At 41.6% G+C, this 57,671-nt stretch carries 48 protein-coding genes (1 of these 48 running past the window's edge); 35 read left to right on the top strand and 13 right to left on the bottom strand.

Translation table 11 applies throughout. The features are described from left to right. Positions 1–524: 524 nt before the first annotated feature. The 3 genes from VK664_RS02365 to VK664_RS02375 form a co-directional block, all read right to left on the bottom strand. On the bottom strand, positions 525–1,376 hold the full coding sequence (locus tag VK664_RS02365) for a dienelactone hydrolase family protein (RefSeq protein WP_461396996.1): 852 nt from the start codon (positions 1,374–1,376) through the stop codon (positions 525–527). A gap of 52 nt (positions 1,377–1,428) precedes the next feature. Further along, positions 1,429–1,998: a hypothetical protein gene (locus VK664_RS02370; protein ID WP_461396997.1), complete on the bottom strand. Its 570-nt coding sequence runs from the start codon at positions 1,996–1,998 to the stop codon at positions 1,429–1,431. An 84-nt stretch (positions 1,999–2,082) separates the two neighbouring features. Next, complete coding sequence (locus VK664_RS02375; RefSeq protein ID WP_461396998.1) at positions 2,083–2,793, bottom strand: hypothetical protein; 711 nt, start codon at positions 2,791–2,793, stop codon at positions 2,083–2,085. A 287-nt stretch (positions 2,794–3,080) separates the two neighbouring features. Here VK664_RS02375 and VK664_RS02380 point away from each other — a divergent pair, with 287 nt between their 5' ends. From VK664_RS02380 to VK664_RS02395, 4 genes are all read left to right on the top strand, one after another. Continuing rightward, positions 3,081–4,382 carry a T9SS type A sorting domain-containing protein gene (locus tag VK664_RS02380; protein WP_461396999.1) on the top strand — a complete coding sequence of 434 codons (1,302 nt, stop codon included), beginning with the start codon at positions 3,081–3,083 and terminating at the stop codon, positions 4,380–4,382. 94 nt (positions 4,383–4,476) lie between these two features. After that, positions 4,477–5,496 (top strand): 2-dehydro-3-deoxygalactonokinase, encoded by a 1,020-nt coding sequence (locus tag VK664_RS02385; protein WP_461397000.1) that lies wholly within the window; start codon positions 4,477–4,479, stop codon positions 5,494–5,496. Beyond that, entirely contained in the window at positions 5,493–6,140 is a 648-nt protein-coding gene (locus VK664_RS02390) for a bifunctional 4-hydroxy-2-oxoglutarate aldolase/2-dehydro-3-deoxy-phosphogluconate aldolase (protein ID WP_461397001.1), read from the top strand. Before VK664_RS02385 ends, VK664_RS02390 begins: the two co-directional genes overlap by 4 nt. Positions 6,141–6,152: 12 nt before the next feature. Then, positions 6,153–7,865, top strand: coding sequence for an IlvD/Edd family dehydratase (locus tag VK664_RS02395; protein ID WP_461397002.1), 1,713 nt, complete (start codon positions 6,153–6,155; stop codon positions 7,863–7,865). Positions 7,866–7,900: 35 nt separating this feature from the next. Here the strand turns inward: VK664_RS02395 and VK664_RS02400 are convergent, their stop codons facing one another. Further along, a complete protein-coding gene (locus VK664_RS02400) occupies positions 7,901–8,950 on the bottom strand; it encodes a LacI family DNA-binding transcriptional regulator (protein ID WP_461397003.1) in 1,050 nt (349 codons plus the stop codon). Positions 8,951–9,288: 338 nt separating this feature from the next. Here VK664_RS02400 and VK664_RS02405 point away from each other — a divergent pair, with 338 nt between their 5' ends. The 7 genes from VK664_RS02405 to uxuA all read left to right on the top strand — a co-directional run bounded on the left by VK664_RS02405 (position 9,289) and on the right by uxuA (position 20,948). Next, positions 9,289–10,167 carry a ThuA domain-containing protein gene (locus tag VK664_RS02405; RefSeq protein WP_461397004.1) on the top strand — a complete coding sequence of 293 codons (879 nt, stop codon included), beginning with the start codon at positions 9,289–9,291 and terminating at the stop codon, positions 10,165–10,167. 212 nt (positions 10,168–10,379) lie between these two features. Continuing rightward, entirely contained in the window at positions 10,380–11,795 is a 1,416-nt protein-coding gene (locus VK664_RS02410) for a Gfo/Idh/MocA family protein (RefSeq protein WP_461397005.1), read from the top strand. 37 nt (positions 11,796–11,832) lie between these two features. After that, complete coding sequence (locus VK664_RS02415) at positions 11,833–13,239, top strand: putative oxidoreductase C-terminal domain-containing protein (protein ID WP_461397006.1); 1,407 nt, start codon at positions 11,833–11,835, stop codon at positions 13,237–13,239. A 504-nt stretch (positions 13,240–13,743) separates the two neighbouring features. Further along, the gene (locus VK664_RS02420) at positions 13,744–16,884 is read left to right on the top strand and encodes a SusC/RagA family TonB-linked outer membrane protein (RefSeq protein ID WP_461397007.1); all 3,141 of its coding nucleotides are present in this window, start codon (positions 13,744–13,746) and stop codon (positions 16,882–16,884) included. Between the two features lie 18 nt (positions 16,885–16,902). After that, positions 16,903–18,738 (top strand): RagB/SusD family nutrient uptake outer membrane protein, encoded by a 1,836-nt coding sequence (locus VK664_RS02425; RefSeq protein ID WP_461397008.1) that lies wholly within the window; start codon positions 16,903–16,905, stop codon positions 18,736–18,738. A gap of 216 nt (positions 18,739–18,954) precedes the next feature. Further along, positions 18,955–19,713, top strand: coding sequence for an SDR family NAD(P)-dependent oxidoreductase (locus VK664_RS02430; RefSeq protein WP_461397009.1), 759 nt, complete (start codon positions 18,955–18,957; stop codon positions 19,711–19,713). Positions 19,714–19,763: 50 nt separating this feature from the next. Beyond that, positions 19,764–20,948, top strand: a complete 1,185-nt coding sequence (gene uxuA / locus VK664_RS02435; RefSeq protein WP_461397010.1) for a mannonate dehydratase — start codon at positions 19,764–19,766, stop codon at positions 20,946–20,948. 62 nt (positions 20,949–21,010) lie between these two features. On the opposite strand, the gene VK664_RS02440 is transcribed toward uxuA, so the two are convergent. The 4 genes from VK664_RS02440 to VK664_RS02455 all read right to left on the bottom strand — a co-directional run bounded on the left by VK664_RS02440 (position 21,011) and on the right by VK664_RS02455 (position 24,118). Then, positions 21,011–21,178 carry a DUF1328 domain-containing protein gene (locus tag VK664_RS02440; protein WP_461397011.1) on the bottom strand — a complete coding sequence of 56 codons (168 nt, stop codon included), beginning with the start codon at positions 21,176–21,178 and terminating at the stop codon, positions 21,011–21,013. A gap of 53 nt (positions 21,179–21,231) precedes the next feature. Further along, complete coding sequence (locus VK664_RS02445; RefSeq protein WP_461397012.1) at positions 21,232–21,429, bottom strand: hypothetical protein; 198 nt, start codon at positions 21,427–21,429, stop codon at positions 21,232–21,234. Positions 21,430–21,548: 119 nt separating this feature from the next. Next, complete coding sequence (locus VK664_RS02450) at positions 21,549–23,048, bottom strand: alpha-amylase (RefSeq protein WP_461397013.1); 1,500 nt, start codon at positions 23,046–23,048, stop codon at positions 21,549–21,551. A gap of 80 nt (positions 23,049–23,128) precedes the next feature. Then, entirely contained in the window at positions 23,129–24,118 is a 990-nt protein-coding gene (locus VK664_RS02455; protein ID WP_461397014.1) for a Gfo/Idh/MocA family protein, read from the bottom strand. Positions 24,119–24,350: 232 nt separating this feature from the next. On the opposite strand from VK664_RS02455, the gene VK664_RS02460 reads away from it, so the two are divergent. The 6 genes from VK664_RS02460 to ligD (VK664_RS02485) all read left to right on the top strand — a co-directional run bounded on the left by VK664_RS02460 (position 24,351) and on the right by ligD (VK664_RS02485) (position 29,089). Continuing rightward, positions 24,351–24,650 carry a hypothetical protein gene (locus VK664_RS02460; protein WP_461397015.1) on the top strand — a complete coding sequence of 100 codons (300 nt, stop codon included), beginning with the start codon at positions 24,351–24,353 and terminating at the stop codon, positions 24,648–24,650. Positions 24,651–24,878: 228 nt separating this feature from the next. After that, a complete protein-coding gene (locus VK664_RS02465; RefSeq protein WP_461397016.1) occupies positions 24,879–25,538 on the top strand; it encodes an SRPBCC family protein in 660 nt (219 codons plus the stop codon). 89 nt (positions 25,539–25,627) lie between these two features. Continuing rightward, positions 25,628–26,422: a non-homologous end joining protein Ku gene (gene ku / locus VK664_RS02470; RefSeq protein ID WP_461397017.1), complete on the top strand. Its 795-nt coding sequence runs from the start codon at positions 25,628–25,630 to the stop codon at positions 26,420–26,422. Positions 26,423–26,424: 2 nt separating this feature from the next. Further along, positions 26,425–27,183, top strand: a complete 759-nt coding sequence (locus VK664_RS02475; RefSeq protein ID WP_461397018.1) for a DNA polymerase ligase N-terminal domain-containing protein — start codon at positions 26,425–26,427, stop codon at positions 27,181–27,183. Between the two features lie 59 nt (positions 27,184–27,242). Next, positions 27,243–28,145 carry a non-homologous end-joining DNA ligase gene (gene ligD, locus VK664_RS02480; RefSeq protein WP_461397019.1) on the top strand — a complete coding sequence of 301 codons (903 nt, stop codon included), beginning with the start codon at positions 27,243–27,245 and terminating at the stop codon, positions 28,143–28,145. Positions 28,146–28,174: 29 nt separating this feature from the next. Beyond that, entirely contained in the window at positions 28,175–29,089 is a 915-nt protein-coding gene (gene ligD, locus VK664_RS02485; RefSeq protein WP_461397020.1) for a non-homologous end-joining DNA ligase, read from the top strand. Here the strand turns inward: ligD (VK664_RS02485) and VK664_RS02490 are convergent. Further along, positions 29,086–29,337, bottom strand: coding sequence for a hypothetical protein (locus VK664_RS02490; protein ID WP_461397021.1), 252 nt, complete (start codon positions 29,335–29,337; stop codon positions 29,086–29,088). The two genes, ligD (VK664_RS02485) and VK664_RS02490, sit on opposite strands and share 4 nt — an antisense overlap. Positions 29,338–29,535: 198 nt before the next feature. On the opposite strand from VK664_RS02490, the gene VK664_RS02495 reads away from it, so the two are divergent. The 6 genes from VK664_RS02495 (at position 29,536) to VK664_RS02520 (ending at position 38,134) form a co-directional block, all read left to right on the top strand. Then, positions 29,536–30,852, top strand: a complete 1,317-nt coding sequence (locus VK664_RS02495; protein ID WP_461397022.1) for an alkaline phosphatase family protein — start codon at positions 29,536–29,538, stop codon at positions 30,850–30,852. Between the two features lie 177 nt (positions 30,853–31,029). Continuing rightward, positions 31,030–31,782, top strand: coding sequence for a murein L,D-transpeptidase catalytic domain family protein (locus VK664_RS02500; protein WP_461397023.1), 753 nt, complete (start codon positions 31,030–31,032; stop codon positions 31,780–31,782). A gap of 73 nt (positions 31,783–31,855) precedes the next feature. After that, the gene (locus tag VK664_RS02505; protein ID WP_461397024.1) at positions 31,856–32,833 is read left to right on the top strand and encodes a Gfo/Idh/MocA family protein; all 978 of its coding nucleotides are present in this window, start codon (positions 31,856–31,858) and stop codon (positions 32,831–32,833) included. A 6-nt stretch (positions 32,834–32,839) separates the two neighbouring features. Then, positions 32,840–34,255, top strand: a complete 1,416-nt coding sequence (locus VK664_RS02510; RefSeq protein ID WP_461397025.1) for a sugar transferase — start codon at positions 32,840–32,842, stop codon at positions 34,253–34,255. A 96-nt stretch (positions 34,256–34,351) separates the two neighbouring features. Further along, positions 34,352–37,177, top strand: a complete 2,826-nt coding sequence (locus VK664_RS02515; protein WP_461397026.1) for a M1 family metallopeptidase — start codon at positions 34,352–34,354, stop codon at positions 37,175–37,177. 42 nt (positions 37,178–37,219) lie between these two features. Then, positions 37,220–38,134 carry a hypothetical protein gene (locus VK664_RS02520; protein WP_461397027.1) on the top strand — a complete coding sequence of 305 codons (915 nt, stop codon included), beginning with the start codon at positions 37,220–37,222 and terminating at the stop codon, positions 38,132–38,134. Positions 38,135–38,141: 7 nt separating this feature from the next. Here the strand turns inward: VK664_RS02520 and VK664_RS02525 are convergent, their stop codons facing one another. Together VK664_RS02525 and VK664_RS02530 are read right to left on the bottom strand one after the other, a co-directional pair. Continuing rightward, complete coding sequence (locus VK664_RS02525; protein ID WP_461397028.1) at positions 38,142–38,834, bottom strand: 2-C-methyl-D-erythritol 4-phosphate cytidylyltransferase; 693 nt, start codon at positions 38,832–38,834, stop codon at positions 38,142–38,144. A gap of 9 nt (positions 38,835–38,843) precedes the next feature. Next, positions 38,844–39,218, bottom strand: a complete 375-nt coding sequence (locus VK664_RS02530; RefSeq protein WP_461397029.1) for an STAS domain-containing protein — start codon at positions 39,216–39,218, stop codon at positions 38,844–38,846. 96 nt (positions 39,219–39,314) lie between these two features. Here VK664_RS02530 and VK664_RS02535 point away from each other — a divergent pair, with 96 nt between their 5' ends. From VK664_RS02535 to cmk, 5 genes are all read left to right on the top strand, one after another. Then, the gene (locus VK664_RS02535; RefSeq protein ID WP_461397030.1) at positions 39,315–41,840 is read left to right on the top strand and encodes an ATP-dependent Clp protease ATP-binding subunit; all 2,526 of its coding nucleotides are present in this window, start codon (positions 39,315–39,317) and stop codon (positions 41,838–41,840) included. A gap of 154 nt (positions 41,841–41,994) precedes the next feature. Continuing rightward, a complete protein-coding gene (locus VK664_RS02540; RefSeq protein ID WP_461397031.1) occupies positions 41,995–42,831 on the top strand; it encodes a class I SAM-dependent methyltransferase in 837 nt (278 codons plus the stop codon). A gap of 83 nt (positions 42,832–42,914) precedes the next feature. Then, positions 42,915–43,484, top strand: a complete 570-nt coding sequence (locus tag VK664_RS02545; RefSeq protein WP_461397032.1) for a hypothetical protein — start codon at positions 42,915–42,917, stop codon at positions 43,482–43,484. Beyond that, positions 43,462–44,346 carry a hypothetical protein gene (locus VK664_RS02550; RefSeq protein ID WP_461397033.1) on the top strand — a complete coding sequence of 295 codons (885 nt, stop codon included), beginning with the start codon at positions 43,462–43,464 and terminating at the stop codon, positions 44,344–44,346. Before VK664_RS02545 ends, VK664_RS02550 begins: the two co-directional genes overlap by 23 nt. Positions 44,347–44,424: 78 nt before the next feature. Next, positions 44,425–45,105 carry a (d)CMP kinase gene (gene cmk, locus VK664_RS02555; protein ID WP_461397034.1) on the top strand — a complete coding sequence of 227 codons (681 nt, stop codon included), beginning with the start codon at positions 44,425–44,427 and terminating at the stop codon, positions 45,103–45,105. Between the two features lie 114 nt (positions 45,106–45,219). On the opposite strand, the gene VK664_RS02560 is transcribed toward cmk, so the two are convergent. Continuing rightward, positions 45,220–47,412 (bottom strand): glutamine synthetase III family protein, encoded by a 2,193-nt coding sequence (locus tag VK664_RS02560; RefSeq protein WP_461397035.1) that lies wholly within the window; start codon positions 47,410–47,412, stop codon positions 45,220–45,222. A gap of 180 nt (positions 47,413–47,592) precedes the next feature. Continuing rightward, on the bottom strand, positions 47,593–48,840 hold the full coding sequence (locus VK664_RS02565; protein ID WP_461397036.1) for a hypothetical protein: 1,248 nt from the start codon (positions 48,838–48,840) through the stop codon (positions 47,593–47,595). 83 nt (positions 48,841–48,923) lie between these two features. Here VK664_RS02565 and VK664_RS02570 point away from each other — a divergent pair, with 83 nt between their 5' ends. The 7 genes from VK664_RS02570 to yidC all read left to right on the top strand — a co-directional run. Continuing rightward, positions 48,924–50,078: a glycosyltransferase family 4 protein gene (locus VK664_RS02570; RefSeq protein WP_461397037.1), complete on the top strand. Its 1,155-nt coding sequence runs from the start codon at positions 48,924–48,926 to the stop codon at positions 50,076–50,078. A gap of 27 nt (positions 50,079–50,105) precedes the next feature. After that, positions 50,106–52,340, top strand: coding sequence for a phosphoribosylformylglycinamidine synthase subunit PurL (gene purL, locus VK664_RS02575; RefSeq protein WP_461397038.1), 2,235 nt, complete (start codon positions 50,106–50,108; stop codon positions 52,338–52,340). A 21-nt stretch (positions 52,341–52,361) separates the two neighbouring features. Beyond that, positions 52,362–53,393, top strand: coding sequence for an ADP-glyceromanno-heptose 6-epimerase (rfaD, locus tag VK664_RS02580; RefSeq protein WP_461397039.1), 1,032 nt, complete (start codon positions 52,362–52,364; stop codon positions 53,391–53,393). 18 nt (positions 53,394–53,411) lie between these two features. After that, complete coding sequence (proC, locus tag VK664_RS02585; protein WP_461397040.1) at positions 53,412–54,209, top strand: pyrroline-5-carboxylate reductase; 798 nt, start codon at positions 53,412–53,414, stop codon at positions 54,207–54,209. Between the two features lie 178 nt (positions 54,210–54,387). Beyond that, the gene (locus VK664_RS02590; protein ID WP_461397041.1) at positions 54,388–54,567 is read left to right on the top strand and encodes a hypothetical protein; all 180 of its coding nucleotides are present in this window, start codon (positions 54,388–54,390) and stop codon (positions 54,565–54,567) included. A 327-nt stretch (positions 54,568–54,894) separates the two neighbouring features. Beyond that, a complete protein-coding gene (locus VK664_RS02595; protein ID WP_461397042.1) occupies positions 54,895–56,544 on the top strand; it encodes a CTP synthase in 1,650 nt (549 codons plus the stop codon). Between the two features lie 53 nt (positions 56,545–56,597). Next, positions 56,598–57,671: the 5' portion of a membrane protein insertase YidC gene (yidC, locus tag VK664_RS02600; RefSeq protein ID WP_461397043.1), read on the top strand. Its footprint extends 759 nt past the window's final position; the window shows 1,074 of its 1,833 coding nt (coding positions 1–1,074); it begins with the start codon at positions 56,598–56,600; its stop codon lies off the right edge, out of view.

Raw genomic sequence — 57,671 nt, forward strand, 5'->3', positions numbered from 1 at the left:
CCAATCAGGGCCCAACAGCAACCAGCACTACAAGTATACCTAAAAAGCCGATCAGGGAACAAAAGCCGATCGGAGACAACAGCAGCCACCGGCATGAACAAAGGTATTAACCAGGAATCACAGTGGCAAATCAAACCAACCGAAAGGCCCATCCGGCGGAGTGAAGAACCGAGTGAACGCCATGAACCTGCAACATCAACATCTAGCCAATAAGGCAACCAGCACTACAAGCATTCCTAAAAAAGCCGATCAGGGAACAAAAGCCGATCGGAGACAATCCCGCACGTGCGGGACATGAACAATGGTATTAACCAGGAATCACAGTGGCAAATCAAACCAACCGGAAGGCCCATCCGGCGGAGGGAAGAACCGAGTGAACGCCATGAACACGCAAAATCAACGACGCTGAAATTCCTATAAAGTAGTTTGATATCAGGTTTAACAAAAAACCGGATTCCTTGCAGGGAGTCCGGCCTTTTATAATTATGAATAACAATTATTTAAAAATCTTCTACGAATCACTATCATTTAAAAATCTTCGCAAAAAAAGTCTTCATATCATTGAAAGAAGCACTGTCAGCCGCAGCATTATAAGCAATTGGCATTTTAAACTTCTTTGCATTGTCGTCCGATTCGGGATTCGTGAATGCATGTGTTGCATTAGGGTAAGATTTAAAGGTCAGGTCTGCACCCACAGAGTCCATTGATTTTTTAAACTGATCGACTTCGGCTTTAGGAACGAAAGAATCCGCCTCACCATGACAAACCAGGACACTTGCTTTTAATAATCCCTTTTTAGGGATTACACCGGCAAGACCACCATGAAAACTTACGACACCTTTAAAGTTTTCGCCAAGTTTTGCCGCATTCAGCACCATTGAACCACCAAAGCAATAGCCGATCGCTGCAATATTGCTTGTGTCGACCTGGCTGTAGCTTTTTAGTTTTGCAAGAGCAGCGTCAATTCTAGATTTGCCCAGGGCAGGATTTTTGTAAAATGGTGTGGCGAATTTCATGGCATCTCCTGGATTGCCGGCAATGACGCCGTTACCGTAAAAATCAACTGCCATCGCAACATATCCTAATTCAGCAAGTTGGCGGGCACGCATTTTTGTGTATTCGTTTAATCCCCACCATTCCGATACAATGAGTACCGCTGGTCGTTTTGCGTTGGAGTTTTCGTCAAAGGCGACGAAACTGTTCAACGTCGTGGTATCATCCTTATAACTAACGTTCTCTTCCCTGATCCTTGCTGGCGCAGTAGCTGTTGTTGCTGAATCGCCGGCTACGATTGGATCTGTAGATTTAGAGGAATCATCCCCGCAGGCAGTCATGCCAAAGACAGGGACAAGCAGGTAAAACAGAATTCTCTTCATGTAATTTTATTGTGATGAACAGTTTATGACTGAAATTGTTTGATTTTTTTTACTAACGGCGACGGGTAGCTTTTACTATATCCATATTGCGGCGAAGTTCCGCAAAACGGTTTTCAAAAGTATTCAGGCAATCAAATTGAGCATTACCATAGGTTTGAGAGGATGGTTTTTTACCATATGAAACATATTGCCGCAGGGCGCGGTTTTCCAGGAAATATAATTCGCCACGCCTGATTTCATCTATATAAGTTGCTGCGTTTGGTGCTTCGATTCTTTCCATGCATATAAGTTCGCTGCGATCAACATAATATACTTCTGTAATCTCAGATCCCTGCAACAGGTAGCGCACCTGGAATATGATAATGCGGTCGTTCTCCAAAGTGTAGTGCCAGGTTTCCTTAATTACGTCCTTGTTCTTTAGAATTCTCTCTGAGTAAAACATGATCTGCGATTGCATTGAAAGGCTATCTGCTTTTTCAACAATTTCATCAATACGCGTTTTCCAGTCTCTTCTTTGTTGAGCTGAGAGCACAAATACGATCATGAGCAGCACTGTTAAACAGGAGATCTTTTTGTAGAGACCCTCTCCCCAAAGCCAGTTCTTCACTTTCCTGTTTCCCATTATACTAATATAAGATTATTCCCAAAAAAAAACCGGGGCAATGCCCCGGTTCACAGTAATTTATTTTTGCGTTTCGCTTTCAGCTTAAGACTTTGGCATTTCAAAAATCTTTGGATCGATTTCCTTATTGATTTCGATCTTCTTAACTACGGAAGACATAGTAAATCCCCCGAAATCCACTTCCATGGCATAGGGCATTACAAAACCAAAATCAGTTTTCTTGTAATCTGAAAAATTGGTTGTGATTTCAACTTCCTGTCCCTGCATATTGCCTTTTGCAATCGCCTTGATAATATAATAGGTGGTGCCATCTAAAAAATAAGTGGATTCAGTACCATTGCTGGTAACTTTTAGCTTGTGGTTGTTGCCATCTTTGCCGGCATATTCTACTTTATTACCTTTTTCAGCATAATTGTACAGTGGCCCACCCGCAAAAATCTGTCCCTTTGCCGCCTTATATTGTTCATCAGGAATTGGCTGAGGTTCTGTTGCGCCGGTCATTGGATTAATGCTCCAGCCGCCTTTGTCAGTATAAACCTGCACAATTTTCTGTCCTCCCATATCAATCTCAGCTTTAAAGCCAACGCCATTTAAGATATAAGTTGTGTTTGGGGCCTCGTTGCCCATTACATTCATTGTACTTTCCTGTACAATCGATTTAATCTGGCTGATTTTCTCCTTTCCCCCGATAGCTTCAATATGTTTGGCAACTATTTCATCTGCTGTTTGAGCCAGCACTGCCACTGAACTTAAAAGTGCTGTTATTCCTGCTAAGCAAAACTTTACTTGTTTCATTCTTGGTTGTTTTTATGAATTTATTCAAAATTAGCGGTCAAATATCAATTGCCTGAAAATATATGCTGACTGGCATCCAGTTAGCAACCCGCAGACCAGTATACTGATCAAAACCTATTCCGCTTTTCTCCTCTATCTACACAGGTTTTTCCAGCAACTGGAGTGTGGTTCCTGTATTGGGAAGCATTACCAAAAATGGACTCTGTTAAACAATTGATTTTCAATTTGTTGCGAACTGGCACCTGCCTTGCAATTATCGGTACATCTGTAACTCACAACAAATAATTATGAAAACGACTTTTACTTTTTTTATCTCCCTTTTCCTCCTGGTAGCAGGAATCAATGCCCAGACAACTTATAAAATCACTAAAAGTGAATCATGGGACAACAAGACCAGCTATCCTAGTCCATGTTTCAACTGTACATTCAATCTTGATAAAAACGTGGTTCTTACTATCGAAAAAGATGTCACATTTTCCGATGTAGTTATTAACGGTGGTACTGTAGTCATCGACGAGAAGAACGTTATGTTATGGAATGGCGGTGGTAAAAATATCTTCAACTCAACAAACCTGGTTTTCAACGGTAATGGCCAGTTCACAGGAAACGGACCAATAGTTCTCAACAATTCAAAATTCAGTTTTTTCGATAAATCAAACCTGCTTGCTAATAGTAACCTGGAAATGTTTTCCAGCACACTCACTTTTAACGATAATTCATCGTTCCTGGGACAAGGTAAAAAAGTCAGTCTTACAAACAGTCATATGATAGCGGGAGATGGTGTAGCGGGCAGTACGGCTTTTATCAAAATGAACGGAGCAAAACTTATCCTGGAAGATAAAAATTCAGGTGTTGAAGTTCTGAACGTTAACAACTATTATTTTAACTGGTCAGACTATACATCTACAGTTCTGAATCAGAATATCAATACTACCAATAACTCAAAAAACTGTGGCGGATCTGCTCCAAACAGTTGTTCAGCACCGGTGGTTTACGGACCAATTGCTTTAACCTATACAGGTTTTGGAACTACACTAATTCTTCCGGTAATTATTTCTGATTTCGCGGTAAATAACAATACAAATTCAGTGAACATTTCATGGTCAACAAAACAGGAATCAAACAGTGCTTACTTTTTAATCGAGCGCAGTAATGACGGTAGCAGCTGGAACCAGGTTGGCCAGGTGAAAGCAAGTGGTAACAGTTCAATTACTGTTAAATACAACTTCAGTGATCTTACAAAAGTTAACGGTGTTGCATATTATCGTCTGAAAATGGTTGACCTGGATAACAAATTTGTTTACTCTGATGTAAAATCAATCCGCTCTTCAGCATCTGCATCAGTAAAAGTTTTCCCTAACCCTGCTTCTGATTATGCAACTATCACTTTGGATCCAAAAGCAGGTAAAACAAAAATCAGGTTAATCAGCCAGAATGGACAGGTTGTAACTGAACAAAACGTAAATGCAGGGAATAGTGTAGTGAACATGTCGCTGAAACAATTTCAAACCGGAACCTACGCTATCAGTATCTCTGATGAAAAAGGCACCAATCAAACAATCAAACTGATCGTTCAACATAACAACTAATAAAGACTTTTTAACCCGGTTCATAATTTCAGACTTACAGTTTACAGATCAAGGGCACGGATTACCACAGATAAAAATGTGCTAATCCGTGTCTTTGTTTAATATATACCCGGGGAGCTTTATCTTCATGGTGATGATAACACCGGCCAGCCATAAAATTTTCAGTTGTGATTGGGGCACAAGTAATTTCAGACTCAGGCTTATTGATACTGACACTGCAGAAGCGATAGATGAGATAACGTCGGGTGAAGGGATCTCATCTGTGTTTAACTCATGGAGCGGAACGGGAACCGACAGGCAACAATTCTATGCAGCAGTACTGCAAAAATACATTTCCATTTTAGCGGAAAGGGCCGATCAAAGCCTGCAAAATATACCTGTTATCATTTCAGGTATGGCGTCTTCAACGCTTGGAATTACTGAGCTCAATTATGCAGGCTTACCATTTAAGTCCGATGGTGGATCTGTTGCACACCGCAAAATCAACATTGAAGGCTTCACGCATGAAATTTTTTTGCTATCAGGTGTCTGTTCTGAAAAGGATGTAATGCGTGGTGAAGAAACGCAGTGGATAGGTCTTATGCAAGACGCGCAATTTACTGAAGTTGCCGAACTAATGTTTATCATGCCTGGTACGCATTCAAAACATATTTTCGTAAAAGATGGCGAAATCATAGATTTCAAGACCTATATGACCGGTGAATTTTTTAATCTGTTATCGACCATATCCGTTTTGAAAAACAGTGTTTCTGTTCCGCATTCACTTGAAGATACCAGTAACAGGGATGCCTTTATCAGTGGCGTTCGGGCAGCTGCCAGCCCGAACATTCTGCACGAAAGTTTCATGGTTCGGACGAATGAGCTCTTCGGCCGCTTTAATAAAAAAGAAAATGCATCATATCTGAGTGGTCTCCTCATAGGTACAGAAGTACGGCAATCGGGACCTTCTAAAACAATACTCGCGGCAGGGGAAACATTGTCAAAACCTTATCAGCTGGCACTTGAAAATTCGGGAACAACCATTGATCTTACAATTTGTTCACCTGCAATGCTCGATAAAGCAGTTATTCTGGGTCAATTGACTATTTTTAAAAAAATTACAGGAGCCAGATGAAAAAATTTTCCTGGGATTCATTTAACGCATTACCAGTTGTCGGTATCATCCGGAATTTGCCCACAGGGGATATGATTCGTATTGCAACTTGTTATGCTGATGCCGGTATGACAACTATCGAGATCACGCTCAATACTCCGGGTGCTTTAGAAACCATAACCGCTTTGAATGCGGAATTGGGCGAACGATTAAATATTGGTGCAGGTACCGTATGTTCACTTGAAGAACTGGACCTGGCGATAAATGCCGGGGCCGGCTTTATCGTTACACCGGTGATCAATGAAGCAGTTATCAAAAAATGTGTTGAAAACAAGATCACCATTTTTCCTGGTGCTTATACTCCATCCGAAATTTATCATGCCTGGTCTCTTGGTGCAGAGATGATCAAGGTTTTCCCGGCAACCAGGCTGGGAGTGGAATATATCAAAGATGTGCTGGCGCCATTGAATAAGATAAAATTAATGCCCACGGGAGGTGTGTCGCTGGAAAACTGTGAAGCATATTTCAAAGCCGGGGCAAGCGGAGTTGGGATGGGCAGCAATCTTTTTCCAAAGGAGATAATACTGGCAAAAGATTGGGTTAAACTCGAAGCCCATTTCAGGGATTACGTAAACCTGGTAAAAAAAATATCTTATAAAAAATAAAAAAATTAACAGATGAATTTTAGAAGCAGCGAATGGTTCGGTAAAAAAGATAAGATGGGATTCATCTACCGTAGCTGGATGAAAAACCAGGGTTTCCCGGAAGATCTTTTTGACGGGAGACCAGTAATCGGCATCTGTAACACCTGGTCAGAGCTGACTCCCTGCAATGCACATCTTCGTGATATTGCTGAATTTGTAAAACGTGGTGTTTATGAGGCCGGCGGTTTTCCTCTTGAATTCCCGATTATGTCGCTTGGTGAAACATTGCTTAAACCTACAGCCATGTTGTTCAGGAACCTTGCGAGTATGGACGCTGAAGAATCCATTCGTGGTAATCCGCTGGATGGAGTCGTATTATTAACAGGCTGTGATAAAACAACACCATCTACTTTAATGGGTGCGGCGAGTGTAAATCTCCCGACCATTGTTGTTCCCGGTGGACCGATGTTAAATGGTAAATTCCAGGGAAAGGATATTGGCAGCGGTACCCATGTCTGGAAATTTGATGAAGATGTGAAGACCGGCAAAATGACGGCAGAGGAGCACCTTTTTGCTGAAAGTTGTATGTCCAGAAGCGCAGGTCATTGTATGACCATGGGAACTGCAAGCACTATGGCATGTATGGTGGAATCACTTGGTATGACTTTATCGGGTGCAGCTGCGATACCTGCTGTTGATTCCCGCAAAAAAGTGTTGGCCCAATTATCCGGACGCAGGATTGTGCAGATGGTCAAAGAAGATCTTAAAATTTCGGATATACTTACCCGTGAGGCGTTTGAAAATGCAATCAGGGTTAACGCAGCTGTCGGTGGATCAACAAATTTTATCATACATCTGACTGCAATTGCCGGCAGGGTAGGAGTGCCTCTTAACCTGGAAGACTTTGATGACCTCGGGTCCAAGATTCCATTATTGCTGAACCTGATGCCTTCAGGTAAATTCCTGATGGAAGACTTTTATTATGCAGGCGGATTGCCGGTAATACTCAATGAATTAAAGGAACATCTGCATATGAACGCAATGACCGTGAGTGGAAAATCACATGCTGACAATATTAAAAACACCTATTCATGTTATAATACCGACGTTATTTATAGTTATAACGAACCATTGATAAAAGAAGCTGGTATAGCTGTACTGAAAGGTAACCTGGCAGAAAATGGTGCAGTCATTAAACCTTCCGCTGCCACACCTGCATTGATGCAGCATCGTGGGCGTGCGGTGGTTTTTGAAAATATTGAGGATTATCATGCGAGGATCGATACACCTGAGCTTGATATTGATGAAACCTGCGTGATGGTATTAAAAAATGTCGGTCCCGCCGGTTATCCAGGTATGCCCGAGGTTGGAAATATGGCCCTGCCAAAAAAATTGCTTGATAAAGGCGTTACAGATATGGTGCGTATCTCGGATGGCCGTATGAGTGGAACGGCATATGGAACTGTTGTATTACATGTTTCACCGGAAGCTGCTATCGGGGGAAATCTTGCCTTTGTTCAAAACGGTGATATGATAGAACTGGATGTGCACAACCGCCGTCTCAACCTGGAAGTTAGTGAGGAGGAATTGGTAAAACGCCGGATCAACTGGCAGCTGCCTTCACCAGTGGCAGACAGAGGTTATGTCGGTTTGTATGTAAAACATGTTCAACAGGCGCATCTTGGTGCTGATCTTGATTTTCTTGTTGGAGGTTCAGGTTCAAAAGTTACCCGTGATTCCCATTGATTTCGCGATTCTCATTGATTTATTTTGACTTGAACTCATTTGCTTTTAGTTGAAGAGTCACGAATGTTTAAAGAAGAATCACGAATGTTTAAAATAGTTTCGAGTTGAAGGGTCTGGTATTTGGCTGGTGGTGATTTCGATTCGATCAGGTCGATGAGTAATTCAGCGGATCGCTTACCTATTTCTAATGTCGGCTGGCTGATTGAACTAAGCGAAGGACTGAGATAATTGTTTAATGGATTATCGGAAAAACCTATCAGCGCACAATCCTGCGGTATCCGCAGGTTCAGTTCTTTCAAAACAACTACACAACGCATAACTACACGTTCAACGGAGGCCATGATTGCATCCGGTTTTTCTTTCCCTGTAAATAAGCTGAGGATCGCCTGGTCGATAGCAGTCGGATTAAAATCGCAATGTTTGATCCAATCGTTATTGATGGGCACCTTGTGTTTGGTCAGGGCATTTTTAAAACCCTTCAACCTGTTTTTCGTGATCGAAAGGTTTTTAGAGATGGTGACATGCGCAATTTTCCGATAGCCTTCTTTCACAAGATGTTCCGTTGCCAGGTAAGCTCCCCTGGTATCATCAACTACTACCTTATGTGTGTGGATCTTCTCATGCACCCGGTCAAACATCACTACCGGAACACCCTTGTCTATCAGGTCCGTTATGTGTTTGTAATTATTTGTTTCGTTTGACAATGACATGATGAGACCATCCATTCTCCTGGAGTTAACCAATTGCGTGTTGAATACTTCCCTGTCATAGGTTTCATGTGTTTGAAATATCGTAACATGATACCCCGATTTGTAAGCAACTTCTTCAATACCTGCAATCGTTGAAGAACAGAATGTATTGGCGATCTCCGGCACAATAACCCCTATTACCTTGCTGCGCTTTTCTTTTAAGGAAAGTGCAATGGGGTTTGGGCTGTATTTGAGCTTTGCCGCCAGTTCCCTTACTATCTCCCGCGTTTCTTTTTTGATCTCTGAACCACCACGCAGTGCACGCGATACCGTGGAAACAGAAAGCTTCAGTTCTTTTGCAATATCCTTAATAGTAACGTTGTGCTGTGCACTCATGCCATAAAGATTAGAAATATTTCACAACAATTGCCAATAGGATAAAGATTCTTTAATTTTTAGCGCTAATTAGTGAATTAGATTTTATGCAAACGTTACCGGTAACGGTTGAGTGGATTTTTATGACAAGAAGCCAATTTATAATATCTTAAGACTAGAATATTGTATGTATTTTTAAACGGCAGGACTACGATTGCTACTTGCATGCTGATGAAACTAACGACCATACTGCTGTATCAGGCTCTACATTTCCCAAGGCTGATCATCCCCGGTTGCGACTATTTCGTTTTCGTGTCTCGTTGCATAGTTGCCACTAATGTTAATCAAAATAACAGTTAATGATACGCTTCGCATTGCTTCGTTTTTTTAATCTTTCCCTAAAGTCCTGCAAACTCACTACTTTAATACTTGTCCTGCCGTTTGCTTGTTTACTGATGCTGCCAGTTTCCTGTGCTGTACAAAAATCAGTAAGCAATGTAAAATGGAAGCAGATTTCTGTACTGGTATATACAAAAAACGGTAAGGGTTATGTTCATACAAATATTCCATTTGCCGTTGCAGCCATAAAAGAGATGGGAACACAATATGGGTTTACGGTCGATGTCTCCGATGATCCTTCTGTTTTCACAGAAGAAAATCTCAAAAAATACAACGCACTTGTATTCACGAGCACCAATAATGAAGTATTTGATACAGATGCGCAAAAAGTGGCCCTGATGCGTTATGTGCAGGCAGGTGGTGGTTTTGTTGGCATTCATTCGGTGACTGGTACTGAAAGAAAATGGGAATGGTTCAAAAGATTGGTTGGAGGAACCTTTGTCCGACATGCCAAACAACAGAAGTTTAAGCAGGTGATTGTAGATAAAACTCATCCATCAACAGCTTCATTACCGGCGAACTGGGAAAACAATGACGAGTGTTATTATGTTACTACTATGAACCCGGATATTCATGTTGTACTTGCGCATGATCTTAATTCGGTTGATGATAAGGATAAACCATTATGGTTCGGTAATTCTTATCCTTCTGCCTGGTATCATGAGTGGGATGGAGGGCGTCAGTTTTATACCGCCCTGGGGCATGATGGTACCATGTATAATGATCCTATATTCAGAAAACATATATTAGGTGGATTGGAATGGGTAGTTGGTGTAAACCGTAAACCGGATTTCACCAAGGCACATGCAAAAAGTCCTGATGATCCTTTGCCGTATTAATTATCTTAATAAACATTATATTGATCAACCAGGTTGATCGCCTGAATTTCTTAATAAACTTTATATTGATCTACTATGTTGAGGCCGGGATAATTGATGTTGCAAACACTGAATATTAACTGAATATTACTAACATGGTAACAATTAATTGATAATTTTTAAATGAATTTATTGAAGCTGACTGCAAGAAGTTTCATTTTAACTTGAGCCATATGAAGAATACAACTGCTTCCAATTCCCGTAGGAATTTTATTAAGAACACCGTGAAGGGTGCCGCTGGCACATTAGCCATTTCGGCTTTTCCTGCATCTGCATTTCCAACGATAGTTCCCGCCAGTGTAATAGGTAAAAACGCACCGAGTAACCGCATTAATATCGGTGCAATCGGGATTGGACGTATATCCACTACACATGATCTGCCGGGTGTTCTCAAATATGATAAATCAACAGTAATGGCGGTTTGTGATCTTGATTCCAGAAGACTGAAACAAGGTATGGACCTGGTTGACGGCTATTACGCAAAAAAATCAGGTAAATCATATACGGGCACAAAAACTTACGAAAATTATGAGGACCTGATCGCAAATAAAGACATTGATGCGGTTGTTATCAGCACTCCTGATCACTGGCACGTGATTCCGGCTATGGCCGCCATCCGCGCAGGGAAAGATGTATATATGCAAAAGCCGGCTTCGCTTACCGTTTCGGAAGGAAGAATGCTTAGCAATGAAGTTCATAAAACCGGAAGGATATTTCAGATTGGTAGCCAACAGCGGTCAATGGCCCAGTTCAAACGTGCGTGCGAACTGGTCCGCAATGGCCGCATAGGAAAAGTTCATACCGTTTATGTTGGTTTGCCGATTGATAACCCCGCAGAATGTACAGTTGAGAAGGAAATGCCGGTGCCATCAAATCTTAACTACGACAAGTGGCTTGGGTCAACACCAAAGATCTGGTATACCGAAAAACGTGTGCATCCGCAGGATGGTGGTTATGGCCGGCCCGGTTGGTTACGTTGCGAGCAATTTGGTGCGGGTATGATCACCGGTTGGGGTGTTCACCATTTCGATATTGTAAACTGGGGACTTGGTTATGAATACACAGGACCTGTGGAAATTACCGCTAAGGCTGAATATCCGGCCAAACAATTTTTATGGGATGTTCATGGGCCTTATAAAAACGAACTCACTTATGCTGATGGTGTAAAAGTTCTTGCAAGTAATGAATACCCGAATGGTGTTAAGTTCGTGGGATCTGAAGGATGGATTTTTGTTACCCGTGGTAACTATTCAGTGACTGCCAGCGATCCCGTTTCAAATACAAAGACAAAGGCGCTTGAAGCAAGTGATGCAAAAATCCTGACTTCGGTAATAGGACCAGATGAAATTCATTTGTATGAAAGTAAAGATCATCATGCAAACTGGCTCGATTGTGTAATCAGCCGTCAACAGCCAATTACACCTATTGAAGTAGGTCACCGCGCATGTTCTGTTTGCCTTATAAATCACACAGCAATGAAATTGGGAAGAAAACTGAATTGGGATCCGATGGCTGAAAGATTTATCAAGGATGATGAAGCCAACAAAACACTCACGCGTAAACAGCGCGCACCTTACCTGGTTTCATGACGCTTTCGTATATTTATCTTTCTCAAACAGTTGAATAATGAAGTTGATAACATATCTCAGCGTGATGGCAATTTTACCGGTACTTGCAGGTTGTGGCGACGAAGGTGAAAAACAAAAGCCGGTTGCAAAGGAAGAAAAGAAAAATCCGGCAGCAGCTATCAGGTTGATAACACTTGATCCCGGGCATTTCCATGCAGCGTTGGTTCAAAAGACAATGTATCCCGGAATCGATCCGGAAGTATATGTTTATGCCCCTGATGGACCCGAAGTAACTGCACACCTTGCACTGATAGATCAATATAAGAGCAGGCCCGAGAATCCCGCTACCTGGAAGGAAGTTGTTTATACAGGGACCGACTACCTGAATAAAATGCTCAGTGAAAAAAAGGGGAATGTTGTTGTGTTGTCTGGAAATAACCGTCAGAAAACAGAGTTTATACAGCAATCGGTGGATGCAGGATTAAACGTACTGGCTGATAAACCAATGGCCATTAACGATGGAGATTTTCTTTTGCTTACAAAATCATTTGATGAGGCTAAAGCAAAAAAAGTATTGCTCTATGATATTATGACCGAACGGTCAGAGATCACTAATATCCTTCAAAAGGAACTTGCTGCTATCCCGGAATTGTTTGGAGAACTGACTAAAGGTACCCCTGAGAACCCGGCCATTTTACTCGAAAGTGTGCACTATTATTATAAGTTCGTTTCGGGCAAGGGGCTTACACGCCCGGTTTGGTTTTTTGATCCGTTACAACAGGGAGAAGCTATAGCTGATGTCGGAACCCATCTCGTGGACCTGGTGAATTGGGAATTTTTTCCTGAGCAGGCCCTCGATTATAAATCGGATATCGTCATGGGCAAGTCAAGGATCTGGTTTACACCAATGACACTATCCCAGTTCTCTGCTGTTACAAAAAAAGACAGCTTCCCGGACTTCCTGAAAAAATATGTTGTAAAGGATTCAATTTTACAAACCCATTCAAACGGTGAAGTTAATTACAGTGTCAAAGGTGTTCATGCAAGGGTAATAGCGAGATGGGATTACCAGGCTAAAGAAGGTGGTGATACTCATTATGCGATAGCGAAGGGTTCGAAAGTCAACTTGGTTATCAAACAAGGCAAAGAAGAGAAATATCTGCCGACACTTTATATCATGCCGGTCAAAAGCAGGGATAAGGCATTTGATACTGCTGTATCAGCAGCAGTGATGAAAATAGCGGCGAAATATCCCGGTATTTCAACTCAAAAATATAAAGATGGGTTCCAGGTGATCATTCCTGATTCATATAAGGTTGGACACGAAGCACATTTTGCGCAGGTAATGGAAAGGTACCTGGCTTACCTGAAGGATGGTAATCTTCCTTCATGGGAAATTCCGAACATGCTTGCTAAATACCATGTTACCACACAGAGTGCTAAAACAAGCGAATTAAGTAAATAGGAATTTAAAGCCTTGAGCATGGTTTCAATTAATTACGATAACGGTTTCGTAATTGCTACCAATAAATATTGAATAAGTGTTGGTTTTGATATTAACTAACCCTATTTTTAATGATATTTTAACAATCCGCTACCCCGAAAACGAACTTGCCAAAATTCTGAAGTGAGAAAATGAGTAATTATATTCTGAGTAATTCTATTCTAAATATAATGCACTCCTAGGCTCTGCTATACAACTCCAGCATCAGGCATTTGATTTCCAAAAGTGGACGAGCAATAAACTGTAGGCATAATATGTTACCGGCAATCCGGACATAATGCTTCATTTGTATAAAACCGTTAGTCGTATATCTAAAAATTGTTGACGCTCCAGTAACAAAATGAGAAACCAAAATCTTCATAATCTTAAGGTTCATATGAAAACCTCCGGTACTGATGAAAACCTAGTTAAGTCTCTGATGAATTCCTGAATTGCTGTTTTATTTCTTGCTAAAAAACTAATGCTATGCTTGCACCATTCTCTTCGCGACTGCGTTCGCTTCTATCATTTTTAACCCTTGTATTTTTTATTCCCTTAAGCCTTTTCGCACAGGATGTTACCATTACCGGTACTGTGACCGATCAGTCAAACAAACTACCCATGGGCGAAGTTTCGGTTTCGCTTAAGGGTTCAACAATCGGTACAACAACAAACTCCAATGGTCAATTTTCACTAAAAGTTCCTTCGCTTAAAGGAACGCTTGTGTTTTCCACTGTAGGTTATGCCAACCAGGAAGTTGCTATCAACGGGCAGGCAGTTATTGATGCCGGCCTGGCTTTGTCTACTTCAAATCTGAATGAAGTAGTTGTTATAGGTTATGGAACCACCGCCAAAAAAGACCTGACTGGTTCGGTGGGATCCGTAAGGGCAACACAACTTGAAAATGAAAACCCCGCAAGTGTTCAAGATGTACTCAGGGGAAATGTTGCCGGTCTTAATATAACCCAGACCAACGCTGCATCTGCAAAAGGTGGAGGTGATATATTGATAAGGGGTAAGTCATCCATACGGGCCGGAACATCTCCATTAATAGTTTTGGATGGTGTTATCTATCCGGGTCAACTGGCTGATATCAATCCAAATGACATATTAACCGTGGATGTATTGAAAGATGCAAGTTCCGCCGCGGTGTTTGGTGCTAAATCAGCAAGCGGTGTAATCCTGGTTACTACAAAGAAGGGAACAAAGGGTAAACCTACTATTACCGTTAATTCCAATGTTGGTATGAGCCAGCTTGCCCAGAACGAAGAGCTATATGACGGACCTGGTTTTGTTGCCTGGAGAACCAATGTACAGAAAGCAAGAAATTATGGAAGCGCTAAAAACTATATTTTCGATGATCCGAAAAATTTACCGGCGGGTGTTACTGAAGCGCAATGGCGGGACGGAAGAACCGGTGATGTAACAGATATCTGGCTGGACAGGCTTGGATTGAAGCCAATCGAAATCACAAATTACAAACAGAATAAAACAATCAACTGGTATGACCTGATGTTCCAGAATGGTTTCCGCCAGGATCATACAGTAAGTGTATCCGGCAAAAAAGAAGAAGTTTCCTATTACATGTCTGTCGGATATACAGATAATGAAGGGGTAATTATCGGTGATCGCTTCAAAACATTGAGGGCGCGTATTAACCTGGAAGGTCGCATTGCGAAGTTCCTTACTGTTGGTGCGAATGTGCAGTTTGCAGACAGGGACGAGAGCCAGGTTCCGGTGAACTGGGGACAGATGGTTAATGCATCTCCATATGGGGAGATTTATGATGCTGATGGTAAAACGCTCCGCGAAAGTCCTAACGATGATCTGGGAAACAATGCGAATCCATTTAATGATAATACCTATACAAACAGGCTGCAGAAAACAAATACCCTGTTTGCTTCATTATACGCGAAAGGAGACCTTGGTTATGGTTTTTCTTACCAGGTGAATTTTACGCCAAGCTTCGATTTCTATCGGTTTTTCAATGGAGTTTCTGCAAAACATCCTACTTATCGCGTGAGGAAAGGTATAGCGACCCGCATTAACCAGACAAGTTATAACTGGCAGGTAGATAATTTATTGAAATGGGACAAAACTTTTGGTCAGCACCAGATCAATGTAACTTTACTCGCAAATGCTGAAAAGTTCCAGTCATGGAGAGATTCAATAGCCAATGAGGGTTTTGATCCAAGTGATGCGTTAAGTTACCATAACATTGGCGCTGGTATCAAACCAATCGTTACCAGTGATGACCAGGTCAGTACAGGTACTGCTTTGATGGCCAGGGCAAACTATACTTTCAAGGACCGTTACATGTTAACCGCTTCTTTCCGTCGTGATGGATATTCAGCCTTCGGTCAGAAAAATCCATATGCGGATTTCCCGGCAGTTGCCCTGGGATGGATATTTACAGAAGAGAAATTTATGGATGCAATCAAGGTGCTGAACTATGGTAAACTGAGGCTTTCCTATGGTGTGAATGGTAACCGCGATATTCCAAGATATGAAGCACTTGCAGAACTGGTAACTGGTAAATATCAATACATTACCCCTTCAGGTACCATCGTTCCTGTATCTCAGTTATATGTAAACAGGATGGAAAATCCTGATCTTAAATGGGAACGTACCACTTCTTATAATGCAGGGCTTGACTTCTCATTGTTCAACAGCAGGCTAAGTGGTTCCTTCGATGTCTATATGAAGTCAACTGCTGATTTGCTTATCCTTCGTGCGTTGCCTACAGTTATTGGTTTTGACAATGTATTGTCAAACCTGGGAGAAGTGCAGAACAAGGGCTTTGAGATCAGTCTGACCAGTACCAATATCAATAAAAAGAACCTGGTTTGGAGATCAACGGTTAACTTCTGGCTGAACCGGAACGAGATCAAACATCTTTATGGTCCTCAAAACCTGCTTGATGCAAATGGTAAAGTCATAGGCACCGTTGAAAAAGACGATGTTGCAAACAGGTGGTTCATCGGCCATGATTTAGATGCAATCTGGGATCAACGTATAATTGGTGTATGGCAGGCAAACGAAGCAACAGAAGCAGCAAAATACAAAGTGCAGCCAGGCGATTATAAACTGGAGGATAAAAACGGTGATGGTGTGTTAAATGATCTTGACAGGCAGTTTTTGGGTTATCGCACACCAAGATATCAGTGGACATTGAGAAACGAGTTCAACATCTATAAGAACTTTGATTTTTCTTTCCAGTTGTATGCGATGTGGGGTCAGATGAATGATTATAACCAGGCAAAAAACAATGGTGGATTCCAGGATCGTCAGAATTCTTATAAACTAGGATATTGGACCGCCGAAAATGGTACCAATGATTATGCAAGATTATATTCAAGTAATGGGCAGTCGTCTTTTTCTGTTTATCGCAAGACTTCATTTATTCGTTTGAATAATATTGCATTGGCATATACGATTCCTAAAGCTATTGTTCAAAAAGCCAGGATTGAAAGTCTCAAGTTATACTTCACAATAACAAATGTTGGAATTTACGCTCCTGACTGGGAATTCTGGGATCCAGAGTTCAGAAACAGGGCAAGTGATGGTGCTATCTCGACTGCCATCTCTCCAAGAATATATCAGTTTGGTATAAACCTTAATCTTTAATCTTTCGAACTGTTGCATATGAAAAGTATAATTCAAAAAACCAGTATAGTAACTGCATTAACGGTAGCACTTACCGGAGCAGTAAGTTGCGGGAAAGACTACCTGAAGCCGGAGCCTCTTTCCTTTTTCAGCCCTGAAAATGCATACACAAATGCAGCTGGGTTCAGATCTGCATTAGTGGCTTGTGCAAGAAATGCACGTATTGAATATTACGGAGATAACCCACCGATTCTTACCGAAATGGTGTTTTCTGAGGTCACTGCCGAGGGTACTACCGACAAATCAGGTCCTGCGCAGGATCTTAATCTCTGGATCACACCTGATGCTGCAACGGCTTATGATGATGCGGATCACGCCAGGATTCAATATTATTGGAGAGAAGGATATCGTGGGATAAAATATGCTAATACCGTTATTACCCGGATTGATGATGCAACCTACACCAGTGAAGCTGAGCGTAACGCAATTCTTGGCTCAGCGTATTTTCACAGGGCGCTGCGTTATTACCGGTTAACACATCAGTTTGGAGATGTTCCCGCTGTAATGGAGGAATATAATTTTGCGAAACTGGATTTCTTTTCTACAAAAAGAGAAGTGATACTTCAGAAAATGAAGGAAGACCTCGAGTTTGCCAACAAATGGGTGACCGATGGCGTGAACAGGGGAGAAGTGTCGAAAGGTGCAATAAACCACCTGCTTACCAAAATCAACCTTGCCCTGGGAAAATTTGATGATGCCATTGCTTCATCTTCTGCCGTTATCAACAGTGGCGCCTATGCTTTGATGCGGGCTCCATTCGGCGCGACAAAAAAGAACGTGATCTGGGATCTGCACCGCCCGGAAAACAAGTCTCTTGGAGAAAACAAAGAAAGCCTGTATATGATCATTGACCGTTTTGGTGATGGTCAGTTTGATGGCGGTATGCGTATCATGAGAAATGCAGTTCCTTACTGGGGTACAAACATTACTACTCCCGATGGTAAAAAGGGCACCAATGATGCAGCGACCTCATCAATAATTCCTGATTTTGTTCCCCAATCAAACCTTTATGGCCGGGGTATTGGTAGGGCAAGACCCACTAACTATAGCCAGTATGATATCTGGACAGATCCGAATGATCTCAGGCATGCAAAAGGCAACTGGATGACCATGGAAGAATTAGTTTACAATGATCCTGATCTAAAAAAGAACAATAATCCGAACTATTTAAAGCCATTGCAGCTTCGAAGTGGAACCGGAACATTGCTTTGTGTTGATACTATCAGGAGTTATTTTGGCTGGCCTCAATATAAACTTTTTATTCCCGATACAGAAAATGCACCAATGCAGGGTGGTCATACTGACTGGTATCTTTTCCGTCTTGCTGAAACTTATCTTTTAAGAGCTGAAGCATATTATTGGAAGGGTGATCTTGCAAATGCTGCAGCGGATATCAACCAGGTTCGTACCAGGGCCCAGGCAGCTCCAATTGCTCCGGGGGCTGTTAACATTGGATCTATCCTTGATGAGAGAGCAAGGGAATTATATTACGAAGAACCACGCAAAACGGAACTTACCCGTATCGCATACATTTTTGCTATGACTGGCAAAACTGCTGATAACGGTAAAACCTATAAGCTGGATAATTTCTCTGATGTCAATTATTTTTATGATCGCGTAAAAGAGAAAAACAATTTCTATAAAAACGGACTTCGCACCATACACAATGATCAATATACAATCAGTCCATACCATGTGCTTTGGCCGGTTCCATCTAATGCTATTCAATCAAACAATTTGGGGGTTATAAATCAAAATAAAGGATATTTTGGTTTCGAGGGTAATGCACCGCCATTGACCGAGATTCCGAAATAATGCTGCCGTAGAAGAATTGATGTTTGAATTATTTGTTTAACCCGCTGCTAGCCCGGCGGGTTTTTCATATAACTCATAACTTCGGTTGGCTTAAATGAAAACTACAACAGGTTTAACTGATAAACTAACTGTTTAACTGATATCTTGAGATGGTTTAATTGTCAACCTGGGGTAGTTTAACTGAAATCATCAGTCCGATTAATTAAAAAACTATAGATGAAAAACGTATTTGATCTTACTGGTAAAAATGTACTTATAACAGGTGGCGGAACAGGTCTGGGCCTTGCTATTTCGACCGCGATGGTAGATGCAGGTGCTAAGGTGATTATTGTAGGCCGTCGTGAGGAAATGCTGGTGGAAGCCTGCAACATGCTTGGATCGAACGCCTCCTACAAAGTGTTTGACATAGCTAATCTCGAACAGATACCGGCTTTTGTCAAAGAAGCAGAACTTGGGTCCGGCAATATTGATGTCCTTGTAAATAATGCCGGTGTAAACATGAAAAAGGAGTTTCTTGAAGTAACGGATGCCGATTTTGAGTCCATCATGCGGATAAACCAGCAAGCAGCGTTCGCACTTTCCCGTGAGTTCGCAAGAGGTATGGTCACCCGCAAATCAGGTTGTATAATCATGATCAGTTCCATGGCTGCCAAATACGGTATTCCAAAAGTGATCTCATACACCGCAGCAAAGTCTGCCATTGAAGGTATGACCCGGGCGATGGCCGTTGATCTTTCCCCTTCCGGTATCCGGGTAAATTGTATTGCTCCGGGTTTTATTGAAACTGCGATGTCTGCAAAGGCATTGAACAATGACCCCGAACGTAAGGCGCGTGTATTGGGACGCACGCCAATGGGTTTTCTTGGTAAACCTGAAGACGTCGGGTATGCAGCGGTTTTCCTCGCCTCTGATGCAGCGAAATATATTACCGGCGCAAGCCTGCCGGTTGATGGGGGTAATTCCATTGGATTTTAGCATGAATTACAATTCAAATTTGATAATAATTATCCATTAAAGTTGATAGAATGAAAATACATCCATTGCAGGAAACCTGGCGCTGGTATGGTCCAAACGACACTGTTACTTTGAGTGATGTCAGGCAGGCTGGTGCTTCCGGCATTGTATCTGCCATGCATCATATTCCGCATGGTGAGCTCTGGCCAATGAAAGACCTCCGGGAAAGAAAGACCGTTATTGAAGCTGCAGGGCTTGCCTGGAGTGTTGTTGAAAGTGTTCCGGTACACGAAGACATAAAAACGCGTTCAGGCCGGTACAAAGAGCTGCTTGAAACCTATAAACAAAATCTTCGGAATGTCGCTGCCTGCGGTATCGGAACAGTTTGCTATAATTTTATGCCTGTCCTCGACTGGACACGCACCGAATTGTATCATACAATGCCTGACGGTTCAAAGGCGCTAAGATTCAGCTGGACCGACCTTGCGGTTTTTGATGTCCATATCCTGAAAAGGAATGGGGCTGAAGTTGACTACACGGCCGATCAGTTGCAAAAAGCAGAGTCAATTTTTAAAAAAGGAGACCGTCAGTATCTCGATACGCTGTCCGACAATATACTGATGGGCGTGCCCGGCGAAGCAAGTATCACTACAGACGCATTAATAAAGAGTATAGATATCTATAAAGCCATTGGGGCAGATGGTCTGCGTGAAAATCTTGCCTTCTTTCTTGAATCAATCATGGATACCTGTGAAGAAAACGGCATTAAGATGACAATCCATCCTGATGATCCGCCATTTGATATACTGGGTTTGCCAAGGATCATGAGTAAAAAATCGGATCTTGAATTTATACTCAACCGTGTTGACCGCAAGGAAAATGGAATTTGTTTCTGCACAGGTTCTCTCGGAGCTGGCAAACACAATGATCTGCCTGATATTCTCCGCTCCGTGGGTGATCGGGTTTATTTTGTGCATTTACGCAATACCAAAAGAGAAACGGATGACAGTTTTTTTGAAGCTGCCCATCTGGAAGGCGATACCGATATGTACCAGGTTATGAAAGAGCTGTTAAAAATCCAGGCAACAAGGTCTGAGCCAATTCCTTTTAGACCTGATCATGGTCACCAGATGCTTGACGACCTCAAAAAAACTACGGCTCCCGGTTATTCTGCTATCGGCCGTCTTCGTGGCTTAGCGGAACTTCGTGGCCTTGCATATGGTATCTCGGAAAAAATAAAAGTGCGGTCCCGTTAAGGCCGCACCTTTTGATCATACTCTCAATGATCATACTCTCAGTCAGAATACCTGATTAAAAACTAAGGTGTTCTTCTCCATCCGCCACCGATCAGGGATAGCAAAAAGAGAACGATGAAGATGTAAAATAATATCTTGGCAATTCCGGCTGCACCAGCGGCTATTCCGCCAAATCCAAATACAGCTGCGATAATCGCGATAACGAGGAATATTAGTGTCCAACGTAACATAATCAAAAAATTTAAGTGGTGATTAAAATGGATCAAAGATTAAAATAGACCTATTAAAGCGGATCATGCTTTTTGCACTTCCGAAAGGGCCGGAGTTCAATTGGCAAATCCCAGTTATTGAAAACGTGTTTTTCGGGTTGTTTTCTTGTATTTGAAACTGGTTTCAAAATGGTGCTATTGATCAATTCATCTACCTCTCTTCCACTCAGCATTCTGAATTTCGATTCGGATTTTACGTATTTAATTTTCATATGACTGGTGTTTCGTCAATATGTTAAAATATGATGCCAGTATGCTCCGGCATAAATTCCCGAAAGTTGAGGAAATCTGTACCTAATTTGCCGAACTCAGTGCACAGATGGGGAATATCTTATAATTTTAATTTTGAGAATGCTTCCTTGCGAATCCAGACTGATACAGATCCGTCGTTCGCATAAAATTCGGCTTTCCCTTCTTCGTCGATTACAATTTTTTCGTCCCTGTTTCCACAGGCATCGATAAATGTCTTCCCTGCATGGTGTTTACCGGCTACCATCGTTTTGAAGCCTTCACTACCATTTGTCATCAAAACGACACAGCCTGAAAATTTGTTTTCACGATTGCCTTCCCGTACCCAGCCAACGGTATTGGGGTGATCGAAGTAATCATGTTGCGCTCCATAACTAAGTTCACGTCTTACGATCATCATTTCTTTAAGGCCAGGTACAGCGTTGAGCTCAATATGGATTTCCTGGTCGTCTACAACTTCTGAATATTTGGTTCCATAGATACTTGGATAAAAAATACATGGCATTCCTTGTTCACGGAGAAGTATAAGCGCATTTGCGAGCGGTTTAAACCAATAATCAACTGTCGATTCGAGTGATTGCAAAGGCTGTGTATCATGATTATCTACAAAAGTTATACTGCAACCGGGTCTTGCCTTTGTAAGGGTATTCTCGAAAATGTTCCTCATGTCGTAGTCATTGCCTTCCAAAGAAGCGCGATAGAAATTGTGATGAAGTGGAACATCAAATAGCCTGGTTTTGCCACCCAGGGTATCAATATACTTTTCAAGAATACCAACATCAGTGCTCCAATACTCTGCGATACAAAAAATGTCCTTTTTATAGTGATCATTCAGAAAATCAAGCCATTCATTAATAAAATGGGGGGTGATATGTTTCACTGCATCAAGTCTTAAACCATCTATACCTGTCTGATCTATATACCATTTCCCCCAGTGTTTTAATTCTTCCCGGACAAAAGGATTTCTGAATTCAATATCGTTACCCATCAGGTAATCAAAGTTGCCTTTTTCATCATCAATCAGATCTTCCCATTTATCGCCATATTCATTCTGGATAGTATAAATCGAATTATCCGGGCCAGACACGCCGGTGAAACATCTCCAGTCCCAGATAAATTTTGAGTATTTGCCCTTTCTGCCAGGAAACAGGAATTTGGTATATGCTTCTATTTCATGCCTTTCACCAATCAGTTCATTCCTGTCTTCTTCATTAACCTGGTAAACATTTACAACTTCTTTTTCATCACCCCCGTTTTTGTGATTGAGTACTATATCCGCAATCACTTTTATTCCTGCTTTCTGAAGACTTTTAATAGCTGTAAGATATTCTCTTTTCGTACCGTATTTTGTTCTTACTGTGCCTTTCTGATCAAACTCTCCCAGGTCAAAATGATCATAAACAGCATAACCGGGTTCATGAATACCCCGCCATGATTTATAAGCAGGTGGTAGCCATACATGCGTAAATCCGAGTGATGCAAGGTATCCGGCTTGCTCCCCGCAATGTTTCCAAAAATGTCCGTCAGGAGATATGTACCAGTGAAATTGTTGAAATATTGTTTGATTTTTAATTAGGTTCATATAATTTCTGTTATAAATGGCCTGCCGCTAGATCGCTTCTATCACATTTTGCATTTGATGGCCATTAGTTAGTTGGTTAACTACTCGAATGATTCATATTTCACATCGATCTGCTTTCTGACTTCATCGATGGTTTTCATTATATCAAGACTGAAATGGTGATAATACAGTTTGCTGTAAATTTGATTGTTGTTCAAAGCACTGATCACTTCCTCTACCTCGAACTGAAATCCACGTCCTTCCCATTCACATTTATACTCCTTTTCAACTCCATCATAGCTGCTCACTTTTATCGCCGCGGGTTTTTCATTCCACGGACTTAATATTTTTATAACACCTTTGCTGCCGGCAATTTCTGCAGAAAGTTCAGTTTGTGTTATAATAGAAGATTCTAACACAGCATGTTTACCATCTTCATATTGAAACAAGATTGCACAGGTCTCATCAATACCCTTATCTGATAATTTTCCAACTGCCTTTATCAATCGTGGTTTCCCTAACACAAGATGTGCAAGGAAAACCGGGTAGATACCAAGGTCAAGTAGGGAACCTCCTCCCAGTTCCGGATTGAAATACCTGTTATTATCATCTTCAGGCGCTTTAAAGCTCAGTGAAGCTTTCACGGAGTCTATCTCTCCAATCTCCCCCGAACCTATGATCTCCAACACTTTTTTGATACTTGGCAGAAACCTGATCCACATACCCTCCATTAAAAAAGTGTTATTACTTTCACTGGCTGCCATAAGCGCCGTCACCTGGGCTGAATTTATCACCATCGGCTTTTCGCATAACACCGGAACCTTATGATTAAGACAGGCAATTGCCTGTTCGAAATGAGAAGTGTTTGGGCTGGCTATATAAACGGCATCGAAGTTCTTATTGTTCAGGAAAAGTTCGAGATCCGTATAATACTGACTGACACCATATTCGTCTGCAAAAGTTTTTGCGCTGTCTTCACTGTGCGATAGAACCGAAGTAACTTCCTGTGGCGTTGAAACAAATTTAAAATCATCCACGAAGTCCCTGGCAATGCTGCCCGGACCGATTATTCCCCATTTAAAAATCTTCATATTTAATCCTGTGTTTAAGAACCCTATTTCCTTCCGCTGGTATAAGTGTAGAAAATTATCTACAAAAACCAGTCTTTTATTTTTCTAAACAATTTTCTTCCCTGCTAAAACCTATCCAAAAATGATTTTCAATGAATGATTCCTTCATTCCCAACTGTTTAGTTGGATATTTTCCTTTTTTGGGTATGAGAATTATGCTTTCTAACAAGGTTAATCATCCAAAACCACCGTTATGAACAATGGCATTTCTTTCAAATTCAATTTTGAGACCGATAACTTCAATATAGCCCGCGACCTGCTGCCGAAGGTGCTTGACAAGATTAAATCTCTTCAGCAGTTTAATGCAGGTTATAAATCAATTGAGTTGAGTCTGTTGAAGCCGGGACAGGATAAAAAAACTGCTTGTCTTACAATACACGCCCACGATAGCGTGATCAGGGAAGAGTCGCGCGAGGATCAGTGGGAACACGCAATCGAAATGGTGTTCAACCAGGTCGAGGCAACACATCATCATGCCATTAAACTAGACTAATAAATGTAAGCTGGACTAATAAATGCTGCAGACCGAATCGACCAGGAACTGATTATAACGAAGTTTTCGAAATTCCCCACAATACATACAATTCACAATACATACAATTATTAAGAGATCTTTTTCATAGTGATATGTAACCTAATGTTAGCAACCAGGCCGAAGCGTTAGCAATCAGGCTGTAAGTTTGGGCATGATAGTTTTAATAAGGTTTAAAAAAAATATTTCATGGATATAACTAAACCACATCCGGTAAACGTAGGCAGCACCGAAAGGCTGATCTCTGCAGCTGCAGGGTCTTTTCTCCTGATCAATACTTTAACATCAGACAAATTCAGTTTGTTGAAACTATTTACGGGCGGTTATCTTTTATATCGGGGAGTCAGCGGTAATTGCCCTCTGTATACAATTGCCGGCAAACCTTCAGCAATTCCGCCGGAAAATATAAATATCAGGTTGGAGATGTTTGTTGCCAAACCAAAGGAATCTGTATACCGGGCATGGCGAAATCTCGAAAATCTTCCACTGTTCATGTCGCATATAACAGAAGTTAAGCCAGTGTTTGAAAACATTAGCGAATGGACAGCCAAATTAAATGGTAATCCTGTTCCACTGAAATGGCGCGCCACTATTGTAAAAGATATACCAGGTCATGAAATAACCTGGCGATCACTTCCGGATTCCATGATTGATAATGTTGGTAAAATCGAGTTTCGGGAAGCAGTGGAAGCACCTGGAACGGACATACATGTTACTATAAGTTATAAGCCACCATTAGGTATTGTTGGCGATGCTATCGGCTCATTTTTTCATCCTTCTATTGAAAAAATTGTACGCGAGGATGTCTATGCATTTAAAGAATTTATTGAATCAAACGTTAACTATTAATAACCCAGCTGATAATATTATTTGGCAAAGTGTCCGACATCGCATTGTTACTTAAATCTCATGTCAATTCAAGTTAAATCATATTTGTTATGAGAGCAATCTGGTCAGGAGCCATTGGTTTTGGGCTCGTAAACATTCCGGTTAAACTTTTCAGTGCCACTCAGGGCAGTGAACTTGATCTTGATATGCTTGATAAAAAAGATCATTCAAACATAAAGTTTCAACGTGTGAATGCAGAGTCAGGTAAGCAGGTCGAATGGAAAAATATTGTCAAAGGCTATATGCTCAATGGCAAATATGTAATTCTTGATGATGATGATTTTGCAAAGGCGAGCCCTGAAAAAAATAAAATCATATCAATAGAAGAGTTCGTTAATGGTAAAGATATAGACAGCATATATTATGAAACACCCTACTATCTTGCCCCGGACAAATCAGGTGAGAAAGCATATGCATTGTTAAGAGACGCGCTTGAAAAAAGTGGTAAATACGGACTTGGTACCTATGTATTGAGGAACAGGGAACATCTTTGTGTGCTTAAGCCGCTTAATAATGCCATAGTATTAAATACAATCCGCTTTGCTGAGGAGATCCGCGACGCCGGGGAACTCAAGATCCCATCTGGCAAACAGGTTAAGCCTGCGGAATTGAAAATGGCCCTGTCGCTGATTGATCAGCTTACCAAAAAATTTGATATCTCTAAATATAAAGATTCATATACAGATTCCTTATTAAAGGTGATTCGTGCGAAAGCCAAAGGAAAGAAAACAGCGGTGCCGCAGATGCGGATAGTGCATAGCAATGCAAGGGATCTGATGTCACAGCTTAAGGCCAGCCTTGGCAAAAAAAGTGCTCCTGCTAAAAAAACTAAAAAAGCATCCTGAGAATGAGTCTTGCCACTTATAAGAAAAAACGAAACTTTAAGGAAACTTCAGAGCCTCCGCCGTTAATTGGAAAAAACCGGGCTGCAGGCACCTTTGTTATTCAAAGACACAAGGCGACAAGTTTGCACTATGATTTCAGACTTGAAGTGAATGGAGTATTGAAAAGTTGGGCAGTACCAAAGGGTCCGTCTCTTAACCCTACAGATAAAAGACTTGCGATGATGGTTGAGGACCACCCGTTATCTTATGGTGGATTTAAAGGAACCATACCTGAAGGAAACTATGGGGCAGGAATCGTAGAGATCTGGGATAAAGGAACCTACGAACCGGAAGAAATGGATAAAATTTCTGATAAAGCCATAGAAAGAAATATTAAAAATGGCATGCTCAAATTTTCATTAAAAGGACGTAAGTTAAAAGGAAGTTTTGCACTTGTTCGCATCCGTGGCGCTGATAGTAAGAATTGGCTACTGATTAAACACCGGGATAAATTTGCAACCGAAGAGCCGTACAACAGCGAAGATGATACTCCTGCAAATTCACCGATCAACAAATTCCTCCGGCAGCGAGAGACAAAAAAAGCCCCTCTAAAAAAAACATCGCCAACAGTGAAATCGAATAAGTCTGTAACCAAAATAAAAAAGAAATCTGCGAAGTCAGTCAAAGCTGTTGCAACACGAAAACCAGCCGCCGCTGCGAAAACGGTAAAAAAATCTTCAGGGAAATCTGTTGCTGCCAGCGCTGGTGTAAAAAAAAAGTAATTCCACCATCAGTGAGGTCCTCATCAACCAGGATCAAAGTCGGGCGATATATAAAACCGATGCTTGCAAGCCTTACCAACCAGCCTTTCGATAACAAAGACTGGTTATTTGAGATCAAGTGGGATGGCTATCGGGCAATTGCGGAACTGCAAGGTAAAGATGTTAAACTGTATTCCAGGAACGGCATTTCATTCCTGCCTCTATATCCGGCAATAGCAATGGCCCTTGCTTCATTGGAATTAAATGCAGTAGTTGATGGCGAGATAGTAGTGCTCGACAAAAAAGGTAAATCAGATTTTCAGAATCTCCAACAGTTTGGTTTATCCGGAGGATCATCGCTTGTATACGTAGTATTTGACTGTCTTCGTTTAAATGGAAAAGATCTCACACACCAGGTATTAACCGAAAGAAAAAAACGATTGCAAAAATTATTACCGGCTTCGGATCCGGTGATTCGTTATTCAGATCATGTAGTTGAAAGAGGTAAAGCTTTTTTTATTGCGGCATCCAAAAAGAACCTGGAAGGCATCATTGCGAAAAAATCGGATAGTTTATATACTTCAGGAAAGCGGTCAAAAGAGTGGCTCAAGATAAAACATCACAACACGGAAGAGGCAGTTATCGCCGGATACACATCACCACGGGGAAGCCGTGAACATTTTGGTGCATTGATCCTTGCCGTCAAAAAAAATAAAGGATGGAAATATATAGGTCATACAGGTACCGGCTTCACCCGCACAATTCTTGCTGACCTTTATGAGAAACTTCAGCCTTATGTTCGTTCATCAAGTCCTTTTGAAGAGAAAATTAAGGTCAACGGACAAGTTACCTGGGTTGAACCTGTGCTTGTTGCAAATTTGAAGTTTACTGAAAAAACAAAAGACGGTATGTTGAGGCACCCCGTGTTCCAGGGATTAAGGATAGACAAATCTGCAGCGGAAACCGGGCAGAAGGGACATTGAAGCAAAGCCTATGGTTTAAAATTTTTATTATGGCAAAAGAAAACATCATTAAAATCGGTGGAAGGGAATTAAAAGTTACTAACCAGGATAAGATTTACTTTCCTGATGAAAATCTTACTAAAGGTCAGGTCCTTGAATACTATCAAAAAGTTTATAAGTACATCAGCCGTTACTTAAAAGACAGGCCACAGTCTTTAAGACGCAATCCGAATGGCATCAGGGATGGTGGTTTTTTTCATAAAGATGCTGGTGATCTTGCTCCGTCCTGGATGAAAACCGTTAAGATAAATTCTGAGTCGGCAGGAAAAAAGATCGATTACCTGATTTGCAACGATAAAGCAAGTCTTGCATTCATGAACAACCTTGGTTGCATTGAAATCAATCCCTGGAATTCTACTTTGGGCAGTATCAACAAACCGGATTACCTGATTATGGATATTGATCCCTCAGACAAAAATACATTTGAACAAGTGATCGATACAGCCATTGTAATTAAAGAACTGCTTGATAAAGCAGGTGCAAAATCTTATTGCAAAACATCCGGATCAACCGGCCTGCACATTTATATTCCATTAAAAGCGCAGTACACATATTTGCAAATAAGAAAATTTGCGAAGGGCCTGGCAAGTTTAACGCAGCAACAATTACCATCAACTACAACCATCGAGCGTCCATTAAACAAAAGAAAAGGAAGGATCTATATCGATTACCTGCAGAACAGGCGGGGTCAAACACTGGCTTGTGCATATAGCCTGAGACCAAAGCCAGGAGCTACCATTTCAGCACCTTTGGACTGGAAGGAAGTGAAACATGGTTTATCCGTGCAGCAGTTCGATATGCTCAATATATTTAAAAGACTTGAGAAGAAAGGTGACCTGTTCGCCGGCGTACTCACTGGCAAAACTGATCTCAATAAATGCGCTAAAAACCTTGGACTTTATTAGGCTGTCAATCGAAGTATCGACCTGGCTTTTTCAAGGCCGGCAGGAGTTATACTTATTGCAACAGAGCCCAGCTGCCTGATAATGATCAGTTGTTCCATAGCCAGTAACTCAAGGTGAGTTTTAATGTCATCCCAGCCAAACATCTGTCTTACTATTATCTCCCTTGTATTACACAAATAAGTGTGAGGCTGAGAGTCCTCTTTCACTATATTATAAATTGTTTGAAGCGTGTAGTATTGTTGTTCCATAAAGTGATGTACCTAAATATACGTAGGAAAAATACGATAGTTATCATAAGTTATGCACATGATAATGACCATTTGGTACTGCAAAGGCTGATTCTCCTACTTGTCTTGTTAACGGAAATTTTATCGTTGTTAAGTTATTATGTAACCCTTTACACTAATTTTGATTAAGCTCATGCCCTGATCTGAACCAGCTTACGAATGACTTACTTCTGTCCTGAAATATTTAACAGCTTTGTCTCAATCTACAATAGTTATTTCCCGCCTGTAATCAGGTTACTTACTATTTTATTATTTGCCGCCTGCCTGCGCTTAGCTGCGCAGGATACGACCCAAAAAATTATTCCAGACCGGGTGAATGCCCCCGCCCAGTCAAATAAACCTTATGTAATCCTGATCTCGGTTGATGGTTTCCGTTATGACTATGCCCGCAAACACAATGCGGTCAATTTAATCCGGCTTGGTAATGACGGAATAACCGGTGAAGGCATAAGGCCGGGGTTTCCTTCACTCACTTTCCCCAACCACTATAGTATAGTGACTGGTCTTTATCCAGCTCATCATGGACTGGTTGATAACAGTTTTTATAATCGCAGTAAAAAGACAATCTATACCAAATCATCAAGGTCCATTGTGCAGGACAGCAGCTGGTATAATGGGCGTCCGCTGTGGGTGCTGGCTGAACAGCATAAAATGTTGACGGCAACCTTTTACTGGATCGGGTCGGAGGCGGCCATTATGGGCACCAGGCCCACTTATAGCTATAATTACAGCACCGGTATTCCGTCCGACGAGCGGATAACCATAGTTCAAAACTGGTTGGCTTTGCCGGAAGTCCGGAGACCACATCTGATCTGCCTGTATTTTTATGAGGTCGATAATGCCGGGCATCTTTATGGGCCCGAATCAGCTGAATTGGCGGAAGCCGTCAGAAAAATGGATACGATAATCGGCAAGCTGGTTAATGCCGTGGATAAAGCCGGCTTACCTGTAAACTTCATATTACTTTCTGATCACGGGATGGAAACGGTAAACGACAGAAATCCAATCAGGCTGCCTCCTGAAATTGACAAGGCAAAATTTGTAGTACCGCCTGGTGATGCCTTACTTCATTTGTACGCAGCCAATAAGGCTTCGATTGCTCCGACTTATAAAGCTTTGAGAAATAATGCCAATGGGTTCCGGGTTTATCTTCATAATGAGCTTCCGAGGCGCTGGCACTATGGGTCCAATGATGACAGGTACAAAAGGGTGGGAGATATCATACTTATTCCACAACCCGGGCTTGTGTTTAATATTACCAATACGGGTGTAGATAAAGGAAAACATGGCTTTGATCCGGCCAGGCGGGAAATGATGGCCGCTTTCTTCGCCTGGGGACCGGCTTTTAAATCCGGTGTCCAGATAAAGGCTTTTGATAATGTCCACGTCTACCCCCTGGTGGCAAAAATCCTCGGACTTCCTTATAAAGACAAAATAGACGGCAAAATTTCCGTTTTACAGGGGATTCTCAAATAAATCTGACATTTTAAGTGTAGTTACCTCAAGTTTTTTGGCAAATGATCCTTAGAGGGTATTGCTTTTCTGGGGTTTTAACCATATTTTTAGTAAAAGGGTCAGGTTCCAGGGCAATTTAGCTCTTCCATTTCCGTTGAATTATCATTTCCGCAAAACCACAGAAAGTCTTAAGAGAAAATGAGATTCAACCTTAATAACGGATTTATTGTGTCGTTGCTGACCGGGATGCTCCTGTTTTCCGGAAAAGCGGTGATTGCAGGTGATAAGGATTCCGCAGATAATATTCATTTGAAAAAAATGAAGCACGCAGGGGTGGATCCTGCACCTAAAGCTTTGATAGCCATTATGGCTATCTATGACAGTCTTCACCTGGATGATCTCGGTCTCAATCCCAAAGTCTTCCAGATGGCCCTGAAAGGGATGGAAAAACTCAGAAAAATGGGTAAGCTGACCAACGACCGCATTCTTTCCATCGTTGATTTTAGTCAACCCAGTGTTCAGAAACGATTATATGTAATTGATATCGAAAATTGTGTGCTGCTTTATAACACTTTGGTGGCTCATGGTATGAAGTCTGGAAAAGAGAAAGCGCTTTCTTTTTCCAATAAACCATCATCGAATAAAAGCAGCCTTGGTTTTTATGTAACCAACCGTACTTATAACGGAAGTAATGGTTATTCACTACGACTGCAGGGTTGTGAAAAAGGGTTTAATGACAATGCGGCAAAAAGGGCCATCGTTATACATGGCGCTGATTACGTGAATGAAGAATATATTAGCTCCCAGGGTTATATTGGCCGCAGCCAGGGTTGCCCTGCACTGCCACCTTTGCTCAGCAAACCGCTGATAGATGATATCAAAGATGGCACCTGCCTTTTCATCTATCATCCGAATCCCCTCTATCTTTCAAAATCGAAGCTTGTGAAATAAGCTACACAGGGAAATCTCTGAATATCAATCTTTCATGTAATTATCGATTATCTTTGGTGATCAATTATCCATTATGTTAAAGGTTGGAGTATTTGGCGTTGGTCACCTTGGAAAGTTTCACCTGAACAACTGGAAGGAAATTAACCAGGTAGAACTTGTTGGATTTTATGATCCCAATGACAGTGCTGCACAGGAAGTTTCTGAAAAATACCAGATCCCGAGGTTCCTGGAACCGGAACGCCTGATGGATGTGGTTGATGCAGTCGACATCGTTGCCCCGACAAATTTTCATTTCGGTTTATGTAAACTCGCCATAAGGAAAGGCAAGCATGTTTTTGTAGAGAAGCCATTGGCCAATACCATGGACGAAGCAAGGGAACTTGTAAAACTCGTTAAAGAATCAAATATCAAATTCCAGGTTGGTCATGTTGAACGTTTCAACCCTGCTTTCCTTGCTGTTCAGGACCTTGAACTGAATCCGATGTTCATAGAAGTACATCGCCTGGCACAGTTCAATCCCCGGGGTACCGAGGTCAGTGTTATCCTGGATCTGATGATCCATGATATCGACATAATTCTCAAGCTCGTCAAAAGCGAGGTTAAACATATTTCCGCCAGCGGTGTAGCCGTGATGACTGATACGCCTGATATTGCCAATGTTAGAGTAGAGTTTAACAATGGCTGCGTCGCCAATCTTACTTCGAGCAGGATTTCCATGAAAAAGATGCGAAAGGTGAGGGTTTTTCAGAAAGACGCTTATATCGGGATCGATTTCCTGAATAAGAAAACAGAAGTAATCAAATTGAAAACTCCCCAGGACCTGGATGCTTTTTCATTTGAGCTGGATTTGCCAAATGGTGGAAAAAAATCAATAGCCATCCTGAACCCCCAGGTGCCCGAGGTGAATGCTATAAAACTTGAACTTGAGAAATTCCGGGATGCTATCCTCCATAATACACCAACTATAGTGTCAGAGGTTGATGGTTACCGGGCGATGGATGTTGCTCATCAAATCCTGGAGAAAATCAAAAACAATACAATCGCGTCCTGAAATTCGATGCCATTATCCAGAAAGCTACATAGCAGTTGGTATGTTCTGAGCGATTTTCTCGCAGCGATACTCGCCTGGATTGTTTTGTACTTCGTGAGACGATATCTGCTCAGGGAAATTATTCTACATGAGGGAGTCCCGTTTCTGAACCAGCGCTTCTGGCTTGGCATTTCCCTGATACCATTGGCATGGATCATTTTTTATTCAATACTCGGTTCCTATAAATCACTTTATCATAAATCAACGCTGAATGAACTGACTATCACCTTAATAAGCGGACTAATCGGATGTACCATCATTTTCTTCCTGATAGTTATCAATGATCCTCAAAAAGAATATACATATTATTATAAGTCACTTTTTTTCTATGCCCTGGCACATATAGTTTTTACCTGGATTGGAAGGAGCCTGATTTTGTCGGCGATCCATCGCCAGATCAGGAGCGGGGCTGTAAGCTTCAATACTTTGCTTGTAGGGTCCAACAACATGGCCATGCGTATTTACAAGGAAACAAGAAAGGGATTGTTGCGCAATGGATATCACTACAGGGGATTTATCAGGGGAGGCGTTGATGTAAATGGTATTTGCGAGCTGTTGCCTGAATTTGGCGAAATAGACGAAATGGGGACCGCGATAGACAGGCACAGTATTCAGCTTGTCGTCATCGCATTGGAAAAATCTGAGAAGGTTGAAGTCGAAAAGATTATCGAAGCATTGAGTGAAAAAGATGTCGAGATCCGCATCGTACCTGATATACTGGATATTTTATCGGGATCTGTGAAAACAAACTCACTATTTGGACCTGTCCTCACTGGAATCAAAACCGGTCTGATGCCAGAATGGCAACAAAATATCAAGCGGGTATTAGATGTCGGGCTCTCTATGATTTCATTGATTTTGCTTTCACCTTTCCTTGTGTACGCAGCTCTCAGGACCAGGTTATCATCTCCCGGTCCTATAATCTATTCGCAGGAAAGGATTGGATATAAGGGAAAGAAATTTTCAATATTTAAGTTCCGGTCGATGTACGCCGATGCAGAAAAGGATGGACCCAGGCTTTCTTCCGAAAAAGATCCGAGAATAACGGCCTGGGGCAAAACGATGCGTAAATGGCGGATTGATGAAATTCCACAGCTATGGAATGTGTTGAAAGGGGACATGAGCCTGGTTGGTCCGCGGCCGGAAAGAAGCTTTTATGTTGCAGAACTAACAAAAAAATCACCGTATTTCAGGTACCTGTTAAAGGTAAAGCCAGGGCTCACTTCCTGGGGTATGGTCCAGTTTGGCTATGCCGGTACGATTGAAGAGATGATTGAAAGAATGAAATATGATCTGATTTACATCGAAAACATTTCACTGGCCCTGGATCTGAAGATCATGTTACATACAATCAGGATTATTTTAAAAGGCAAAGGCAGATAAGAACAGACTATAAACAATAAGAACGGACTGTAAACAAGCAGGGTTCCAATAAAGATCACCTCCCTGCGTTTGATAAGAATTAAAGCTTATGATGGCATGCAATTAACCAGGCTGATACTTTTAATAATTGTTTGTGTTTTGCATTTACCCGGTGCAAAGGCACAGGATCATTACTGGCAACAAAATGTTCAGTACAAAATAGAAGTGAGTCTGAATGATGTTGAACACACACTTGATGGCTTTATAAGTTTAAACTACCGGAATAATTCACCCGACACAATTGGTTTTATCTGGTTTCATGTCTGGCCAAATGCTTTCAAAAATGACAAAACCGCATTCAGCGAACAGCTATTGCGAAATGGCAAAACAGCATTTTATTTTTCGAAACCGGAGCAGAAAGGTTATATAAATAAACTTGATTTTAAATCCGGGACAGTATCATTGGAAATGGAAGATCATCCATCTTATACAGATGTGGTAAAGGTTTTATTACATCAGCCATTGCTACCAGGCCAGGTTAGAAATATATCCACCACTTTTCATGTTAAGCTTCCCTACAATTTTAGCCGGGGTGGTCACAATGGCACAGGTGGGCAGTCTTACCAGGTCACACAATGGTACCCAAAACCTGCGGTTTATGATAAGCAAGGCTGGCATCCTATGCCTTATCTTGACCAGGGTGAATTTTACAGTGAGTTTGGTACATATGATGTCAGTATCACAATACCAAAAAATTACGTGGTGGCTGCTACCGGGGAATTACAGAATAAAGAAGAAATCGACTGGATGCGCACCCGCTCTACAGCTCCTGAAAGAAAAAAAATAAAACAGTCTAAAAATAAGAATTCATTCCAGGCTCCGGTCACCAGATTCGAAGCAATTGCTTCTGATCCGGAAACCAAAACGCTGCGATACATACAAGACAGTGTCCATGATTTTGCATTTTTTGCAGACAAATATTTTATTATCCGGTCGGTCGACATCCCTTTGCCATCAGGCAGAACTGTAAAAGCCTATAGTTTCTATCGCCCGGAATCCGCAGAGGATTGGAAAGAAAGTTTAGTTCAGGTCCGCGAAGCTATTCAGTTTCGGTCCGGGCTCCTTTTTGAGTATCCTTATAACTCAATAAGTATTGTTGATGCTGATTTTGGAATAGGAGGTGGTATGGAATACCCCATGATAACGAACCTGAGCAGTGGATTAGGTAAACAACAATTGATGGAGATTATAGAACATGAGGTGGGGCACAACTGGTTCCAGGGGATATTGGCAACCAATGAAAGGGATCATCCATGGATGGATGAAGGGATGAATACATATTACGAAATGCGTTTCGAAAACAGGGCTTCCGGCAAAAATAATTTGTTTCGTAGTTCCAATACCCGGCAGCAATTCCGTTATGGTGAAAATCAGGGAACTGGTCAACCCATTGCCACTTCATCGGCAGATTTCAGCCAGGGAAATTATTATTCAACTGCTTATCATAAAGCGGCCGGATGGCTTGCTTCATTGGAAAAAATGTTAGGCAGGAAAATTTTTGATTCAGCAATGAAGCAATATGCTGAGGAATGGAAGTTCCGGCACCCGACGCCCGAAGACTTTAAAAAATCTGTTGAACAAAGCAGTGGCAAAGATCTTACTGCCCATTTCAATCTTCTTTATAATAAGCAGACCGGGCCACCGCCATCTTATAAAAAAAAAATAGTAAGCGGTTTTAATTTTCGTTCGCATACATCCGATTCAATTGACTACATAGATGTTTTGCCTGTACCGGGCTATAATACCTCTGATGGTTTTATGATTGGGGCTGCTGTTCATAATTATGCAGGTCCTATCAACCGCTTTCATTTTTTTGTGAGTCCTCTTTATGCCACCCGTTCAAAACAATTCAATGGTATCGCTGATTTTAATTACACCTGGTATAAACCAGGTAAGATAAATAAGATCACGACCGGCTTAGGTTTTTCACGTTTTTCAACTTTAAGCGGTAGGGACAGTAACAACATGCGGATCAGTTCCGGTTTTCTGAAGTTCACTCCTTCCCTGAAGGTTTCGTTTCGCAGGCCTTCACCTTTAAGTACCATGGATAAATGGTTAGAATGGAAAACCTATATAATAGGTGAAACCGGTTTCAGTTACAATATGAAGGTTTCTGACGGAAATTACTATCCTGAAAAATCGGCTATACAATACCGTTATATCAACCAGTTAACTTTCGGTTTGTCAGATCAACGTGTATTGTATCCCTATGACGCTTCATTACAGGTTCAACAAGCTGAAGATTTTTACCGGGTAAACCTAAATGCTGAATATTTTTACAACTATGCTTCCGGGGGTGGAATGAATCTGCGCTTATTTGCAGCGAAATTCGGATATATAGGCAGTCAGTCTGTTAGCAAAACATTTGAAACCGCCAGGTACCAGCCGAAACTGACCGCTGTTACGGGTTATGAAGATTATACTTATGGCGATTATTTTATAGGAAGACAGGAGTCTGAAGGTATTGCATCGCAACAAATCATGATGCGCGATGGTGGACTTAAATTGAGGACAGATATTTTCCAGGACCTGCAGGGCAGATCAGACAATTGGGTGACATCAATAAACTTCAGCACTTCCATCCCTAAGCAGATATTACCGCCGGTAGTGCCTTTAAAAATATTTTTTGATATTGGAACTTATGCCGGGGCATGGCAGGAAGATGCTTCAGGAAGCAGGTTCATGTATGTTGCGGGTCTTCAGCTATCATTATTTAAGGAGATCCTGAATATCTATGCCCCTATAGTTTATAGTAAAACTTTCAGTGACAATCTTAAAACGGTTCCTGAAGAAAACAAATTTTTACGGAAAATATCTTTCAGTATAGACCTGCACAACCTGGATATAAAGCGACTAACCGGAAAGCATAATCTTCTATTTTGAACATCGCATTCTTCATTAAACATCGCATTAAACTTGCAGCAAATGAATCTTGAACCCGTCTTGCTCAGGAGATCAGAGATCGATGAGGTAAAATGGAACCAGACTGTCAGGGGTTCAAAAGGCGCGGTTATTTATGGGCTGACTTATTCACTTGATTTATTGGGAGGATCCTGGGATGCGTTGGTGGCGGGTGATTACCGGTATATACTTCCACTTCCCTATCGAAAAAAGTTTGGTATCCGTTACCTGTATACTCCCACTTTTATCCAGCGTTTGGATGTTTATGGCAATGATTGTAATGAAGAGATCCGTGCTATGTTCCTGATCGCGCTCGAACGGCACTACAGTTATGCCGATATTGACCTTGCCTTTAGTAGCCCTGAAACGGATTGGAGCAGTAGGGCAAGGGTAAATTATGTGTTGCCTTTACTTGAGGGCTATGACCTGATTGCCGGAGCTTACCAGGAAGAAGCGACTAAATGTCTGCGGAAAGCAAACTCAAGACATTGCAGGTTTACCGGCAATGTGCCACCCAATGATGTAATTGCATTGTACCGTAAAACATATGGAGAAAAAGCTGCCTGCAGCGATGATGATTATGGCGGTATGCTTTCATTTGCTGTGGATGCTGGTAAATCGGGTAACCTGCTAAGTTGCGGAGTGGAAAACAAGGATACAGGAGAATTGTATTTTGCTGCGATGTTCTTTGTATTTGAAAAAAGAATTTATTACCTGTTGGGCGCTCCTACCGTAAGCGGCCGGACTGCAAGAGCAGGCTATTTCATGATTGACTCAATTATCCGGCAATATTCCGGTGAGGATATCGTGTTGGATTTCGAAGGGTCTGATATACCAGGTGTTGCAACATTTTACCAGAAATTCAGTCCTCAAACCGAAATTTATTATCACCTGCATTATAACCACCTTCCATTCCTGTTTAGATGGTTTAAAAAATAAGAGTTGATTATTTCGACTCATCCGGGGAAATATCAGCATTCCGTAATAATTCCGCGGCAATTATCATATCGATTGGGCGGGTGATTTTGATGTTGCTCAATTCTCCTTCGATGAGATGAATGCGAACCCCTGTTTTTTCTACAACAATTGCTTCATCTGTAAATGAAGGATGATATTCCTGTTTAAATGCGTTTAACAATAATTCAGATTGGAAAGTCTGTGGAGTTTGTACCAAATGAACAAGGGACCTGTCTATCGGGATATTGCCCTCTTCACTGGAAATTCTGATACTATCCGTTGCGGTTAAAACCGGTATGGCGTTGCCTTCAAGGATGGCTTTATTGTAGCAGCGCAGTATCAGATCCGGGCTAAGGAGACATCTTACCCCATCATGTACAAATACGATGGAGTCTTTTCCTACGTATTTTAAGCCATTCTTAACAGAATCGAAGCGTGTTGCTCCACCGGTAACCACTTCCACCTGGCCATTGTAAGCAGGATTGCGGGCTAGCTCCTGACCCCTTGGCAGATGTGCCGACGGAACTACCAGGATAACTCTGATGTCTGGAAATGCCCTTCTGAAAGCTGTGATTGAGTAATGTAGTAATGGTTTCCCCACCAGATCCAGGAATTGTTTGGGGATCAAAGTGCCCATCCGTTCCCCGCTTCCGCCTGCTACAATAATTACGTAAGTGTGCATTGTAAAAACTTAATCTCCGCCCATTAATTCTCTCTCTATCTCTTCCATCTGAACTATGTCCCAGGCTTCACTTTCAGTGGGGGTTATATTCAATTGTGCAAACAGGTCATTTGCTTCAAGCATCTCCTGCACCGCGGGCTGAAGATTACAAATTACAAACGAGCTCTGGTGATCATAAAAATGCTGCTGAATTTTTAATAACTGTTCTCCCGCAGCACTATCCAACTCCCGGATGTCTTCACAATTGAGCACAACATTCCTGATTTGATCTTCGGCGAAGGGTAGCAGGTATTTATCAAGCTCTGCTGTCATATTAGCAGCGAGTTTTGGTTCCCCGATCGTAATGACATGGAATTTCTCTCTGGTATCAATTTTGACCTGCATACACTTAATTATTATAACCGTCGTTAATATTTTGACGGCGTCAACTTTAGTCAAAAATATTTGTTATTATTGTATCATTCACAACAAATTAGAAAAATGGACAACAATTTTTCAGCCCAGGTCAAGGAGATCATTTCTTTTAGCAGGGAGGAGGCATTACGGCTGGGGAACGATTTTATCGGTACGGAACATTTGTTGCTGGGCCTGATTCGCGAAGGTGACAACACTGCGGTGCGAATCTTAAAGAGCTTTAACGTCGATTTGTATGAGTTACGGAAAGAAGTTGAACTTGCAGTAAAAGATAAAACCGGTAAGAACATCGCCAACATTAATAGTCTGCCGTTAACAAAACAAGCAGAAAAAGTAATCAGGGTAACCGTTCTCGAAGCCAAGGCACTAAAAAGCCCGACGGTAGAAACGGAGCACCTGATGCTATCAATTCTTAAGAACAAGGAAAACATTGCTACTCAAATTTTAAATCAATTCGACGTGGATTACGATTTATTCAGAAACGAATTAGGCGTGGTCAAAAGCAACGACATACGCAGTGAATACGCTGATGAAAACGAAGACGATTTTGATGAGGAAAAAAAGTATTCACAGCAGAAATCACGAGCTGCCGGCAGCGCAAAAAGCAAAACGCCCGTCCTTGATAATTTCGGACGCGATATTACCCGTCTCGCTGAAAACGGATCTCTTGATCCGATAGTCGGCCGTGAACTGGAAATCGAAAGAGTTTCACAGATACTCTCGCGCAGAAAGAAAAACAACCCGATCCTTATCGGTGAACCAGGTGTTGGTAAAACAGCAATCGTTGAAGGTCTTGCATTACGTATCGTGCAACGTAAAGTTTCACGTGTATTATTCGACAAAAGAGTTATTTCACTTGATCTTGCAGCGTTGGTTGCAGGCACAAAGTATCGCGGTCAGTTCGAAGAGAGAATGAAGGCGATCATGAACGAACTCGAAAAGAACAGGGATGTGATTCTTTTCATAGATGAAATTCATACTATTGTGGGTGCAGGTGGTGCAAGTGGTTCACTTGATGCATCTAACATCTTCAAACCGGCTCTTGCCCGTGGCGAACTCCAATGTATTGGTGCTTCCACACTGGATGAGTATCGTATGTACATTGAAAAAGACGGTGCACTTGACCGCCGCTTTCAAAAGGTTATCATCGAACCACCAAGTGTTGATGAAACTATCCAGATTCTAAACAACATCAAATCCAAATACGAAGATTACCACAACGTCACCTATAGCAATGATGCTATCGAAGCCTGTGTTAAACTGAGTGACCGTTATATTACCGACAGGCTTTTGCCTGACAAGGCGATTGATGTAATGGATGAAGTAGGAGCACGTATCCACCTTAAGAATATCAACGTTCCAAAAGAGATCCTCGATCTTGAGAAGAAGATTGAAGATGTGAAGGTTGAAAAAAATAAAGTGGTGAAGAGCCAGAAATTTGAAGAAGCTGCATCTCTGCGCGATACTGAAAAACGCTTACAGGAAGATCTTGAGAAAGCAAAAAGTCAGTGGGAAGAAGAAAGCAAACACAAGCGTTATCCAATCGATGATGAGGCTATAGCCGAAGTCGTAAGTATGATGACCGGTATCCCTGTTAAAAGGATGGTACAGGCAGAAAGTGATAAGCTTCGCAATATGGCCGTTGATATGGCTAACATGGTTGTAGGCCAGGATGAAGCTATCAGCAAGGTGGTGAAGGCCATACAGCGTAACAGGGTAGGGCTTAAGGATCCCAGGAAGCCAATTGGTACATTTATATTCCTGGGCCCTACAGGGGTTGGTAAAACCGAGCTTGCCCGTTCACTGGCACGTTATATGTTCGACTCTGAAGATGCGCTGGTGCGTATCGACATGAGTGAGTATATGGAGAAGTTTACCGTGAGCCGTTTGATCGGTGCACCTCCGGGCTATGTAGGTTATGAAGAAGGTGGTCAGCTGACTGAAAAAGTCCGCCGCAAACCTTACTCAGTGATTCTGCTGGATGAAATTGAAAAGGCGCACCCGGATATTTACAATATCTTGTTGCAGGTGCTGGATGATGGTCAGCTTACTGATGGTCTTGGAAGAAAGATCGATTTCAAGAATACTACTATCATCATGACTTCAAATATTGGTGTACGCCAGTTGAAAGATTTTGGTGATGGAGTTGGATTTACAACAGCGTCAAGAACACAGAATGCGGATGAGAATAACAAAGCAGTTATTGAAAAAGCACTGAAAAAAACGTTCTCACCAGAGTTTTTGAACCGTATTGATGATGTGATCATCTTTAATTCACTGACCAAAGAACACATTTTCAAGATCATTGATATCCTGATGAAGGGTGTAACAAAACGTCTTGTAAACCTTGGATTTTCACTGGAGCTTGCCGAGGATGCGAAGAACTTCATTGCTGAAAAAGGTTATGATCAGCAATTTGGTGCCCGTCCTTTACACAGGGCCATTCAAAAGTATCTCGAAGATCCTTTGGCAGAAGAAATTCTGAAGATGGCTATCAAGCCGGGTGATATCATGGTAGCGGAACTGGATAAGGAGAATTCCAAACTCAGTTTCACGCTGAAGTCTCCAACAAAGGAGAAGTCAGAAGCTTAATATCAAACAGAAGCTTAATATCAATTTGCAAAAAAATCGGATTGTTCACTGCCATGGCAGTAAATACAAATAATAAACGGGCCGCCAGTATTAGCGGCCCGTTTTATGTTACACATCCTTCATTGTTTTATCTTCAGCTTCACCAGATACCAAAATGAAGCAACAACTAATCTCTGTTTTAAAGAAACTTGGCATCTATCATTCTTTGCAATTGACTTATCGCTCAACCATTTTTCAATTGATAAAAATCAGCAATAGAGTCAGGTATGCCAGTCAGAAAGGAACCGGATACACCTGCAATTTTTGCCATAAACAGTATCAAAGCTTTGTGCCTGATATTCCGGGGACTGTCATAGCAAATGTGATAAAGAAATATAATGTCGTCGCAGGATATGGAGACAATGTTTTTTGCCCGAATTGCATGAGCAAAAATCGTGAAAGGCTATTGCTTTGTATTCTGAAAGACCGGATTGACATTCGGGGGAAGAAGATACTTCAATTTTCACCTGAAAAAAATCTGTTTGAGTATTTGAAAAAGGAGGCCGAGGTTACTACGGTTGATACGATGCCCGGGTACTATACTAATATTGATTCACAAATTGCGTTTGCAGATGCCACCTGTCTGCCGTTTCAGGATGCTACATTTGACATAGTAATGGCTAATCATATTCTGGAGCATATACCACAGGATATAAAAGCAATCAGGGAAATTTATCGTGTGCTTAAACCACGGGCTGTTGCCATACTCCAGGTTCCTTTTTCTGCATCAATATCCACAACAATAGAAGATCCGGCCATAAATGACCCCGTAAAGCAGGAAGAGTTGTTCGGGCAAAAAGATCATGTGAGAGTTTATGCGTTAAATGACTATCTGAGGCGCATTGAATCTGCCGGTTTCCAAAATGAAGCTTTATCGCCATCACACCTGAAACAATATCAAAACTTTGCAATTCAAAAAGAGGAATACGTTTTTTTGTGTCATAAAAGATGAGGATATGTCATAAGAGGATGAGGAATAAAATCGCAGAAGTTTCTATTTATTACCTAGATTTATTATAAACATAATTTTATTGAATGTTTAGAACTTCAAAGAAGCGGATGCTTTTGTTTTCATTTCTTGTTGGACTAAAACGAACAGACCCCAAAGCATTTCTACTTGTCGTTATCTGTATAACAATCCAGTTGTTTTTTACCTTTATTAAGCTTGAGGCTACTCCTTTTGTTTTGTTCGGCATGTTCTCGGAAAAAGTTATGGCGTCTGATACGTTTTCAACCATTCAGGTCCTCATCAATGACAGGACCCTGGAATCTTATAACCCGCCCTTTAGGGAAACACAATTGCTGGAAATAAATGCAGGTAATTATATCGGAATGAAGCGAAACAATCAAAACGATATATTAAAAACACGGGTTGAAACCGGGTATCCTTTTATATATAACTCTGTCTTTTATCCTTTTGTTGCCCGGCAAGTTTATAATACTCCAAAGGCTCAGAATGATTTCAAAGCCTGGTTTAAGGAAAAGTGCAATCACATAGCAGACATTGATAATGCTGTCGTTAAAATTGTGGAGACAAAGTATCTTCTGAATAGAACCACATTATATCCCAGCCCCTTAAAGCATGAAATACTGGAAGTTTTCTGATTATTCTTATTTTGTTTCCACGAACAGATACTTATTGCAACGGGTTTTTTATTCGTTGGCGCTTTTTAGTATTGTTCTTAATTTCTGCTATCACATCCTGATCTCCCAGGTTGGACCAAACCCGCTTTTGAAACAGGATGTTGACCCGGTATACCTGATGTTTATGATTGCCGGTATTCCGAAGTTCATTTCGGGATGGCCTGCGCCCTATTTCGATGCATTGTTGGTTCTATCCTGTCTGGCTTCTATAATCTGGCCAAGGCAAAGAACCTTTCCTTCACTGTTCTTTGTATTGTATTTCATCTACTTTATAGTCTATAATATGTTAGCCGGCCATCATTATACAAACATCGGCTTAATGATCATGGCATTTCCATTCATATTTTCGGGTAATCCGCGCTTTGTTACAGCATTTACATTCTGCAGGTTTTTTTTATGTTTTATGATGGTTAGTGCGGCCTGCTGGAAAATTGCACGGGGTAATCTATGGCATGTCGATCAGACAAATATGTTGTTAATTGCAACCCACCTGGAAGCACTTGTTTCTAACAAAAGCTCTCTGGAAATGAATATCATCAAATGGCTGATATCTCATAAATATCCTGCTCATGCTCTTTGGGTTTTCCTCATCCTGATTGAAGGATTATTTATAATAGGATTTATAAATTTCAAGTGGGATAAATTGCTGCTGGTGGCTTATTTGTTATTTTTCATCGGAGGCTTCGCCATCTTTTATATTTACAATTTTGAAAACCTGTTGTTGCTTTTAACACTTACTCCTGTTCTGAAAATTATTGGCAGGTTCAATAAGCCCGGACATAAAAAGAATTTCGATAATCCTGAACCAACGACTAATCTGTGAATGCATTTAATATGATTTTACATGGTTTTTTTTCTGCATTTTTGTAATCAGAATCATGGCAAATTTGCAATCAGAATCATGGCAAAGAAAATTATTATCACGATAGATGGATGGTCATCATGCGGTAAAAGCACTGTTGCAAAACAACTTGCCACTGAACTTGGCTATGTTTATATAGACAGCGGTGCAATGTACCGGGCTATTACACTTTATTTTCTCCGTAATCATATTGACTGGACAAGGCACAAAGCCGTTCAGCAGGCACTCAACGACATAACACTGGAGTTTATACATAACGAAAAGAGCAGGAACAGCGAAATGCACTTAAATGGCGAAAACGTCGAATACGTGATCAGGGACCTGGTAGTTGCCGAAAAAGTAAGCGAAGTGGCTGCAGTTAAAGAAGTGAGGGAATTTGCCGTTGCTCAGCAACAGCATATGGGTGATAATAAAGGGATAGTTATGGATGGACGTGATATTGGCACTGTAGTGTTTCCTGATGCTGAATTAAAAATCTTCATGACAGCCGACAACGCTGTAAGAGTAGAACGCAGATTCAACGAACTCTACGAAAAAAATCCCAATATCACCCTGGAAGAAGTAAAGGCTAATCTGGAAATGCGTGATTATATTGATTCACATCGTGAGATCAGTCCTTTACGCCAGGCTGCTGATGCCCTCATACTGGATAATTCTCAACTCACAATGAAAGAACAACTGGCCATAGCGCTGAAATGGGCTAAGGAGAAACTGAAGTGAATTACTGAACAATGAATTACTGAACCTTTAATGTTTCTTTGAAAAAACAATCCCGGTTACCTTTGGCAACCGGGATTATGTTTTTAGCAGTTAGTTTTTTTATGGAACATGCTATTATCTCAGGAACAACATTTCCCTGTACTTTGGTAACAGCCAGTACTCGTCTCCGCAAAGCAGTTCAAGTTTATCTACGCTGTAACGGATCGGATCAAAGAATGTATCCTTTATCTGCGAACAATAAGCAATTGCTTTTGTACGAGTGTCAGTCATAGCGTTCACTATCTTACGCTGCTGGATCATTTTTTCAACAAGATCACTCACCTTTCCGATATGTTCAGAAATCTTGATGGCGATCTGTTGCTGATTGGCGTAAGCTGCTTCATCAAACCCGAGGCTCTTTAATCCCTGTATATTGTTGATGAGTGTATTCTGATACTCAATAGCTGCGGGAAGAATGTGACTTGTAACCAGTTCACCCATGATACGGGCTTCGATCTGAACTTTTTTCAGATATTTTTCAAGTTCAATTTCATGACGCGCCTCCAACTCAGAATGAGTATAAACATTATTATGTTCGAAAAGGGCTTTCGCCTTATCGGTAGTCATTGCATCAAGGGCGAGAGGTGAAGTACGAACATTTGGTAAACCACGTCTTTCCGCTTCATGGTGCCATTCATCGCTATAACCATCACCTTCAAATAAAACTTTTTCACTCGCAACAACGTATTCACGGATCACATGCATGATCGCGATTTCTTTTTTGTCTCCTTTTTCAATCAGGGAATCAACATCTTTCTTAAATTTCTTTAAGGTTTCTGCCATGATTGTATTCAACACGGTCATTGCGTTCGCGCAGTTTGCAGTAGAACCTACGGCGCGGAACTCAAACTTATTACCGGTAAATGCAAAAGGAGAAGTACGGTTACGATCTGTGTTGTCAAGCAACAATTCAGGAATACTTCTGTGTAGATCGAGTTTTAAAATTGCTTCATCCTGTTCGTCAAATTTTCCTCCAACTCTTTCCTTTACATCTCCAAGTACTTTCGTCAGGTATTGACCGATAAATACAGATATGATTGCAGGAGGAGCTTCGTTAGCGCCAAGACGGTGATCATTTCCTGCAGAGGCAATAGCTGCTCTCAACAGATCTGCATAGTCATGAACAGCTTTAATCGTGTTAACGAAGAAAGTAAGGAACATCAGGTTTGTCTTTGGAGTTTTACCGGGAGCCAGCAGGTTAACGCCGGTATCAGTAGCCATTGACCAGTTGTTATGTTTACCACTTCCGTTAATTCCTGCAAATGGTTTTTCATGAAGCAACACGCGCAGCTTGTGACGGCGGGCAACGCGATCCATGATATCCATCAACAACAAGTTGTGATCCACCGCAACACTTACTTCTTCAAAGATAGGTGCACACTCAAACTGGGCAGGTGCAACTTCATTATGACGGGTTCTTAAAGGGATACCAAGTCTGTAAGATTCAGTTTCGAAATCACGCATGAAAGCATAGATTCTTTCAGGAATAGATCCGAAATAATGATCTTCAAGTTGCTGACCTTTTGCAGGGGAATGACCAAATACAGTACGACCGCTCATTACCAGGTCAGGTCTTGCATTGAATAAACCTTCATCTACTACAAAGTACTCCTGTTCCCAACCCAGGGTAGCAGTTACTTTGTTTACATTTTTATCGAAGTAATGACAAACTTCAACTGCGGATTTGTTCAGTGATTCAAGTGCCTTAAGCAATGGCGCCTTATAGTCAAGTGATTCACCGGTATATGAAACGAAAAGTGTCGGTATACAAAGTGTTTTACCCTGGCCGATCTCCATGATAAATGCCGGTGAAGATGGATCCCAGGCGGTATAACCCCTGGCTTCAAAAGTAGCTCTCAACCCACCACTTGGGAAAGAGGAAGCATCAGGCTCCTGCTGAATAAGTGCCGCGCCGTCAAATTCTTCGAGCGCAGTACCATCACTTTTTATTGTGAAAAAGGAATCATGCTTTTCTGCAGATGATCCGGTCAATGGTTGAAACCAGTGCGTGAAGTGACTCACACCTTTGCTTTCTGCCCACTGGCGAACGCCGGCAGCTATCTGGTTAGCCATCATCCTGTCTATCTTCTTAGATCCTTTTATTGATGAATTCAGACTTTTAAATGCTTCATCACTTAAAAATTCACGTGCAACTTTCATGGTGAAAACATTTTCACCAAAAATGGCGGTGATCTTCATTGAGCCATCTACTTCCACAGGGGTAGCTTTACTCAGATCGTTGATTGCTTGAAAACGTAATGATTCCATTGATTGTTTTAGTTTTGGCAAATAAACGATAAAACTGCTTTTTAAAAAAGTATTTGTCCAGAATCTTGATTTTTTCCAATTATTGTGGATAAACTAGCCTTAAAAACGAAAAATTTCACAGTTAAATGGGAAAAAGACCGGCAAAAATAAATATTAAATAATTATTGATATCTGTGGATTTTATAATGCGTCAGGTCGCTGACGGTTCCAGTTGATGCAACAGGTCATAATTGACATCATAAATAGCTCGCCAATTATCTTGTATCTGACAATGGCTCCTGGAAATGGAACAATATAACCGGTTATCACATATAACGAAGCCGCAAAACACAGAAAAGACAGAGTAAACGGGTGATTTATTACTCCTTTCCAGCCCGGAATCGGGCGAAGCGACAAAAGAAAAACCAGGAACAGAAACAGCAGCACTTCCAGCACCGAGGCATATTGTAAAGCTCCCTTTGCTTCCCAGGGATATGGTCGCAGAAAAGTATTATTTAAAGCCTGGGGAAGAATCCGAACAAAACTTAAAGCTTCCGGCTCAAGGCTATCCAGGTGGAATCTTGTGTTCCCCTCCAGTTCGAAAAAAGACCGTTGGTGATTAACGATAACCGTTGCTGCATTTCGCTCAGGCGAAACTAAAATGCTTCCCAGAACCAGTATTATACAGGTGGAATAAACTGCGATAAAAACGGGGACCGGCGGCTTACCGGTTTTCCTGGTAATAAACCAGCTCACAAAAGCCGGAACAAGCAGCATCAGCACAATACTGCGTAATATTAAAATACAGGCCAGGGCAAGAATATAAATGATAACTGGCCGTACTGCCGGCCTTTCTATTAGCTTGCTGAATTCCCGGAAAGCGAGCATCACCATAAAAAACAAGATGCCATCTGCCCGCAAACCACTCAACCAAAATACAACCGGCGGAACCAGGAAAACAACGGCATAAACCGGCCATCCCGGCGAGGCAAACTTTTTGCGGAGCAATCGAAATAACCAATATTGACCCAAAAAAACGGGTATATTAAAGAAAACGATGTTGATATAATAATTGCCCCCACTCAAAAAATTCACAAATGCAAATGGTTTCGTCAATAGCCAGGTTTCAAGATCAGCCAGGTAATAATAACCGGCTGAAGCATCTTCCCTGGTAAAAGCTATTAGTGGATTCATTTCTGCAAAAAACCACCAGGGATCCTCTTTGAGGAGATCAGTTTGTCCGAGGGAGTATTCATGTAACCACCATGTATCATCGCCATCATATTTCACAAGGAAAATATAACCATAGGCACAGCCCATCAATACTTTGAATCCGAAGGCCAGCACAATCTGGAAATCTGTGAGTCCGTATTGATCCTTTGGCATAGCCCGGCGAAGCCATAATACTGCCAGTATAGTAAACAATAAAACCGCCGTGAAAACAAACATGAAAAAATTAGGGTTACATAAAGGCTCAAGTTAGCAACGTCTTCCCACTAATAAGAATTGTCTTACCACTTAAATGTATAAATTTGAGCACAATTCAGCGCATGAATCGGGACAACCCTGTAAAACTGATTGCTTTTGTTTCAAATAGTGCATGGTCGGTTTATAATTTCAGACTGGATGTAATCAGATCGCTCATGGAAGCAGGTCATGATATCTTAGTTATTGCACCCGATGACGAATATTCGTCTGAACTTGTGGAGTCTGGTTGTCGTTTTATTCCCATTGCTTTTAATAATAAAACTGAAAATCCCCTGAAGGATTATTTGTTTTTCCGCAAGCTTAAAAGAATTTATGCAGACAACAAACCTGATTTCATCTTTCATTATGTAGCTAAGCCAAATATCTATGGGTCACTTGCTGCTGCTGCCATTAATATTCCTTCGGTTGCCGTCATCACAGGTTTAGGATATCCTTTTGCAAAAAGGAACTGGCTTTTTTATTTAATGAAATCCCTTTATAAATTTTCACTTAAAAAGGCTAAAGAAGTATGGTTCCTGAATAATGAAGATGCGAGGATTTTTGTTACTGAGAAAATTGTTGATATCAGTAAAATGAAAGTTATGCCCGGTGAAGGCATCAATACAATTCATTTTTCGCCCCCAAAAAAACGTGTGAGCAATCCCAGGTTTACTTTTATCATGAGTACAAGACTTCTGAAAAGTAAAGGGATCATGATCTATGCCGATGCGGCAAGAATACTCAGGAAAAAAAATTATGATGTAAATTTTGAACTGCTGGGATTTTTAGAAGATCATCATCCCGATTCCATTGCCCAGGCCGATATTGATCGCTGGCAGAAAGAAGGCCTTATCAATTATAGGGGGTTCGCCCGTGATGTGAGGCCCTATCTTTCAGGTGCACATTGTTTTATTTTTCCATCTTTCTATAATGAGGGCATTCCACGTTGCCTGATGGAAGCCGCTGCCATGGAACTTCCCGTTATCACCTCCGCCACCCGGGGATGTCGTGATGTAGTGTTAAACAATCAATCCGGATTTTTATGCAAGGTAAAAGACCCGTTTGATCTCGCAGATAAAATGGAAAAAGTGATCAATATGTCCGAAGCCGCCCGCCTGGAAATGGGCAGGACAGGCAGGACATTTGTTATTCAAAAATTTGAAATGCAACATGTAACGGAAGAATATTTTGCAACACTTCAGAACGATCTTACAGACTGATCTTGTTTTTTGTACTTTTGCAGCACCATGGAAATAACAGTTAAGACAGCAAAGCAACTTCGTTTAACCGAAGAAGAATTTGAACTGATAAAAGAAAAACTTGGCCGGATCCCTAATTTTAATGAATTGTGCTCGTTCAGTGCGATGTGGAGTGAACACTGTAGTTATAAAAATTCTATCAAATGGCTTAAGACCCTTCCAAGGGATGGTGAGAAAATGCTTGTAAAGGCAGGCGATGAAAATGCCGGCCTGATGGATATCGGTGATGGTTATGGAGTAGTTTTTAAGATAGAATCCCATAATCATCCTTCTGCCATTGAACCCTACCAGGGAGCAGCAACAGGAGTAGGTGGAATACACCGCGACATTTTTACAATGGGTGCAAGGCCTATCGCCTCACTCAACTCACTCAGGTTTGGTAATCTTCCGGAAACAAAAACACAACATCTGCTTGCCGGTGTGGTAAAAGGCATCGGTCACTATGGCAACTGCTTTGGTGTTCCGACCGTTGGCGGTGAAATATATTTTGAGCAATGTTATCATACCAACCCGCTTGTAAATGCCATGAGCGTAGGTATCCTCAAAGCAGGTGAAACAATTTCAGCTACTGCCAAAGGCATAGGTAACCCGGTATTTTTTGTTGGTAGTGCCACGGGCAAAGATGGCATAGGTGGAGCTTCTTTCGCTTCAGCAGATATCACTGCCGAAAGTACTGGTGAACTGCCTGCTGTACAGGTGGGTGATCCTTTCCAGGAGAAAAAATTACTGGAAGCTTGCCTGGAAGTTATTCAGACAGGTGCAGTAGTTGGTATGCAGGATATGGGAGCTGCCGGAATCATTTGTTCCACTTCAGAAATGAGTGCAAAAGGTGAAGTCGGCATGCGCATTGACCTTGATAAAGTTCCAACACGTCAGCAGAACATGAAAGCCTGGGAACTGTTGTTGAGCGAAAGTCAGGAAAGAATGCTGATGGTCGTGGAGAAAGGAAAAGAAAAAGAAGTACTGGCGGTTTTTGATAAATGGGATCTGCCATGCTCTGAAATAGGCGAAGTTACAGGCGACGGAATACTCCGTTTTTATATGCATGGAAATCTTGAAGCTGAATTACCGGCCTTTGATCTTGTGCTCGGCGGTGGAGCTCCTGTTTATAACCGTGAATACCGTGAGCCGGCATATTTTGAAAAGATTCGCCGCTTTGATGTTTCATCAATTAATGTTCCGGATGATCTGAAGGCGGTTGCAGAAAAGATCATCAGCATTCCAAACATCGCTTCAAAACGATGGGTTTATACCCAATATGACAGTATGGTGGGTACCGGGAACAGTTCAACCAATTCGCCCAGCGATGCTGCAATTGTAATAGCTAAACCGACAAATAAAGCACTGGCATTGACCACGGATTGCAACAGCCGTTATGTATATGCCGATCCCTATAAAGGCGGTATGATTGCTGTTGCTGAAGCTGCCAGGAACATAGTCTGTAGCGGGGGTCAGCCACTTGGCATCACAAACTGCCTGAACTTTGGAAACCCTTATGATCCTGAAGTGTACTACCAGTTTGTACATGCCATCAAGGGAATGGGAAATGCCTGCCTGAAATTTAATACCCCTGTTACAGGTGGGAATGTTAGTTTTTATAACCAGAATCCCGATGGACCCGTTTATCCAACGCCTACAATCGGCATGGTTGGCCTGTTGGAAAATGCTGACAAGAAAATGACCATGGATTTTAAGAATGAAGGTGATTATATATTCCTGCTCGGTAAAAGCAGCAATGATATCGGTTCTTCAGAATACCTGCACAAAATACTGGGCATCGAATTCAGCCCTGCCCCTCATTTTGAAATTGAGGAAGAACTGGCTTTGCAAAAGTTACTTGCCAGGTTGATTGCAAAACAACTGATAAGGTCAGCTCATGATATCAGCGAAGGTGGATTGGCTGTTACCTTGTTTGAAAGCTGTTTCAACCGTAACCTTGGTATAGATGTGGAAGCGGCAGATTCCAATATCCGTAAAGATGCATATTGGTTCGGAGAAGGGCAAAGTCGGGTAGTGGTCAGCGTTAGTGAGTCTCAACTGGAAGAATTTAAAGCTGTGACAGGTACTCATCCTTTTGAAGAACTCGGGATAGTAACTGCCGGAGAAATGGAAGTCGACGGTATGAACTGGGGGAAGATTGAAGATTGGAAATTCAGTTACGATACTGCAATCGAAAATGTTATCTCGGGAGAAGAGGCATCAATGGCGCTGCAACAGAATTAATTCAATAAGAATCTGAAAAAGATGGGAGCAGGTGGTTCTGTAAAAAATATAGATAAGAGTGGCCAGGTAGTAGTTACCGGCGCTGCAGGTTTTATTGGAAGTTGCCTGGTAGGATATCTTAATGGAAATGGTTTTGAAAATCTCATTCTTGTTGATGATTTCAGCCGCCTTGATAAGGTTCCTAATCTTGAAAATAAAAAATACAGCGCAAAAGTAGAAAGGGAAGTTTTTTTTGAATGGCTCGAGAATTCAAAACCTGCCATCAGTTTTATCTTTCATATCGGCGCCAAAACAGATACTACCGAATTTGATTATAGTGTGCATGAACATCTGAATGTAGATTATTCAAAAAAAATATGGAACTGGTGTGCAGCCAAAGCTGTACCTGTAGTTTATGCATCATCAGCTGCGACCTATGGCTCAGGAGATGAGGGCTACTCAGATAATCATGATACGGTCAATGATCTCAAGCCACTGAATCCTTATGGCGTGTCAAAAAACGAATTCGACAAATGGGCATTGAAACAAAATCAGCGACCACCATTCTGGGCAGGTTTAAAATTTTTCAATGTCTATGGACCGAATGAATATCATAAGGGAAGAATGGCCAGTGTCATTTTTCATTCTTACCGGCAGATTCAGAAAAACGGTATTGTGAATCTCTTCAGATCGCACCGTCCTGATTTCCGCGACGGCCAGCAGTTAAGAGATTTTATATATGTAAAAGACATATTGAAGGTTTGTTACTGGTTTATGGAAACATATTTTGCCAATCCGGAATGGGCCGGTAAGAACAGTGCGATTTACAACCTTGGAACAGGTAAGGCACGTGCATTTGAGGACCTCGTAAAAGCTACCTTTGCAGGATTGGATCTTGAGCCGGAGATTAACTTTATAGACATGCCCGAGGATATTCGTGACAAGTATCAGTATTTTACTGAGGCAGACATGCAAAAACTCACCAGGGCAGGTTACCAGGATCACTTTTTTTCGCTCGAAGATGGAGTGGATGATTATGTAAGAAACTATCTTTCAAAAAACAAATATTATTAAAATCTCCATTTTTTTAACATGGATAAAAAAATTGCTATCATCGGCGGCGGAAACCTGGGCACTGCGATTGCACAGGGACTCATTCAAAGTGGTTTTACAGTCCCGGGTAATATTATCATTACTAAAAGAAACATACAAACGCTTACCGGTCTCGCGGAAAAAGGCGTTTTGGTCAGTGACAATAACGGCGAGGCGGCAAGATTTGCGGATCTGATCATCCTGGCGGTTAAACCTTTCCAGATAGATGAAATTCTTCTCGGCATAAGGGAAGACCTCGACGAGAAAAAACATCTGATTGTTTCCGTTATCACCGGCGTTGGCATCAAACATTTGAGGGATACACTGGCTAAACCAATTCCCATAGTGAGGGCTATGCCAAATACTGCGATCGCCATCCAGGAATCGATGACCTGCCTTTCAGCACTAAGCGCAAACGCTGACCAGGTGCGATATATTGAAAACCTTTTCAGCCAACTCGGGAAAGTGGCGTGGATCGATGAAAAACTCATGGATGCGGCAACGGTTCTCGGTGCTTGTGGAACCGCTTTTGCCATGAGGTACATCCGGGCCAATATCCAGGGTGGTATTGAAATCGGATTTGATGCTGCCACGGCGAGCCTGATTGTAGCACAAACTGTAAAAGGAGCGGCTGATCTGTTGCTGAAAAACAAATCCCATCCTGAGCAGGAAATAGATAAGGTTACAACTCCAAAAGGATGTACTATTGCAGGCTTAAACCAAATGGAGCACCAGGGTTTCAGTTCGTCATTGATACTGGGGATCGTTGCGAGCTTTGATAAAATACAGAAAGATTAATTACTTAAAATCTTATGTGAATTAACTGGTTCAGTTTTTGCTTCCCTTTTCCTGGTTGGGTATATATTTCCTATATTAAGAATTAATGGTATCCGTTTGGATGTTGAAATAAATCTTCAGAAATTGCGTTTAAGTTCGTCGGAGATTTGTGCTGCAGGTTCTGATTAACTAATAGTCTATGAGAAAAGAAAAGTTCAGCTACGTTATATTATTGGCCGAAATTGTTGCAATAATATGGTTGCATTCGGTAAAAACATCTGATACTAAACATGTTAACACCGACCACCTCGTAAATATCAAAGCCAGTGTACCATCTCTGGCTCCTGAAATAAAGTATATCCAGGCTGTTCGAAGGTAAAAAGCCAGGCTTCCATACCTGATGCAGATGCAGCTATTATCTTTCCTGGTCTCTTAATACACCAGGTTTCTTAAATTTTCCCCAACTCGGTTATCCGATTTTAACAGTCAGAAAATTTGACTTAGGTTTGCATGACCTTCAGGAATGATTCTACAAATGTTTCCGCCGGGTCGATGGGAGGGTGCATTAACGACCTTGATATTTTACAATCATCGCAGCGATTACCCCCTAAAATTACCTTGAAATATTTCCGGAGTTTGTTCACTCTCCGGTCCGATATTATTTGACTTATTAATAACTTATTCTTATAAATTTTAACCATCCGTCATGGCTAAGTACATTTTTGTTACCGGTGGGGTAACATCCTCCCTGGGTAAAGGTATTATTGCAGCTTCACTTGCCAAGCTTTTGCAGGCAAGGGGTTTGCGACCGACCATCCAGAAATTTGATCCTTATATTAATGTTGATCCTGGTACATTAAATCCTTACGAACATGGCGAATGTTTTGTTACCGAAGACGGCGCTGAGACAGATCTTGATCTGGGTCACTACGAACGATACCTCAATATATTCACTTCCCAGGCAAACAATGTTACCACGGGTAAAATTTACCAGACAGTAATCAATAAAGAACGTGAAGGATCTTACCTGGGGAAAACGGTACAGGTTGTACCGCATATTACAGATGAAATCAAAAGAAGGATGTTGTTGCTGGGCCAGAGCAACGAATTTGATATAATTATTACCGAGATCGGGGGAACCGTGGGTGATATTGAAAGTTTACCATTTATCGAGGCACTGCGGCAGCTACAATGGGAGCTTCCCGAAGAAGATACGGTGGTTGTTCATCTGACCCTTATTCCTTATCTCAAAGCTGCCAAGGAACTGAAAACAAAACCGACCCAGCACAGTGTTAAAATGCTCAGCCAGGAAGGAGTTCATCCGGATATTCTTGTTTGCCGAACTGAAGAGTCACTTTCGCCTGAAATACGGCGGAAAATTGCCTTGTTTTGTAATGTAAAACAGGAAGCGGTGATTGAAGCCATGGATGCTAATTCCATTTATGAGGTTCCTTTGCTGATGATGAATGAGAAGCTGGACAAGATCTGCATGAAAAAACTAAACATCACTCAATACAATGAACCGGAACTTTCACGCTGGAAGGAATTCCTGGACAAACTGAAATATCCTAAGAGCAGGGTCACCATTGGATTGATAGGAAAATACATTGAATTGCAGGATGCCTACAAGTCGATCCTCGAATCGTTTGTTCATGCCGGCGCAGTCAATGAGTGCAAGGTGCAGATCGTTAACGTGCACAGTGAATTTATTACTGATGAAAATGTTGCCGAAAAACTTCAGAATCTTGATGGTTTGCTGGTAGCGCCAGGATTTGGACACCGCGGGGTTGATGGTAAGATCACAGCCGTTAAATTTGCCCGCGAAAATAAGCTGCCGTTTTTCGGCATTTGCCTTGGTATGCAGATGGCCGTTATTGAATATGCCCAGGACGTGCTGAATCTCAAAGATGCTCATTCAACCGAAATGAGGCCGGATACACCAGACCCGGTAATTGACCTGATGGAAGAGCAAAAGAAAATTACTACCAAAGGCGGTACTATGCGCCTTGGTTCATACCCATGTGAACTGAAAGAGGGTTCACTGGCCAGGCAGATTTACGGAGTTCCCCTGATCAACGAAAGACACCGTCACCGCTGGGAGTTCAATAATAAATACCTGAACCAGTTCGAAGAAGCCGGAATGGTTGCCAGTGGCAAAAACCCCGAAAGTGGCCTGGTTGAGATCATTGAGCTGCCCGAACACCCGTTTTTTATTGGAGTTCAGTATCATCCGGAGCTGAAAAGCACTGTAGAAAATCCACAGCCTGTATTCGTTCATTTCATCAAAGCGGCTAAGGAATATGCCGAATTGAAGCTGGCTATGAAAAATCCGCAGCTGCAAAGTGAAATGATCTGATTGGCAAACCCCTATATTTGCACTCCTTAAATTAATTTTTCATAATGGGCAGTATGGACCGCAATACGGTAATAGGCTTTGTGTTATTGGCCGGGTTACTTTTTGTTTACTTATATCTTTCTACACAGAATAGTAAAGATTTAGCTTATGCGCAACAAAAAGAAAAGGATTCCCTTGCTTTTGTGCAGCGTGTAAAGGATTCAATGGCAGTAATCCGGGATACGAATTCAGTGGCGGGTGTCGCCCCAGACACCTCCGCTATATTAAAGACAGCGGGAAAAGAAGAAACCACCGTAGTGGAGAATGAAGTGATAAAAATTACCTTTTCCAATAAAGGAGGTCAGCCACGAACCGTTCAACTTAAAAAATACAAATCACTCAGGGATAGTTCACCTGTTGTATTAAACAGTACTTCATTTGACAGGATATCTTATGCTGTGAATACAGGTCCAAACCAGTCTTCGCAGGTGGCAGATCTGTATTTCAATGCACCAACTGTTACCAGGACTCCTGACAATGGTCAATCAATCATTTTTACACTTCCCGCAGGTAATAATGGCGAACTGATCACGCACCAGTTCCTTCTTAAATCCGGCTCTTATATGCTGGATTGGAACGTGCAGATGAACGGTGCCGATAAGTTGCTGACCCAGGGTGCATTTAACCTAACCTGGAATGCCAGGCCTCTATCCAAGGAAGAAGATGCCAAGTATGAAAGATTACAGTCCAATATCTGTTTCGTTGAAGACAACGATTTTGATTATATCATGCAAAAGACTGAGCATAAATTTGAAAAGCCCGTTCAATGGGTAAGTGTGGCTCAGCAGTTTTTTAATACAACCCTGATCGCAAAAGATAATTTCAATAGCGGGGAAGTGCGGTGGGTGAGATCCCCGGATACGGCTCTATCAATTGCGGAAGTGACAACCAATCTTCAGAAAAAACTACCCTTAACCGCACAGGCATCTGTTCCCCTGCAATTGTATTTCGGACCGAACGATTATACCATCCTGAAACAACAGGCCGAAGACATGGACAAGATCGTTAACCTTGGCCGCGACATGTATGCATTTGTGAGGCCGATCAACAAATATATCATCATGCCTGTGTTTGATTTTTTCAGATCA

The sequence above is a fragment of the Flavitalea sp. genome, assembly GCF_035489435.1.
Taxonomy (GTDB): Bacteria; Bacteroidota; Bacteroidia; order Chitinophagales; family Chitinophagaceae; genus DATHKG01.

Coding starts and splice junctions, on each gene's coding strand:
- purL (WP_461397038.1), top strand. CDS start 50,106: ATGGAAATAACAGTTAAGACAGCAAAGCAACTTCGTTTAACCGAAGAA.
- VK664_RS02455 (WP_461397014.1), bottom strand. CDS start 24,118: ATGAAGATTTTTAAATGGGGAATAATCGGTCCGGGCAGCATTGCCAGG.
- VK664_RS02460 (WP_461397015.1), top strand. CDS start 24,351: ATGAACAATGGCATTTCTTTCAAATTCAATTTTGAGACCGATAACTTC.
- VK664_RS02500 (WP_461397023.1), top strand. CDS start 31,030: ATGAGATTCAACCTTAATAACGGATTTATTGTGTCGTTGCTGACCGGG.
- proC (WP_461397040.1), top strand. CDS start 53,412: ATGGATAAAAAAATTGCTATCATCGGCGGCGGAAACCTGGGCACTGCG.
- VK664_RS02540 (WP_461397031.1), top strand. CDS start 41,995: ATGAAGCAACAACTAATCTCTGTTTTAAAGAAACTTGGCATCTATCAT.
- VK664_RS02505 (WP_461397024.1), top strand. CDS start 31,856: ATGTTAAAGGTTGGAGTATTTGGCGTTGGTCACCTTGGAAAGTTTCAC.
- uxuA (WP_461397010.1), top strand. CDS start 19,764: ATGAAAATACATCCATTGCAGGAAACCTGGCGCTGGTATGGTCCAAAC.
- VK664_RS02390 (WP_461397001.1), top strand. CDS start 5,493: ATGAAAAAATTTTCCTGGGATTCATTTAACGCATTACCAGTTGTCGGT.
- VK664_RS02370 (WP_461396997.1), bottom strand. CDS start 1,998: ATGGGAAACAGGAAAGTGAAGAACTGGCTTTGGGGAGAGGGTCTCTAC.
- VK664_RS02440 (WP_461397011.1), bottom strand. CDS start 21,178: ATGTTACGTTGGACACTAATATTCCTCGTTATCGCGATTATCGCAGCT.
- VK664_RS02400 (WP_461397003.1), bottom strand. CDS start 8,950: ATGAGTGCACAGCACAACGTTACTATTAAGGATATTGCAAAAGAACTG.
- VK664_RS02430 (WP_461397009.1), top strand. CDS start 18,955: ATGAAAAACGTATTTGATCTTACTGGTAAAAATGTACTTATAACAGGT.
- VK664_RS02520 (WP_461397027.1), top strand. CDS start 37,220: ATGAATCTTGAACCCGTCTTGCTCAGGAGATCAGAGATCGATGAGGTA.
- VK664_RS02515 (WP_461397026.1), top strand. CDS start 34,352: ATGCAATTAACCAGGCTGATACTTTTAATAATTGTTTGTGTTTTGCAT.
- VK664_RS02595 (WP_461397042.1), top strand. CDS start 54,895: ATGGCTAAGTACATTTTTGTTACCGGTGGGGTAACATCCTCCCTGGGT.
- VK664_RS02590 (WP_461397041.1), top strand. CDS start 54,388: ATGAGAAAAGAAAAGTTCAGCTACGTTATATTATTGGCCGAAATTGTT.
- VK664_RS02545 (WP_461397032.1), top strand. CDS start 42,915: ATGTTTAGAACTTCAAAGAAGCGGATGCTTTTGTTTTCATTTCTTGTT.
- VK664_RS02415 (WP_461397006.1), top strand. CDS start 11,833: ATGAAGTTGATAACATATCTCAGCGTGATGGCAATTTTACCGGTACTT.
- ligD (WP_461397020.1), top strand. CDS start 28,175: ATGGCAAAAGAAAACATCATTAAAATCGGTGGAAGGGAATTAAAAGTT.
- VK664_RS02495 (WP_461397022.1), top strand. CDS start 29,536: ATGACTTACTTCTGTCCTGAAATATTTAACAGCTTTGTCTCAATCTAC.
- rfaD (WP_461397039.1), top strand. CDS start 52,362: ATGGGAGCAGGTGGTTCTGTAAAAAATATAGATAAGAGTGGCCAGGTA.
- VK664_RS02375 (WP_461396998.1), bottom strand. CDS start 2,793: ATGAAACAAGTAAAGTTTTGCTTAGCAGGAATAACAGCACTTTTAAGT.
- VK664_RS02365 (WP_461396996.1), bottom strand. CDS start 1,376: ATGAAGAGAATTCTGTTTTACCTGCTTGTCCCTGTCTTTGGCATGACT.
- VK664_RS02530 (WP_461397029.1), bottom strand. CDS start 39,218: ATGCAGGTCAAAATTGATACCAGAGAGAAATTCCATGTCATTACGATC.
- VK664_RS02560 (WP_461397035.1), bottom strand. CDS start 47,412: ATGGAATCATTACGTTTTCAAGCAATCAACGATCTGAGTAAAGCTACC.
- VK664_RS02490 (WP_461397021.1), bottom strand. CDS start 29,337: ATGGAACAACAATACTACACGCTTCAAACAATTTATAATATAGTGAAA.
- VK664_RS02550 (WP_461397033.1), top strand. CDS start 43,462: ATGAAATACTGGAAGTTTTCTGATTATTCTTATTTTGTTTCCACGAAC.
- VK664_RS02565 (WP_461397036.1), bottom strand. CDS start 48,840: ATGTTTGTTTTCACGGCGGTTTTATTGTTTACTATACTGGCAGTATTA.
- VK664_RS02425 (WP_461397008.1), top strand. CDS start 16,903: ATGAAAAGTATAATTCAAAAAACCAGTATAGTAACTGCATTAACGGTA.
- VK664_RS02420 (WP_461397007.1), top strand. CDS start 13,744: ATGCTTGCACCATTCTCTTCGCGACTGCGTTCGCTTCTATCATTTTTA.
- ligD (WP_461397019.1), top strand. CDS start 27,243: ATGCTTGCAAGCCTTACCAACCAGCCTTTCGATAACAAAGACTGGTTA.
- VK664_RS02450 (WP_461397013.1), bottom strand. CDS start 23,048: ATGAACCTAATTAAAAATCAAACAATATTTCAACAATTTCACTGGTAC.
- VK664_RS02410 (WP_461397005.1), top strand. CDS start 10,380: ATGAAGAATACAACTGCTTCCAATTCCCGTAGGAATTTTATTAAGAAC.
- VK664_RS02445 (WP_461397012.1), bottom strand. CDS start 21,429: ATGAAAATTAAATACGTAAAATCCGAATCGAAATTCAGAATGCTGAGT.
- VK664_RS02510 (WP_461397025.1), top strand. CDS start 32,840: ATGCCATTATCCAGAAAGCTACATAGCAGTTGGTATGTTCTGAGCGAT.
- VK664_RS02405 (WP_461397004.1), top strand. CDS start 9,289: ATGATACGCTTCGCATTGCTTCGTTTTTTTAATCTTTCCCTAAAGTCC.
- VK664_RS02465 (WP_461397016.1), top strand. CDS start 24,879: ATGGATATAACTAAACCACATCCGGTAAACGTAGGCAGCACCGAAAGG.
- ku (WP_461397017.1), top strand. CDS start 25,628: ATGAGAGCAATCTGGTCAGGAGCCATTGGTTTTGGGCTCGTAAACATT.
- cmk (WP_461397034.1), top strand. CDS start 44,425: ATGGCAAAGAAAATTATTATCACGATAGATGGATGGTCATCATGCGGT.
- VK664_RS02395 (WP_461397002.1), top strand. CDS start 6,153: ATGAATTTTAGAAGCAGCGAATGGTTCGGTAAAAAAGATAAGATGGGA.
- VK664_RS02380 (WP_461396999.1), top strand. CDS start 3,081: ATGAAAACGACTTTTACTTTTTTTATCTCCCTTTTCCTCCTGGTAGCA.
- VK664_RS02475 (WP_461397018.1), top strand. CDS start 26,425: ATGAGTCTTGCCACTTATAAGAAAAAACGAAACTTTAAGGAAACTTCA.
- VK664_RS02535 (WP_461397030.1), top strand. CDS start 39,315: ATGGACAACAATTTTTCAGCCCAGGTCAAGGAGATCATTTCTTTTAGC.
- VK664_RS02525 (WP_461397028.1), bottom strand. CDS start 38,834: ATGCACACTTACGTAATTATTGTAGCAGGCGGAAGCGGGGAACGGATG.